Consider the following 56,151-nt stretch of genomic DNA (forward strand, 5'->3'; position numbering starts at 1 on the left):
ATCAGCCGCATCAGGCTGGTCTTGCCCGACAGAGTCGGACCCAGCAGCACGTTCATCGTGCCACCTTGAAGCACGAGGTCGGTGGGGTGGATATGAACCCGCCCCTCGACCACGCGCGAAACCCCGCAGAGTTCCAGCGTCATTCTCCCCCCTTCGCCGCCCGGCTTGGTGCCGGGTCTTGGCTTTCGCGGGCTGCGGCCATCATCCAGCCGTCCAGCACCGCAATCTGGTCTTCCGTCATCCGCAGCCCCAGCTTGCCGCGCCGCCAGACCACATCTTCGGCGCGCCGGGCGTATTCCTGCTCCATCAGCCAGCGCACCTCGGCCTCGGTCAGGGTAGCACCGAAGTCCTGTCCCAGATCAAGCGCATTGCGCGATGTTCCAAGAATCTTTTGCGCCTCGGTGCCATAGGCCCGGACCAGCCGTTGCGCCCATGCCGGGGTCAGGAATCCATGGGTCGCCAGCAGGTCGGTCACAAGCCGTGCCGCGCCATCCACCGGAAAGTCGCCGCCGGGCAGGGGGACACGCGCGGTCCATGGCCCGGTTTCCTGCGGAAGAAACGGATGCAGCCTTGCCAGCGCACTTTCGGCCAGCCGGCGATAGGTGGTGATCTTGCCGCCGAACACATTCAGCAGCGGCGGCCCGTTGCGATCAACCGACAGCACATAATCCCGCGTCGCCGCCGTCGCTGATGTCGCGCCATCGTTATACAGCGGGCGCACGCCCGAATAGGTCCAGACGATGTCGGCGCGCGTCACCGGGCGTTCGAAATAGTCCGAGACGAAGGCGCACAGGTAATCCTGTTCGGCCTCGGTGCAGGTGGCGGTTTCGGGCGGGCCGTCATGGTCGCGGTCGGTGGTGCCGATCAGGGTGAAATCGGTCTCGTAGGGGATGGCAAAGACGATCCGCCCATCGGTGCCCTGAAAGAAATAGCAGCGGTCGTGGTCGAACAGGCGGCGGGTGACGATATGGCTGCCGCGGACAAGTCGCACGCCCTCGGTTGTCGGCAGATGCAGCGTGTCGCGGATCACCTGCCCGACCCAGGGGCCGCCGGCATTGACCAGCGCCCGGGCAAGATGGCTGCGCGGGCCGTCCGGCCCCTCGGTGGTGACATGCCACAGATCGCCCTGCCGCGCGGCCGCCGTCACCTTGGTGCGGGTCAGAATGGTGGCGCCGCGCGCCGCGGCATCGCGGGCGTTCAAGACCACCAGTCGGGAATCCTCGACCCAGCAATCGGAATATTCCCAGCCTTTCGTGAATTTGCGTTTCAGCGGGACGCCTGCGGCTTCCCGTGTAAGATCCACCGCCCGCGCCGCCGGCAGGATCTTGCGTCCGCCCAGCCGGTCATAGGTTTCCAGCGCCATCCGGATCAGCCAGGCCGGCCGGCGCCCCTTCATCCAGGGCATCAGCCGCGCCAGCAGCCGCGAGGCCGGCGTGTCGCTTTCGAACCGCATGTCGGGCTGCCACGGCAGCACGAAGCGCATCGGCCAGGCGATGTGCGGCATGGCGACAAGCAGCGTCTCGCGTTCTTCAAGGGCTTCGCGAACAAGGCGGAATTCGAAATATTCCAGATAGCGCAACCCGCCGTGGAACAGCTTTGTCGACGCCGACGAGGTCGCCTGCGCCAGATCGCCCATCTCGGCCAGCGTCACGCTCAGCCCGCGGCCGGCGGCGTCGCGGGCGATACCGCAGCCGTTGATCCCGCCGCCAATGATGAAGATATCGACCGGGGTCGCCCCGGTCCTGTCCGCTGCCACGATACGCCTCCTCCTCCGGCCAATCGAGAGGGCCGGAGCTGCGGCGTTTTGTCAATCGGAATTTTCGGAAATGTGCGATTTTGCCCGAAACGAACATCGGCAAGGTGGCGCTGCATTGCTGCCCGGCGCCCTTGGCCCGGATGGCAAGCGGCGCGCGGGTTGCCCCGCGCGCCGCGCCATGTCAGGGCGCGATCATTCGACCGCGGTATATTCCGGCAGCGCCTCAAGCTCGTCGCGCGTCATCGGCACATGGATGCGGACATCGCTGTTGTCGGCGTCGGTGTAGATCCGCAGATCCTCGAACGGCACCGCCACGTTGCGCGCCCCGATCCCAAGGAAGCCGCCCACGTCGAACACCACCTGATCGATCTTGCCATCATCGGCCAGAACCAGATCCGAGATGCTGCTGACCGACTCGTCGTTCATCGAATAGACCTCGGCATCGCGCAGATCCTCGGCCGTCATCGGCGTGCCGGTGTAAAGGGTAAAGCCCTCGGGCACCTGCATCTCGGCGGTCGTGGTCGTGTCGCTGCCCATCGGCGCCGTGTCGGTCGCCGTCGGCGGCACGGTGCGTCCGGTCGTGCCGGGGTCCATCGTGGTGCCCGTATCCGGCATGGTATCGGGCGCGGTATCGGTTGTCGTGCCGGCCGCGGGCGGCGGTGTTGTGGTCGTAGCATCCTGCGCCAGCGCCGAAAGCGCGGTCGAAGTGGCCAGAATGGCCGAGAGGGCGATCATTTTCTTCATCTTGCGATCCTTTCGCCAAGAAAGCGACATTTGCACAGAGCCCTGTGGCCTGCTGTGACGCCAACACGCGGGACGCGGTGCGGTTTCGTCAGCGGCAGCCTGCCACGGGGCCTTTGCGCGGATCGGCGGTGTCTTGCTGAAAGCGATTGGAATGACGGGAAAAAAGTCGCTGACCTGTGGCGTCTCGCGCCGATGTGCGGGAACATTTCCAAAGCGTCGCGTGGGACCATCCGGGCTTTCGGGCCAAGCTGCGGAGCTTGGTGCGGCGCAATCCCCACAGGCGATGTTTCTCGCAAAGCGGCATTTGTCGCAAGCGCCGCGCCACGAAGGGGGCGGCCGGATCATCATCTTGCGGCAGATGCCAAGGAAAACGGCACGCAGGGGGGCGTGCCGTCCGCTTCGGTGTCCTGTCTCGGGCGCGCGGGCCGTCGATCCTTCGGGCAGGTCTGCGTCCCGGCGATGGAAGGCAGGCCTCAGCGCCGAACTGGCGGGGCACCGCGGCTAGCTGCGCGGGGCCTTGCCGCGCCGGGCGTGCCGCAGCCGGTTTGATCGATCCGGTATCCCGTCCGGCCAGCATCCAAGGCGCAAGACCCGTGAACAGCATCATCTATTTCGTCGGCCTGATCGTGATCGTCATCGCGATCCTGTCTTTTCTCGGCCTGCGCTGACTTCCCCCTTGCGGCCCCAGTGACGGGCTGTCTGCCCGCGGTCCGAGAACTTGCAGCCCCGTGGACACACCCCGTCCGCGGGGCCATTGCGTTCGCCCTGTGCCGCATCGGGGCGGGCCTTCGGATCGGGCGCGCGCTGCCGGACGCTTCCTGTTTGCAACCCGGCATCGTCGCGGTCCATCATCCGCGGAACCACCCCCAATGCCGGTGCGCCCGATGAATGACATCTTCCAGAGTTTCCTTGCGCAGGACATCGCGGCCCCGATGCTGAGCAGCCTTGTGACGGGTCTGCTGATCGGACTGGACCGAGAGGTGCGCGGCAAGCCCGCCGGGCTGCGGACCCATGCGCTGGTCTGTTTCGCGGCCACGATCCTGACCCTTGCCGCGGCGCGTCAGGGCGAATGGACGGCGAATTTCATGCCCGGCACGCAGCTTGTGTCCGACCCCTCGCGGATGGCGCATGGCATCCTGACCGGGATCGGCTTTCTGGGCGCAGGCGTGATCTTCCGCGAGGGGGCCTCGGTTCATGGGCTGACCACGGCCGCCTCGCTCTGGATCGCCTCGGCGCTGGGCATCGTCTATGGCGTCGGCATGTATTGGCTGGCGGTGGCGGGAACGGCGGCCACGCTGATCGTGCTGGTGGTGATGCGGATCATCTTTGCCCTTCTGCCGGTGCGATCCGAGATCCGCCTGCGGGTGATCGTCGCCGGAAGCTCTGGTTTTGGCGCGGCAGAGCTGCGCGAAATCCTGCGGCGCGAAGGCTTGCGCATTCGCGCGGTCAGCCGCAGCCACAGCCGGCCCAACGACCGGCTGGAACTGGGGGCCTCGGCCTATTGCCGGTCGGAAGCGGGCGCGGATCGTCTGGCAGAGGCGCTGCTGCGGACCGAGGCGGTCCTTGCCTTTTCGATCATCCCCGCCGAGGATCCGGCGGGCCAGATGCTGCATACCGGGATCGGGCACCGGCATTTATAGCGCCGCGCCTCTTGCGCGGCCTGTCGTAAACCGCGGTTTCCCGCCGTCAGCCTGCCGCGCGAAAACCTGTGGCGCTGGCGGGAACCCGTGCCGGATGCGGGCTGTTTGCTTTCCCAAAGCGGATTGGCCGGGGGATGCGTGATGGTCAAAGGCGGGGCAGGGTTTCCCGGCGGCAGGATGGGGCGCGGCCCGCAGCGTCTTGGGGCGGGGGCATCCATGCGCGCCTTCAGGCAGGGCGGGTGCCATGCGCCGGCCTGACAAGTCATTGAAAGCAGGCACAGCCCTGTGGCCCATCGCGCCAGAGGGGCCGTCTGGTCTGGAAGGGATGCGGGGAACAATTCCCGAACCGGACGCTTGTGATCGGACAGGCGCAAGAAGCGGACCCGAGGCAATGATCCCAGTCATGCAGGACGATCAGGCGGCAGCTCTGGTTCGATGGCAGGTCGAATGCAGTCTCAGGCGGGCTTATGACCTGACGCTGGCGCACCCGACCGAGGCGGCGTCCGACGACAGGTTTGGCCATCTGCTGGACCTGATCCGCAAGCGGCAAAGCCTCGGCCCGCGGCCGTCATGATCCGCGGCACCAGGACGGCCCTTTCGGGGGGCCGCGTTGTCTGCCTTGGGTCAGTCGCCCTTGTGGGTGCCGGCAGGCGGCGGGGGCACCGCCGCGGCGCCTTCGCGCAGCGCCAGCGCATGGGCCAGTCGGCGTGCCAGCCCCGGAATGGGCGCGGGCCCCTTCCCGCTTCGATCGCGCGCAAGAGCTGCTGGCTCTGCTGATGCAGGTCGTCCTGCCCGGCTGCCGCTTCCGTTTCCTGATCCTGCCCTGTCACCATCGGACCTGCTGCCTGCACCCTGATCCAAGGCTTGCCGGGACCGGCGGCCCTGCGCAACGCCAAAGCCGGAACCGGCCCCGAAACGCGACGGTGATTGCCGCACCGGAGGCCAACCAGAGCCAGAAGCGGCCCGTGACGGACCAGACCCATCCGCAATCGATCATTCCCGATGTCGTCGATCTTATTCCGGCCCTGCGCGCCTATGCCCGGTCGTTGACCCGCACTCAGGCCGATGCCAGCGATCTGGTGCAGCAAACGCTGCTGAAGGCGCTTGCCAATGTCGACAAGTTCCAGTCGGGCACCCGGCTGCGTGCGTGGCTGTTCACCATCCTGCGCAACACCTTCCACATCCGCAGCCATATCCGCGCCCGAGAGCGGACCGGCGTCGCCGATTGCGTGTCGGGCGAGATGTCGGTGCAGCCCTTGCAGGAATGGGCAGTGCCGGGCCGCGAGTTGATGGCGGCGATCGAGCGGCTGCCAGTTGATTCCCGCGAGATCCTGATCCTGGTCGTGATGCCGGGCGAAAGCTCCGAGGATGCCGCGCGGATCTGCCGTTGTGCGGAGGGCCCGGTGAAACACCGGGTCAGCCGCGCCCGGACGATGGTGATGATCGATCTGGAAGGCGGCGGCGCCTGACCGCGCCCGACATGGCCTTGTGCGCCCGCAGGGGGCGCGAAACCCCGACGAGTCACCCCGGTCTTTCGGCCGTCGGACCAGCCGAAGGCCCGCCCGCCGCGACAGCCGTCTGCGCGGCCCGTCGTTTCGCGGATCGCCTCAAAGGGGCGCCCCGGCCCCCGTCTCAGGCCGAGACCTGTTCACGCAGGATCGCCACCGTCATCGAGATCATCAGATAAATCCCCGCAAAAATCAGCATCACCACCAGCGTGTTTTCGAATGCGCGCGGGTAGGCGGGTTCGTCCGGCAACACCGGGCGCACCGACAGCGAGAGATAGCGGGTCTGGCGATGTGCTTCGACCCGCGCGGTTTCCAGCGCCTCCAGCGCCTGCGCGAGCAAAAGCTGCCGCGTCGTCACGTCGGATTGCGCCACCAGCAATTCGCCCTGCACCTTGGCCAGCGACAGCCCGTCCTTGCCGTCCTCGGTCAGCCGGGCGCGGGCGGTGGCCACCTCGGCCTCAAGGGCTGCGATACGGCGGCGGACAGGCTCCATCCGGGCGGGGTTCGGCTGCGCGTTCGACTGCATCTGCTGAAGCGACAGCCGTTCGGTCATCAACTGGCTTTCCAGCTGGCCCAACTGGCTGGCGATCAGCGAAACCTCGACCTCGGAGGACAGCACCTTGAAGCGTTCCTGAAGCGTCACCACCCGCTGCTGGGCGGCCAGCATCTTGGCCTCGGCCTCGTCATAGATCTGGCGGGCCCCCGCCATCTGATCCTCGCGCAGGCGCTGGGTCAGATGGTCGACCTGTTCCTCGGCATAGGAAATCAGCGCCGTGGCATAGGCGACCGAGGTTTCGGGATCGGTGGCGCGGACCTCAAGCTTCACGATACCTTCGGTCGGATCGTAGGCGATCTTTACCGTCTTTGTGTAAAGCCGATAAGCGTCCTCGGCGGTGGCATCGGGGGCAAGCCGCTGGATCGGGTCGATCCCCTCTTGGCTGAAATGTGGACGAAAGCCGATGTCGCGATCCAGCCGCTGCATCGCCTCGCGCGATTGCAGATAGCCCTGAACGGCCATGCTGTCCTGCGCTGTGGCGAACTGTGTTCCCGACAACAGCCCGCCGATCCCCCCGACCGAGGCCGGATTTTCCGCCTGCTGGATCACGAATTCGGATTTCGTGGCAAAAAGCGGCGTCGCCAGTTGGTAATAGTAGTAGCCTGCAAGAATTGTCGGCAGCAGCACGAAAAACGCCAGCCGCGCCGCCAGCAGCGCCAGCTTGCGCCGCCGCCTGCGGGCGATGTCGCGCTGGATGCGCATGATCGCATCGGCCTGACCCTCTTCGGCCCGGGCTTCGGGGGACGGCAGGACGAGCGGCGGCGCCGTATCGGGCAGCGCCGCCCCCCCATCGCTGAGCGCCAGCGCACGGCCATGGGCCGGCCGGTCCGCCGAGGCGGCATCAAGCAGGCTGCCGCGCTGGAACGGGTCGATGCCGGCCCGGCGCAGCAGAACCACGGCCTCGTGGTCGGAACTGGCGGTCAGCCCTTCCTTCTGTGCGATCCGCCGGGCCATGCGCAACTGACGTGCGGTCAACCCCTCGCGCCGGACGGCATCGATGTCGGTGCCGGGCTCGTCTGCGGGCGGCGCCACGCCGGCATTGGCCGCCGCGGCCGGACCCGGTTCGGGGGCGGGCAGGGGCGCCTGATCGGCCGGCTGGATGCGGAACCGTCTAGCCTTGAGCTTCATAGTCATAAAGACGTTTCGCTTCCTCAAGCGTGTCGAACATGTAAAGCCGGCCATGTCGCAGCACGGCGGCCGAGCGGCAGAACTTTTCCAGCACCGATGGCTGATGCGAGACGATGACGACCGTAGACTGTCGCAGCCTCTCGCGCAAAAGGGTTCCCGCCTTTCGATTGAAGGCTACATCCGTCGTAGAGGGCATCCCCTCGTCGATCAGGTAAATGTCAAACTCGATCGCCAGCATCAGCGCGAAGGACAGCCGGGCCTTCATGCCGGACGAATAGGTGCCCACCGGCATGTCGAAATATTCACCGATGCCGCAGAGCCAGCGGCAGAAACCTTCGACATAGTCCGGGTCAAGCCCGTAAAGCCGGGCGATGTAGCGGGCGTTTTCGGTCGCGGTGTGGCGTGAGACCACGCCGCCCATGAAGCCCAGCGGAAACGAGATGCGCGAGCGGCGCAGGATCCGACCTTCGTCGGGTTTTTCCAGCCCGGCCATCATGTTGATGATCGTGCTCTTGCCGGTGCCGTTGGGGGCAAGGATGCCCAGAGAGTTGCCCAGTTCGACCCGGAACGAGGCCCGGTCAAGGATGACCTTGCGCTGCTTTCCGGTCCAGAACGATTTGCTGACAGTTTCGAATTCGATCATCCGCCCGCTCCGGCCGCCCCCGCGCTGCCTTGTCCGACCATCGCTAGCCGACACCCATCGCTAGCCGACAAAGGTTAACCAATCTGCCCTTATCGGCGCAGTTGGGCAGGATTATGTCCGCGTCGGCGCCAATCGTCCGGGCCAGATGGCGCGGGTGTGGCGGCGCTGCAAGACCTGCGCCAGCTGGCGGTGGTGGGGGCCGGGGCGCAAGCGCGCAGGCCCCGGCCCCGCGATTGCGCGGGCAGGCGGCAGAGGGTATGGCCGGGGCAGAAGAAAGGAGATCACAGCCATGAGCCGCGCATTCGTTTTCCCGGGGCAGGGTGCCCAGACCATCGGCATGGGCCGGGCGCTTGCCGAAAGCTATCCGGCGGCGCGTGCCGTCTTTCAGGAAGTCGACGAGGCGCTGGGCGAGAAGCTGTCGGCGCTGATCTGGGACGGCTCGATCGACGAGCTGACGCTGACGCAGAACGCGCAGCCCGCGCTGATGGCGACCTCGATGGCGGCCCTGGCCGCGCTGGAGGCCGAGGGGCTGGGGATCGCCACCGCCTCGTTCGTGGCGGGGCATTCGCTGGGGGAATATTCGGCGCTGTGTGCGGCGAAATCGCTGAAGCTGGCTGATACGGCGCGGCTGCTGCGGGTGCGCGGTCAGGCGATGCAAGAGGCGGTGCCGGTGGGCGTGGGCGCGATGGCGGCGCTGCTGGGTCTGGATTACGAGACCGTGGTCGAGGTGGCGCATGAGGCGGCCGAGGGCGAGGTCTGTCAGGCAGCCAACGACAACGATCCGGCGCAGGTGGTGGTGTCAGGCCACAAGGCCGCGGTGGAACGTGCGGTCGAGATCGCCAAGGCGCGGGGTGCCAAGCGTGCGATCCTGTTGCCGGTCAGCGCGCCTTTCCATTGCGCGCTGATGCAGCACGCGGCCAGCGTGATGTCCGAGGCGCTGGCGGCGGTGGCGATCGAGGCGCCGGTCTGCCCGGTGGTGGTGAATGTCCGCGCCGAGGCGGTCAGCGAGCCCGACCGCATCCGCGCGCTTCTGGTGGCGCAGGTCACGGGGGCAGTGCGCTGGCGCGAAAGCGTGATCTGGATGGAGAATGCAGGCGTGACCGAGTTCTGGGAGATCGGCGCCGGCAAGGCCCTGTCGGGGATGATCAAGCGCATCGCGAAAGGGGCCGGCACCCGCGCGATCGGCGTGCCCGAGGATGTGGCGGCGGCGGCTTCGGCCTGAGGCCGGTGGCGGAGCGGGGGTTTTGCACCCCCGCACCCCCGCAGGATATTTGGGCCAGACTGAAAGGGGCAGGGCCGCTTTTTTGGTGTGGCGATGTCGAATGCCGGCAAGGCCGCGTGGGTCAGGGGCGGTTTGGGCGTCAGCGTGTGGTGCGGCCGTCGTGGCCGCCGCGGCGCCGCGCGAGGCGGGGCGCGCGGGCGGGCAGGTCTGCCATGATCGTGCGGCGGGCGTCCGGGGAGAGGCGTGACCAGGCGGCGATCTCGTCCAGGGTGCGGTGGCAGCCGACGCAGATCCGTTCTTCCGGGTGGATCATGCACAGTTTCACGCAGGGGCTTTCGATTTCGTCCCGCGTCCAGAGGTCGTCTTTCACCTGTTTCTCTCCCGTTCGAGCCAAGCCAGGCGGTCCAGCACGCCTTGCAGGATATAGCCTGCGGCGACGTGGTCGATCACCTCGGCGCGACGTTTGCGGGACGTATCCGCCTCGATCAGCGCGCGTTCGGCGGCGACCGTGGAGAGGCGTTCGTCCCAGTAGCCGATCGGGAGCGGGATGAGGCGCGAGATGTTGCGGGCGAAGGCGCGGGTCGATTGCGCCCTTGGGCCTTCCGATCCGTCCATGTTCCGCGGCAGGCCGAGCACCAGACCGGCAAGGGCGCGGCTGGTCACGATTTCCTGAAGTTTTGCCGCATCCTCGGTGAATTTGGTGCGGCGGATGGTCAGCAGCGGGGTTGCGATGTGGCGCAGGCCGTCGGAGACCGCGACGCCGATCGTCTTGGTGCCGAGGTCGAGGCCGGCGATGGCGCCGCTGCGCGGCAGGGCGGCGAGGAAGTCGGCGATCTCGTCGTGGATCATTGTGTGAGCCCTGCGCGTTCGGCAGCGGCGCGGATTTCGGCGAGGTCGGCCTCGCGGCCCTGGAAGCGGGTCAGGGCCTCGGCGTGGATGGCGCGGGCGCGGTCGGTCTGGCCGAGGATGCCGAGGGCGCCGATCAGGCGGGCCCATTCCGCTGCGGTGCCGCCTTCGGTGGCGAGGCGGGTGTTCAGGCCCTCGACCATGGATTCGATCATCGCCTTGCGCTCTTCCGGGGACATGTCGGCCGCGGCCTGCATATCGGCGGTTGTGGGGCCGGTGGGGGTGGCGGCTGTTTCGGGGGGAAGGTCGTATTTCACCCCGGCGAGCCAGGCCAGTTCCTCGATCTGGGCGCGCAAGGGCGGCATCCACGGATCACCGGGCTGCGAGCCTTCCAGCAGCCCGCGCCACAGTTTGAACGCCATGTCGGGCCGGCCGGTCTGGGCCAGCAGCAGGCCGGAATAATAGCGTGCGGTGCCGTTCTGCGGATCGCGCCGCAGCGCCTCGGTCAGGGCGGATTCGGACTCGGGGGTGACGATGCCGGCGGCGGCGATGATCTTCAGTTCCGCGAGTGCTGCGTGATCCTCGGCAGTGTCGGCGGGGGTTTTCAGCGCGATCACCTGGCTTTGGGCGGCGGCGGCGGCGGCGAAATTGCCCAGGGCGGCCTCGTTTCGGGCCAGAAGTTCCTGGCCACGGATGTCTTCGGGGTTGGCGGCGACGGCGCTGCGCAGCTTGTCCATAAGGATCAGGAATTCGGGATCGGCCGCGGGGGTTGGCGACCGGGCCGTGCGGGCGGCCTCGGCCTCGGCTTCGGCCTGCGAAGGGCGGTTGCGGTAGGCGGTTTCGGCCTCGGCCAGCCGGGCGGCCATCGGGCGGTCTCCATAGCCGGGCGCCCCCAGATCGAGATAGGCCGCGACTGCGCCGCCCAGCACCAGCACCATCCCGCCCGCCGCGGCAAGGGTCAGGGCGCGCGGCGAGGCGCCGGCGCCATTCCCGGCCTTCAGTGCCCGGTCGGCATCCAGCAGGCGGCGTGAGACTTCCGTTTTCAGCCGGTCGGCTTCGTCGGGGGCGATGGTGCCGCGGGCAAGGTCGCGTTCGATCTCTTGCAGCTGGTCGCGATAGACGCGCATGTCGAAGGCGGCGGCGGGTTCGTCCGATCGCCCCCCGCGCAGCAGCGACAGCACGAGCAGCGCGGCGACGCCTGCGGCAATCGCCCCGGCAAGGATCCAGAACAGCGTCATTTCCATCAAGGCCCCCGTGCTGACTGCCCCCATGTAGGGCCTCGGCGTCCGGGGCAAAAGTCCCATTTCCGTCATTGTCGCCCGTGGTGGGCCACCGCTGACGGGCGATGTCGCATTTGTGCCGATTGTGCCGCTTGCGCACGGGGCCATCTCCGCGCACCGTTCCAGAACGCAGGGAAAGGCCCGAGACGGGAGTCGGCACATGAAACGCTATTCGGTTTTCGCCATTGCCCGCGAGGCGATGCGCCATCATACGGGGTGGGAGCGGGCCTGGGCCTCGCCACTGCCGAAGTCGTCCTATGACGTGATTGTGGTGGGGGCGGGCGGTCATGGCCTTGCGACGGCCTATTACCTTGGCAAGAACCACGGCATCACCAATGTCGCGGTGATCGAGAAGGGTTGGCTGGGCGGCGGCAATACCGGCCGCAACACGACGATCATCCGGTCGAACTATCTTCAGGACTCCTCGGCCGCGATCTACGAAAAGGCGCGCAGCCTGTATGAGGGGCTGAGCCAGGATCTGAACTACAACGTCATGTTCAGCCCCCGTGGCCTGCTGATGCTGGCCCAGACCCATCATGAGGTCCGCGGCTACATGCGCACGGTCCACGCGAACCTGTTGCAGGGCGTCGAGACCGAATGGATCGGCCCGGAACAGGTCAAGCGGCTGGTGCCGATCATGAACATCGACGGGCCGCGCTATCCGGTGCTGGGGGCGCTGTTGCAAAAGCGCGGCGGCACGGCGCGGCATGACGCGGTGGCCTGGGGCTATGCGCGGGCCTGCTCGGCCATGGGCATGGACATCATCCAGCAATGCGAGGTCACGGGCGTGCGCCAGCAGGGCGGGCAGGTGACCGGGGTCGAGACCACCAAGGGCTTCATCGGCACCAAGAAGCTGGCGATCGTGGTGGCGGGCCATTCGGGGCAGGTGGCCGAAATGGCCGGCTTCCGCCTGCCGGTCGAGGCGGTGGCGCTTCAGGCGCTGGTGTCGGAACCGATCAAGCCCTGCATCGATGTCGTGGTGATGGCCAACACCGTTCACGGCTACATGAGCCAGTCCGACAAGGGCGAGCTGGTGATCGGCGGCGGCACCGACAGTTTCAACAATTTCACCCAGCGCGGCAGCTTCCACCACATCGAGGAAACGCTGCGCGCCCTGATCGAGACATTCCCGATCATCAGCCGGCTGAAGATGCTGCGTCAGTGGGGCGGCATCGTCGACATGACCGGCGACCGCTCGCCCATCCTTTCGAAGACGCCGTTGGGCAATTGTTTCATCAACTGCGGCTGGGGCACGGGGGGGTTCAAGGCGATTCCGGGCTCGGGCTGGGCGATGGCGGACCTGGTGGCGAAGGGAGAGCCGGGGCCGCTTGCTGCCGAATTCGGCATGGACCGCTTCCGTGAGGGGCGTTTCATCGACGAATCGGTTGCGGCAGGGGTGGCACACTGATGCCCCCGCGTTACCGTGTCGCTTTGACGCCGCCGCTTCATGCGGTATCTCCTGACTACAACTCTCTGGAGACGCCGACATGTTCTCATTCATCGACGACATCCCCTCGCGCGAGCAGATCAAGGCTCGGGTTCAGGCGGACATCAAGAAATACAAGCTCGACGAACGCTGGAACAATTCCCGTGTCGTCCAGAAGTCGAAAGAGCTTCTCAACGACGAGGAACTCAAGATCGATCCGGCAACCTGGATCTGGAAGCGTATGCCGTCGAAACAGCAGCTTGCCGCCCGTCGCGACAAGGACATTGCGTCGATCTGGAAATATCGCGTGCAGATTGGTGGTTTCGCCTGTGGCGCGCTGGTGTGCCTTGTTCTGGCCGGTATCGCCACCTCGGGCAATTTCGGCGGCGCGTCCGATTCCTCGAACCGCCCGACTGTCGTCTATCCCATCGAATGAACCGGGCGCCTGCGCCCGGCCTGACCGGAGCGCAAGCGCATGCTGATCCTCGAATGTCCTTATTGCGGCGTGAAGGCCGAGGAAACGGAACTGAGCCCGGGCCATGAAGCGCATCTGAAGCGTTTCGGTCCCGGCTCGTCCGACGAACAGTTCGAATCCTACATGTTTGCCCGGAAGAACCCCAAGGGGGTTCATTTCGAGCGGTGGCGCCACACCTATGGCTGCGGCAAGTGGTTTCTGGCCGCGCGCTGCACCGCCACGCTTGAGGTGTTCGGCACCTATCCGGCACAGACATCCGAGCCACCCGCCGATATCGTCGCAAAGATCAAGGCCCGCCGGCCGAACTGGGAGGGCGTGAAATGAGCACGCGTCTGGCACGGGGCGGGCGGCTGATCGACCGCGCGACCGCCCATGAATTCACCTTCAACGGCAAGCGGATGGCGGGCTTTGCCGGCGATACGCTGGCCTCGGCGCTTTTGGCCAATGACCAGATGCTGGTCGGGCGCAGCTTCAAGTATCACCGCCCCCGCGGCATCGTCGCCTCGGGCGCGGAAGAACCGAACGCGCTGGTCAATCTGGGTCAGGGTGCGCGGCTGGAACCCAACCAGCGCACCACCACGACCGAGTTGTTCCCGGGGCTGGCCGCGGCCAGCCAGAACCACTGGCCCAGCCTTGAATTCGATGTGGGGGTGGTGAACAACGCCGTCGCCCGCTTCCTGCCGGCAGGGTTCTATTACAAGACCTTCCTGCAACCGCGCGCGGCGTGGAAACACCTGTTCGAGCCGGTGATCCGTGCCTCGGCCGGTCTGGGTCGCGCCCCGACCGAAGCTGACCCCGACCGCTACGAACAGGCTTATGCCCATTGCGATCTGCTGGTGGTGGGCGGCGGCATTGCGGGCCTTCAGGCGGCGCTGACGGCGGCCGGAACCGGCGCGCGGGTGATCGTCCTGGAACAGACCGCGCATTGGGGCGGCCGTGCCCCGGTCGACGATGTGCTGATCGACGAAAAGCCCGCGGATCACTGGGTGGCGGCGACCGTGGCCGCCCTGTCTGCGATGCCAAATGTGACGCTGCGCCTGCGCTGCATGGCCGCCGGCGTCTATGACCACGGCTATGTTCTGGCCGAGGAACGCGTGGCCGATCACACCCCCGGCGACGGGCGGCCGAAAAAGCGGCTGTGGCGCATCCGGGCGGCGAAAGTCATCACCGCCACCGGCGCGATCGAGCGGCCGTTGCCCTTCGCCGGCAACGACATTCCGGGGGTGATGCTGGCCTCGGCGGTGCGCGATTACATTGTGAACTGGGCGGTGTCGCCCGGCGACCGCGTGGTGATCGTCACCAACAACGACGACGCCTACCGCACCGCCATTGCCGTCCATCGCGCCGGGCTGACAGTGCCGGCGGTGCTGGATGCGCGGACCGAAGCCGATGGCGATCTGGTGCAGGAAGTCCGCTCGCTGGGCATTGCCGTGCATCTGAACCGCGGCATCGCCAAGGTGAAGGGCGGCCGCCGTGTCTCCGGCGTCGCTGTCTGCGCGCAGGCCGGCGAGGGCGCGGTTCTGGACGAGATCGCCTGCGATGCCGTCGCCATGTCGGGCGGCTGGTCGCCCGTGGTCCATCTATGGAGCCATTGCGGCGGCAAGCTGATCTGGGACGAGGCTCAGGCCGCCTTCCGTCCCGATCCGCAACGCCCGCCGATCACCCATGACGGGCAGGCGATGGTTGCGGCGGTGGGCTCGGCCAACGGCCTGCTTCAGGCGGACGAGGTGTTGGCGGATGCGATCCGCGCGGCGGGCGGCAGCGGCCCGGCGCCCAAGGTCCATGCCCCGGCCGAGGCCGCGATGGTGCCGGTCTGGATGATGCCGCAGGGCGCCTCGGCCGAGTTGCGCGCCAAGATGTGGCTGGATTACCAGAACGACGTGAAGGTGGCCGACGTTCAGCTGGCCGCCCGCGAGGGCTATGAATCGGTCGAACACACCAAACGCTATACCACGCTTGGCATGGCGACCGATCAGGGCAAACTGAGCAACATCAACGGTCTGGCGGTGCTTGCCGGATCGCTGAACGCGCCGATCCCGCAGGTGGGCACCACCACCTTCCGCCCGCCCTATACGCCGGTGACGTTGGGTGCGCTGGCCGGCGAGGCGCGCGGCGAGATCTTTCAGCCGCTGCGCCGCACGCCGATGCACGACTGGCATCAGGCGCATGGCGTCTATTGGGAACCCGTGGGCCTGTGGCGCCGGCCCTATTGCTACACCCGCCCCGGCGAAAGCCATGCCGATGCGGTCAAGCGCGAGGTCGTGAATGCCCGCAGCCATCTGGGGCTGCTCGATGCCTCGACGCTGGGCAAGATCGTGGTCAAGGGGCCGGACGCGGGGCGCTTCCTTGACATGATGTATACCAACGTCATGTCCTCGCTGCCGGTGGGGCGCTGCCGCTATGGGCTGATGTGCAACGAAAACGGCTTCCTGATGGATGACGGGGTCGTGGCGCGGATCTCGGATGACACCTGGCTTTGCCATACCACATCCGGCGGGGCCGACCGCATCCATGCCCATATGGAGGACTGGCTTCAGTGTGAATGGTGGGATTGGCAGGTCTATACCGCCAACCTGACCGAGCAATATGCCCAGATCGCGGTGGTCGGCCCTTCGGCCCGCAAGCTGCTGGAAAAACTTGGCGGGATGGATGTCTCGAAAGAGGCGCTGCCCTTCATGCACTGGGCTGAAGGCACGCTGGCCGGCATCCCGGCGCGGGCGTTCCGCATCAGCTTCTCGGGCGAGCTGTCCTACGAGATCGCGGTTCCCGCCGGGCAGGGGCTGGCGTTCTGGGAGGCCTGTATCGCCGCAGGTAAAGAGTTCGGCCTGATGCCCTATGGCACCGAGGCGCTGCATGTGCTGCGCGCCGAAAAGGGCTTCATCATGATCGGGGACGAAACCGACGGCACGGTGATCCCGCAGGATCTGAACCTTGGCTGGGCGGTGTCGAAGAAAAAGGCCGATTTCATCGGCAAGCGCGGGCAGGAACGCACTTTCCTTGCCAGCCCCGACCGCTGGAAACTGGTGGGGCTGGAAACGCTTGACGGCTCGGTTCTGCCCGATGGCGCCATTGCGCCGGCGCCGGGGATGAACGCCAACGGCCAGCGCAACACCCAAGGACGTGTCACCTCGACCTATTATTCGCCGACGCTGAAGAAGGGCATCGCCATGGGCCTTGTCCATCGCGGCCCGGACCGGATGGGCGAGGTGCTGGAATTCCCCAAGATCTGGGGCGGTGTGGTGAAGGCGCGGATCGTCGATCCGGTGTTCTACGACAAGGCAGGAGAGAAGCAGGATGTCTGAGGCGGCAAGCGCGCTGGGGAACGCCAGCTTCGAAGGATTCGCCACCATCCGCGAGATCGGCCCGATGGGCATGATCGCGCTGCGGGCGAAACATGATCTGCCGCAGCTTTCCGCGGCCCTGACCGCGGTGCTGGGTCTGGGCCTGCCCGAGCGGCGCCGGATCCTGACCCGGGGCGAGGTCCGGGTGGGCTGGATGTCGCCGGACGAGTTGCTGATCGTGCTGCCTTACGGCGATGTCGCGGCGACGGTCGCGGCGCTGACGCAGGCGCTGGCGGGGGTGCATATGCTGGTGGCGGATGTGTCGGATGCGCGGTGCATCTTCCGTATCGAGGGCGAAAAGGCGGCGCAGGTGCTGATGAAGCTGTGCCCTGTCGATTTCGCCATGCTGGCCCCTGACGAACTGCGCCGCACCCGCACGGCGCAGGTTCCCGCCGCCTTCTGGGCCGAGCAGGGCGGCTATACGCTGGTGGCGTTCCGGTCGGTCGCGGCCTATGTCATGGGGCTTCTGACCCATTCCGCCCAGCCGGGAAGCGAGCTTTTCCCCGGCTGAGGCCCCACCGGGAAGATCCTCTGCCTGAGAAGAAAACTTCGGTGGCGCAGGAGCTTCCCGGCCAATCCTGCGACATCTGGTCGCCGTGACCCCTTGACCTTCTGCCGTCCCGCGCTCTTATTGGGCCCAACGACCGACGCGGCGACAGCACAGGAGCAAGCCATGGCTTTCACCCTTCCCGACCTTCCCTACGCGCATGATGCGCTGGCCGATCTCGGCATGTCGAAGGAGACGATGGAATACCACCACGACCTGCACCACAAGGCCTATGTCGACAACGGCAACAAGCTGATCGCAGGCACCGAATGGGAAGGCCGCTCGCTGGAAGACATCATCCGCGGCACCTATCAGGCCGGTGCGGTGGCGCAGAACGGCATTTTCAACAATGCCAGCCAGCATTGGAACCATTGCCAGTTCTGGGAGATGATGGGCCCCGGCGCCTCGAAGATGCCCGGAGAGCTGGAAACGGCGCTGGTTGACAGCTTTGGCTCGGTCGAGAAGTTCAAGGAAGATTTCGCCGCTGCCGGTGCCGGTCAGTTCGGCTCTGGATGGTGCTGGCTGGTCAAGGATACCGATGGCGGGTTGAAGGTCACCAAGACCGAGAACGGCGTGAATCCGCTGTGTTTCGGGCAGACCGCCCTTCTGGGCTGCGACGTGTGGGAGCACAGCTATTACATCGACTTCCGCAACAAGCGGCCGGCCTATCTGTCGAACTTCCTTGAAAAGCTGGTGAACTGGGAAAACGTGGCCTCGCGGCTTTGATCCCGCCGGTTTCGGCAAAAGGCCCGCCCGGATCGTCGGGCGGGCCTTTTCACATCGGCCTTCGGGCAGGTGCGCTCAGGCGGCCGGGAACCATGGGGATCACAGCGGCGAACGGTGACCCTGCTTGGGGCGCGGCACGGTTCGCTGCCGATCGCCGTTGACCGTGCTTTGCCGCTCAGGACAGTGCGGCGCGCAGCCGGGTGGCCAGCGTCTCGACATCCGGCACCGCCACGAAATAGTCGCGCAGCGCGGTTTCGGCAAAGCCATGCTCGATCACATTGTCCATCAGCGCGATCAGCGGCTGCCAGTAGCCATCGGTGTTCAGCAGGAAGATCGGCTTTTCATGCAGGCCGATCTGGCGCCATGTCAGCACCTCGAAGAACTCATCCAGCGATCCCGCGCCCCCCGGCAGCACCACGATCGCGTCCGAGTTCATGAACATCACTTTCTTGCGCTCGTGCATGTCCTCGGTCACCACAAGCTGGGCCAGATCGCGCCGGCCCTGTTCGCGGATCAGCAGATGGGTGGGGATCACGCCCATTGTCAGCCCGCCTTCGGCCAGCGCCGCGCGGGCGACTTCGCCCATCAGGCCGACATCACCCGCGCCATAGACCAGACGCCAGCCCTCGACGGCGATCAGCCGGCCAAGGCTGCGCGCATCGCGGGCATAGGCGGGCTGAAGGCCGGCGCGGGCGCCGCAGAACACGCAGACAGAGCGAAGATGGGTCATCGGGAACCTGTGGATAGGGCTTGCGTCCGGAAGTGATATCCGCGTTCCTGTAACCGAGACAAGAAGGCGCCGGGGGCAGAACGGACGATGCCGGTCAGAAGCAGGATGGGGACGGGCGCAAAGGCGGCGGTGCTGGGCGGTGCCGCGGCTGTTTTTGTCGGTGTGCTCTGGTTCGGTGTGGTCCAGCGTCCGGCCCCCGGTTCTGCGCCCGCCCCGTCTGACGCGGCCAGTCAGGCCGCCGATGCGACCCCGGCTGTCGATCCTGCCCGGCTTGCGGTGCCTTCGGACCCTGTGGTTGCAATGGCGGCGGATGCCGGCGCGGGGATGCCGGACTTCGATGTGGTGCGGATCGAAAGCGACGGCTCGGCGCTGGTGGCGGGGCGGGCGCCGCAGGGGGCAGAGGTGGCGGTTCTGGTCGATGGCGTGCAGGCGGCCCTGACCCTTGCCGATGCCGCCAACCGTTTTGCGGTGATGTTCGCGATCCCGCCGGACGGACGGCCCCGGACCTTGACGTTGCGGATGCGGCGGGCCGATGGAACCGAGCAACTGTCGACCGTAAGCGTCTTTGTGGCGCCGATCCTGCCTGTGGGCGAGGCGCCCGGTGGCGGTGCCGCGCCGGCCGCGCTGCTTCTGGCCGGGGATGGGGTGAAGGTGATCCAGCCCCCCGGCGAGCGCCTCGACGAGGCGCCTGAAGGTCTGTCAATCGAGACCATCGCCTATGCCGCCGATGGCGCGGTGCTGTTGTCAGGGCGCGGGGGGGCGGGCGATTTCATCCGACTTTATCTGGACAACCGCGAGATCGCGACCGTGGCGGTTGCCGCTGACGGGTTTTGGGCGGCCAGCCTGACCGGGATCGATCCCGGCCGCTACCAGTTGCGGGCCGACCGGATCGATTCCGCGGGCAAGGTGGTGGCGCGGTTTGAAACCCCGTTCGCGCGCGAGACCCACGAGGCGGTTGCCGCCGCGCTGCAATCGGCCGCTCCGCCCGTCATACCGGTCACGGAACGCCCCGCGGCAGCGGGGGCTGGCGCCTCGGGTGCGGGGCCTGCGGCGGCGGTGCCCCTGTCGCCCTCAGCCGCCGCCGCGCCGGTGACGGTGACGGTTCAGCCCGGCTTCAGCCTTTGGCGGATCGCGCAGGAGAATTTCGGTGCGGGCGTGCTGTATGTGAAGGTCTATGAGGCCAACCGGCAGGCGATCCGCGATCCCGACCTGATCTATCCCGGGCAGGTCTTTACCCTGCCGCGGGCGGACGAATAGCCACGTCTGACAGGCAGGCCGGCTGTCCGCGCCCCGTGCGGGATTGCGATCCGCGACGCCTTTGGGCCTCGGTCGCACGGTGGCACAGCCCGGCGGTCGCCGGCGTTGCGGTTGGTTCATCGCAACCGCCTGCGGCGGCGGGTCTGCCCGCAACGCCCTCTGGTCTTTCGGCCTGTGGCGGCATAGGTAAGGCGCTCTCAGGAGGTGCCGCCCGATGCGTAACATGAGAGAGAGGCCCGGCCCCGCGCCGGTCGATCCGCCAGAACTGAGCGGTTGGGCGACGATGAAGCGCATGGCGCCCTATCTCTGGCCCAAGGGCCAGTCATGGGTGAAGCGGCGGGTGGTGCTGTCGCTGTGTGCGCTGGTGCTGGCCAAGATCATCTCGGTCTCGACGCCGTTCTTCTACAAGGCCGCGGTCGATGCGCTGGCCGGTGAGGCGCCGTCGCCTTCGATGATGCTGGGGCTGGGGGCGGTCGGGCTGACGCTGGCCTATGGCCTTGCGCGGCTGGGCGCGGTGGCCTTTGGCGAATTGCGCGATGCGATCTTTGTGCGGGTGGGCCAGCGGGCGCTGCGGGCGCTGGCGCTGGAAACCTTCACCCATATTCACCGGCTGTCGATGCGCTATCACATCAGCCGCAAGACCGGGGGGCTGTCGCGCATCATCGAACGCGGGGTGAAGGGCGTCGATTTCCTGCTGCGCTTCATGCTGTTCTCGATAGGGCCGCTGTTTCTGGAACTGACGCTGGTCGCCGTGATCTTCGCGCTGGTGTTTGGCTGGGAATACATGGCGGTGGTGGTGGCAACCATCGCGCTTTATGTGGCCTTCACCTTCAAGGTCACCGAATGGCGGGTGCAGATCCGCCGCGAGATGAACGAACAGGACACCGACGCGAACCAGAAGGCGATCGACTCGCTGCTGAATTTCGAGACGGTGAAATATTTCGGCGCCGAAGCGCGCGAGGCGGCCCGCTATGATGCCGCCATGCAGGGATACGAACGCGCGGCGGTCAAGACCGGGCAATCGCTGGCGTTTCTGAACGCGGGCCAAAGCCTTTTGATCACCGCGGGTCTTGTGGCGGTGATGGTGATGGCGGCCCATGGCGTGCAGGCGGGGCAGTTGACGGTGGGCGATTTCGTCATGGTCAACGCCTACATGATCCAGATCACCCTGCCGCTGGGCTTTCTGGGCACCGTCTACCGCGAGATCCGGCAGGCGCTGGTCGACATGGGGCACATGTTCGGCCTGCTGGCCCAGCCGGCCGAGGTGACGGACGCCCCCGACGCCCGCGATCTGGAGGTGCGGGGCTGCGAGGTGGTGTTTCAGGATGTCCGCTTTGGCTATGATCCCGACCGGGTGATCCTGAAGGGCATCTCGATGACGGTGGGTGCGGGCGAAAGGGTGGCCCTTGTCGGGCCCTCGGGCTCGGGCAAGTCCACCATCGGGCGGCTTCTGTTCCGGTTCTATGACGTGACCTCGGGGGCGATCCGCATCGACGGGCAGGATCTGCGCAGCGTTCGGCAGGATTCGCTGCATTCCCGGATCGGCGTGGTGCCGCAGGACACGGTGCTGTTCAACGACACGATCTATTACAACATCGCCTATGGTCGCCCCGACGCCACCCCCTCAGAGGTCGAGGCCGCGGCGCGGGCCGCCAAGATCCACGACTTCATCACCCGCCTGCCGGACGGCTACCGCACCACGGTGGGCGAACGCGGGCTGAAGCTGTCGGGCGGCGAAAAGCAGCGCGTGGGCATCGCGCGCACGCTTCTGAAGAACCCGCCGATCCTGCTGCTGGACGAGGCGACCTCGGCGCTGGATACCCAGACCGAGCGCGACATTCAGGACAGCCTGCGCGAGATGGGCGAGGGCCGCACCGTCGTCACCATCGCGCATCGCCTGTCCACCATCGCCGATGCCGACCGTATCGTGGTGCTGGAAGATGGCGTGATCGTCGAGGAAGGCCGGCACGAGGCGCTTCTGGCCCGCGGCGGGCGCTATGCCGCGATGTGGGCCCGCCAGTCGGCCGAGGAAGACGGCGAGGCCGCCTGATCCGGCCCCGCCTGACCCGCGGGGCGCGGGCGGGCGGGACGACGACGGGTCGAGCTGGTCTTTCGCGTTTGCCCTCGGGGCGCGGGCAGGACACCACTGCGCGATGGTCGACCAACTGCCACAGCGCGGGGCGCGGGGGCGGGGCACACGGTTGGCCAAGAACATGCTGATGATCTGCCGGGCGCCCACGCGCGGGACGTGCGGACGCGCGGACTTCCGGGGCGGATCGAGGGGCGCCTGCGCGCGCGGGACTGTGCGCAGCGCAGGCAGCCGATGGGAGCCGAACGCGGGCGCCTGCACGCGCGGTTGGGACTGTGCGCCCCGCATGGTCGCGCCCCTGCGAACCGGCGCGGGGCTTGGCAAGCCGTCAGGCTTGCGTGTAAGACGATGGCACCAGCGAGGGAGAGGGTCTTGAGCAACCCCGAAAGTTTCATCGACGAGGTGACCGAGGAGGTCCGTCGCGACCGGATGTTCGGCTATTTCCGCCGCTATGGCTGGATCGCGGTTCTTGCGGTGCTGCTGATCGTCGGGGGGGCTGCGTTCAACGAATGGCAGAAGGCGCAGACCCGCGCCGCCTCGCAGGCGTTTGGCGATGCGTTGCTGGCGGCACTCGAAGAAGGCCCCGATGCCGAGGCCCGGCGCAAGGCGCTGGCGGCGGTGCCGGCTGAAGGCGCCCCGCGGGCGGCACTGCGCGAGCTGATGCTGGCCTCGGACCCGGCGGGCGATCCTGCGGGCGCGCTGGCCGCGCTGGACCGGATCGCGGCCGATCCCGCACTTGCGCCCAGCTATCGCGATCTGGCGGTGCTGCGGCGGGCGATCGTCGGCGGCACGACGATTCCCCTGGCCGAGCGGCGCACGGCGCTTGATGCCATCGCGGCGCCGGGGCGGCCCTATCGCACACTGGCGCTGGAACAGCTGGCGCTTCTGGATCTGGAAGCGGGCGAGACCGCCAAGGCCATTCAGACGCTGCGCAGCCTTGCACAGGATCAGGAGGCGACGCCCGGTCTGCGGCGCCGCGCCGAGCAGATGATCACCGCCCTTGGCGGCGAAACCCCGGCCGGCTGACGGCCGGCCCCACAGGCGGACGGGCAGAAGTTGATGAGGGCATCCAAGGTGAAACTGAACGCGGCGGTCTCGGGGCTTGCGCTTCTCACACTTCTTGCCGGTTGCGGGGATGACGAGTTGATCCTTCCCGGCGAACGGTTCGACGTGCGCGCGCCCCTTGAGGCAAGCGTTCCGACCGAAGCCAATCCCAGCCCGGTCGATCCGACCGCGCAGCGGGCGAATGCGGATCGCCCGATCGCGCTGGCGGCGGCAGCGGTCAACGCCGACTGGCCGCAGCGCGGCGGCAATGCCGGGCATCTGGCGCCCCACGCCGCGCTTGGCACCGCGCCGCAACTGGTGTTCAGCACCGACATCGGCGCCGGCAATACCCGCAAGGCCCGGATTTCGGCGGCGCCGGTGGTGGCGGGCGGGCGCATCTTCACGATGGATTCGCAAAGCGAGGTGCAGGCCACCTCGACCTCTGGCGCGATGCTGTGGCGGGTGGATCTGACCCCGCCTTCGGACCGCTCGACCGCGGTGTCGGGCGGGGGGCTCGCCCATGGCGATGGCCGGCTTTATGTCACGACCGGGTTCGGCGAGGTTCTGGCGCTTGACCCGGCGTCTGGCGCGGTGGTCTGGCGCCAGCGTCTGGGGGCGCCCGCGACGGGGGCGCCGACGGTTTCGGGCGATCTGGTCTATGTCGTCGGCCGTGACGGCTCGGCCTGGGCGGTCGAGGCCGGCAACGGTCGCGTGCGCTGGCAGTTGCCGGGGGCGCCGTCTGCGACGGGCATGATCGGCGGCTCGGCGCCGGCGGTCAGCGGCAATGCGGTGCTGTTCCCCTTCGCCAGCGGTCAGGTCGTGGCCGCGTTGCGCGAAGGCGGGTCTCGGCTGTGGTCGTCGCAGGTGGCGGGGCAGCGGCTGGGCCGGGCCTATGCCAGTTTCCGCGACCTGACCGGCGATCCGGTGGTGGTGGGCGACGTGGCCTACATCGGCAGCAGCGCGGGCCGCACCGTGGCGCTTTCCACCGCCTCGGGCGAGGAGCTTTGGGCGGCGGGCGAAGGCGCGCTGGCGCCGGTGGCGGTTGCGGGGGATTCGGTGTTCCTCGTCTCGGACGAGGCGCGGCTGGTGCGGCTGGACGCGGCGACCGGCGCGGTGATCTGGTCGGTCGACATGCCCTATTTCACCAAGGAAAAGCCCAAGAAGCGCAAGGCGATCACCGCCCATTACGGCCCGCTGCTGGCGGGGGGGCGGCTGGTGGTGGCCTCGTCCGACGATACGCTGCGGTTCTTCAGCCCCTCCAGCGGGGCGCTGGTTGGCGCCGTCGATCTGCCGGGCGGGGCGGCGGCGCAGCCGGCACTGGCGGGCGGCACACTCTATGTCGTCTCGGCCAGCGGGAAACTTCTGGCTTTCCGCTGATGCGGGTTCCTGATAGGGATCCGGGCTTGACCTGTTAAGCCGCCCTCGGAGGCACCGATGAGCTTCACCCTCGCCATTGTCGGCCGCCCCAACGTCGGCAAGTCCACCCTGTTCAATCGCCTTGTCGGCAAGCGTCTGGCGCTGGTCGATGACCAGCCCGGCGTGACCCGCGACCTGCGCGAGGGCGATGCCAAGCTGTTCGATCTGCGCTTTACCGTGATCGACACCGCCGGTCTGGAAGAAGTCACCGACGACAGCCTTCAGGGCCGGATGCGTCGCCTGACCGAACGCGCGGTCGAAATGGCCGACATCTGCCTGTTCCTGATCGACGGCCGGGTGGGGGTCACGCCCTCGGACGAGGTGTTCGCCGACATTTTGCGCAAGAAGAACGCCCATGTGATCCTTGGCGTGAACAAGGCCGAAGGCCGCGCGGGCGATGGCGGCGCGATCGAGGCGTGGTCGCTGGGGCTGGGTGAACCTGTCCGCATGTCGGCCGAACATGGCGAGGGGCTGGACGATCTTTACCACATGCTGCGTCCGCTGGCCGAAGGCTATGCCGAACGTGCCGCCGCCGATGCCCCCGTGGTCGATGTGGACGTCCCCGAGGACGAGGCCGATCTTGAGGCCGATCCCGACGCCCACAAGCCCAGCCTGAAGCATCCGCTTCAGATCGCGGTGATCGGCCGGCCGAACGCGGGAAAATCCACCCTTATCAACAAGATCATCCGCGAAGACCGCCTTCTGACCGGCCCCGAGGCCGGGATCACCCGCGATGCCATCTCGGTCCGGGCGGATTGGCTGGGCACGCCGATCCGGATTTTCGACACGGCGGGGATGCGCAAGAAGGCGCGGATTTCGGACAAGCTGGAAAAGCTGTCGGTGGCCGATGGCCTGCGCGCGGTGCGCTTTGCCGAGGTCGTCGTGGTGCTGCTGGATGTGGAAATCCCGTTCGAACAGCAGGATCTGCGCATCGCCGATTTCGCCGAGACCGAGGGTCGGGCCGTCGTCATCGCGGTGAACAAATGGGATCTGGAAGACGAGAAGCAGGAAAAGCTGGCCGAGCTGAAAGAGATGTTCGACCGGCTGTTGCCGCAGTTGCGCGGGGCGCCGCTGGTCACCGTCTCGGCCAAGACCGGGCGGGGGCTGGACCGGCTTCATGCCGCGATCCTGAAGGCGCATGATGTCTGGAACCGCCGCATCACCACGGCGCGGCTGAACACATGGCTGGGCGCCATGGTCGAGGCGCATCCGCCACCGGCGCCGGGCGGGCGACGGATCAAGCTGCGCTACATGACGCAGGTCAAGACCCGGCCGCCGGGGTTTGTCGTCATGTGTTCGCACCCCGACGACATGCCCGACAGCTATCGCCGCTATCTGGTGAACGGCCTGCGCGATCATTTCGACATGCCGGGCACGCCGATCCGGCTGACGCTGCGCGGGCAGGGCGACAAGAACCCGTTCAAGGACCGCAAGTTCCACACGCCGTCGCGGCTGCGCAAGCACATGGACAAGAAGGGCTAGGCGTCAGCCGCCGCCCGGCGTCCGGTGGCACCGGATCAGGTGCCCCGGCGCCACCGTCACCAGCGGCGGCAGGCTGGCGCAGCGTCCCTCGCGCATGGGGCAACCTGCCTGAAACGGGCAGCCCCCGGGGATTTCAGGGCCGAAGGCCGCCGGGACGCGCGGGCGCGGCACCGTCGGATCGGGCACCGGAACCGCCGCCAGCAGCGCCTGCGTATAGGGATGGAAGGGCGGGGCAAGGACGGCCTCGGTCGGGCCGATCTCCATCACCAGACCGCGATACATCACCATCACCCGATCCGCGAGATGGCGCACCAGCGCAAGGTCATGGCTGATGAAGATCAGCGTGGCGCCGCGCTGGCGCTGAAGATCCAGAAGCAGCGCGACCACCGCCGCCTGAACGCCTGTATCCAGCGCCGAGACCGGCTCATCGGCCACAAGGATGCGCGGCTCGGCGGCCAGCGCGCGGGCGATGCCGATGCGCTGGCGCTGGCCACCTGACAGCTGTGCGGGCTTGCGCCGCGCCAGCGCGGGCGACAGCCGCACCTGTTCGAACAGTGAGGCCAGCCGCTCGGCGCGGCCCTGCGGCGGGTGGAACAGTTCCACCGCGCGCATCACCTGCGCGCCCACCGTCCGGGCCGGGTTCAGCGTGTCGGACGGGTTCTGGAAAACCATCTGCAACGCCGAGATCGCCGCCGCGGGCCGGCGTTCCACCGGAAGGTGCTGGATGTCCTGCCCGTCCAGCAGGATGCGGCCGCCGGTTGCGCCGTCAAGCCCCATCACCATCCGCGCCAGCGTGCTTTTCCCGCAGCCGGATTCGCCCACGATGGCCAGCGTTTCGCCGGCGCGGGCGTCGAAACTGACGCCGGCCACCGCGGGATTTGCCATGCCGCCGTGATGCTTCACCAGATCTTCCACCCGCAACACCACCCTTCCCGGTGCGGGCGGCGGGCGCGGGGCGGTGGGGGCCGGGGTGTCAGCGCGGTCCAGGGGGCGCAGGCAGCGCAGCGCGCTGTCGCCGGTCACGGTCAGCGGCACCGGCTGATGGTCGCACAGGCCCGGCCGCGCATGGGCGCAGCGCGGGGCGAAGCTGCATCCCGCCGGCCGGTCATCGGCCAGCGGCTGGCTGCCCGGCAGCGGCTCGGGTGGCTGGCGTGGCGGGCCATCCAGCCGGGGCAGGGCACGCAGCAACGCATTTGTATAGGGGTGGCGCGGCCGGTGAAACATCGCGGCAACCGGGCCGCTTTCCACCACCTCGCCCGCGTAAAGCACCGACAGCCGGTCGCAGATCCCGGCCACAAGGCCAAGGTTGTGGCTGATGAACAGTGCGGCCATGCCATGCCGCCGGCCCAGACGCTTCAGCAGATCGACGATCCCGGCCTCGACCGTCACATCCAGCGCGGTCGTCGGCTCGTCCAGGATCAGCAATGCGGGCCGCGCCAGCAGCGCCATGGCGATGGCGATCCGCTGAAGCTGACCACCCGAAAGCTGATGCGGCCAGCTTGCCAGCATCCTGTCGGGGTCGGGCAGGTCGACCTCGGCCAGCGCCTGCCGGGCAAGGGCCAGCGCCTGCGCGCGGGGGGCGCCATGCAGCATCGGCACTTCGGCCAGTTGTGCGCCGATCCGCATCGTGGGGTTCAGCGCCGACATCGGTTCCTGCCCGACCATGGCGATGCCACGGCCGCGGATGCTGCGCAGCGCACGCTCGGGCAGGCCCAGGATTTCGCGGCCCTGAAAGCGGATGCTGCCCGCCGTGACCCGCCCCCCGGGGCCAAGCGCCCCCATGATCGCCAGCGCCACGGTGGATTTGCCACTGCCGCTTTCACCGACAAGGCCCAGAACCTCGGCCGGGCCGATCCGGCAGGACAGGTCGCGCAGCGCCGCGACCGTGCGGCTGCGAGTGGTGAACGCGACGCCGAGGTCGCGGATATCAAGCACCGGGTCAGTCACGGGCCGCCCCCTCGCGCAGGGCATCGGCCAGCAGGTTCAGCCCAAGGACAAGGCTGGTCAGCGCCAGCGCGGGCACCACCGCCGCATGGGGATAAAGCGCCAGAACCCGCCGCCCGGCATTGATGGTCGAGCCCCAGTCCGGGCTTTCCGGCGAGACGCCAAGCCCGAAAAAGCCAAGCGTTCCCAGAAGGATCGTGGTATAGCCCACCCGCAGGCAGCCATCCACGATCAGTGGCCCGCGGGCATTGGGCAGGATTTCCCACAACATGATGAACCACGGCCCTTCGCCGCGGGTGCGGGCGGCGGCGACATGGTCTCGGGTGGCAAGCTCGATCGTCAGGCTGCGCGCGATGCGAAAGACCCCGGGCGCATTCACGAACACCACCGCGACAAAGACATTCAGCAGGCCCGGGTCCATCGCCCAGATCCCCAGCGGATCGGCATCCAGCGCCAGCCCCGCCCAGATCCACAGCCCAAGGCCAAGGATCGCCGCCATCCCCGTCCCCCACAGCATGGGCGAGGTTCGGAACCGGCTGTGCCACAGCAGCAGCGCAAAGACCGTCGGCAGCGCAAACAGCACCGCCGCCAGCGCCATGGGCAGCGCGGTCTGGCGGATCTCGGGCGTGACCAGCAGGTAGAACAGCAGGATGACCGGAAAGGCCAGCACCAGATTGGCAAGAAAGGACAGCGCCCCATCCAGCCACCCCCGCAGATAGCCTGCCGGCAGGCCCAGCGTCAGCCCCGCCACCAGCGCGACCAGCGTCGCCGCGGGCGCAATCGCCAGCACCCGCCGCGCGCCCATCGCCATGCGGCTGAACACATCGCGGGCAAGGCTGTCGCCGCCCAGCAGATACCAGCGGTAGCCGCCGCTCGGGTCGGGCAGCGCGCTGCCGGGGGGCGCGTTCTTCAGCCCGGAAATCTGCGCCAGCGGATCATGCGTCACGATCAGATCGGCAAAGCCCGCGGTGAACAGCCAGAACAGCCCCAGCCCCAGCCCGGCCACCCCGGTGGCGCTGTCAAACAGCCGGCCGTAAAGCCCCAACCGTTCACGAAGCGCGAATGACAGCGCCAGCGTCGCCCCCAGCGCCAGCCAGACCGGCCAGAACCGCCACGCCATGCAAAGAAGGATCTGGCCCCAGTCCAGCGGCGCCATCACGCGCCCCGCAGTCGCGGGTTCAGGGCGACATGCCCCAGATCCGAGACAATCTGCGTGGTCAGCACCACCAGCACCGCGACCACCGAACAGCCCAGCAGCAGGTTCATGTCATTGTTGCCGGCGGCCTGCACCAGCGTCCAGCCAAAGCCCTTGTAGGCAAAAAGCGTCTCGACGATCACCACCCCGTTCAACAGCCACGGCACCTGAAGCAGGATGACGGTGAAGGGCGCGATCAGCGCATTGCGCAGCGCGTGGCGCCAGACGATGCGGAAGGGCGACACCCCCTTCAGCCGAGCGGTGCGGATATAGGGCTGGGCCATCACCTCGACCATCGCGGCGCGGGTCATGCGCGCGATATAGCCCGCCCCATAAAGCGCGATGGTGGCGACGGGCAGGGCGAAGTTGCGAAAGGTGATCTCGTCCATCGCGGTGCTGGCGGTGGCTTGCAGCAGGGTGCGGCCCTCGATCAGGCCAAGGTCGGACAAAAGCGGCGAAATCCCCGCCGTGGCCGAGGCGAACACCGCCACCAGCACCACGCCCGAGACATATTCCGGCGTGGCCGTCGTCGTGATCGCGGCCGCCGACAGCACCCTGTCGGTGCGCGAGCCCTCTCGCATCCCCGCCAGCACCCCCAGCGCCAGCGCGGTGGGCACCATCACCAGCAGCACCCAGAACATCAGCCAGCCCGTCGCGGTCAGGCTGCGCGCCAGCACCGTGCCCACCGGCAGGTGAAAGACGCTCGACCGCCCCCAGTCGCCCTGAATCACACCCGAAAAGCCCGACTTTCCCGGTAGCACGCCCAGCCATTCGCCATAGCGCAGCGCCAGCGGCCGGTCATAGCCATTGCGATCCAGCCAGCTTGCCACCTCGGCATCCGACATCCGGGCCGAGCCCTGGGATTTCGCCAGCTTTTCAAGGTTCGGCTGAAGATTGGTCAGCCAGAACACCAGAAATGTCAGGCACAGCGCCGTGCCCAGCATCCCCCCCAGCCGGCGCAGCACAAACCCCGCCATCGCCTCGCCTCAGGCGTCGATCCACCATTTGGAATGGTGATGCTCGAACGTCGGGTGCTGCTCGGCGCCCTTCACCTTCGGGTCGGTGTGCCGGAAGATCGAGCGCCAGTAAGGCTGGATCAGCACGCCCTCGTCTTGAAGGATGCGCTGAAGATCGGCCATCACCGCGCGTCGGCGGTCGGCGTCGGCAATGGCCATCGCCTGATCCAGCTTGGCGTCGAACTCGGCATTGGCAAAGCCGCTTTCGTTCCACGGCACGCCCGAGCGATAGGCCAGCGCAAGGATCTGCACCCCCAGCGGGCGCATGTTCCATTCTGTCGCCGAGAACGGGAATTTCAGCCAGTCGTTCCAGTAGGTTGCCCCCGGAAGCACCGTGCGGCGGATCTTGATCCCGGCATCGCGCATCTGCGCCGCCACCGCATCGCAGGACGCCGCCTGCCACGCATCGTCAAGCGAGATCAGTTCGAATTCATGGTCGGCCATGCCGGCGTCGGCCAGCATCTCGCGGGCGCGGGCGGGGTTCACCTCTGGCGGGGGCAGTTCGGCATATTCGGGATGGATCGGGCAGACATGGTGGTTTTCGGCCACCGTGCCATGACCGGAATAGCCCAGTTCCAGCACCACGGCATTGTCCACCGCCATCTGCAATGCCCGCCGCACCCGGACATCGCGATAGTCCTCGGTCATCTGGTTGAAGCGGATCGCAAGGGTGGTCGCTGTCATCGCCTCGGATTTCGTCCAGCCAAGATCGTCCAGCACCTGAATGAATTCGCCCACCGACTGATAGGTGGCGTCGATCTCGCCCGATCCTGCGGCCGCGGCGGCGGCGGCAGGATCGCTGCCCAGATCGATATATTCGATCCGGTCCAGCCACGGGCCGCCATGGACCGCGCTGCCCCACCAGCGATGGGTCGGGTTGCGCACCAGAACCATGCGGATGCCGATCTCGACCGTTTCGGGCAGATAGGGGCCGGTTCCGATCGGATTGGCGGCGGGATCGCCGTTGTCATAGGATGCGTGAACCACCGCAGCGGGATAGTCGGCAAGGTTCGCAATCAGCGCAATGTCGGGCTGTGACAGCGACAGCCGCAGCGTCAGCGGGTCAACCACCGTGATCGCATCGGCGCGCAACCGGCCATCGGACTGAAGCGCGACCATCTGGCCCGCCATGGCATTGCCCTCGACCGAGGCATCGCACCAGCGTTCGAAGTTCCGCCGCACATCTTCGGCGGTGAAGGGATCGCCGTTCGACCACAGCACGCCGGGGCGCAGCTTCAGCAGATATCCGGTTGCGTCGTCATTGGCCTGCCAGCTTTCCAGCAGCATCCCGCGAAAGCTGCCATCAGGCTGATATTCCACAAGATATTCCAGCCAGCCGCGGGTGAAGTTGGAAATCTGCGACCAGTCGGCGGTGCGCGGGTCTTTCAGGGCGCGGGTCTCCATCTCCATCCGCAGGGTGCCGCCGGGTTTCGGCGCCGCTTGCGCGCGGGCGGGCATGGGCAGGCCCAGAAGCCCGTAGGCCGCCCCCGCGGTCAGGCCAAGGGCGGTTGCGCGTGTCAGAAACTCGCGCCGGTCAAGCCGGCCGGTTCGCGCCTCATGGACCAGCCGTTCCGCTGCCGGGTGGGTGCTTGTGCTGGCCATGTCTCGCCCTCCTGCCTGACGGGGCGGCGCGCCCCTGCGACATTGCGCCCGGAATTGGCGCCCGCGTCAACGCCCCGCGGCGTTCCTTACGACGCGCGACGGAAGGCCGAGGGGCTTTGCCCGGTCAGATGGCCGAAGGCGCGGGTGAAATAGGCCGGCGAGGTATAGCCCAGACTTTCCGCGATCCGGTTCACCGGCAGGTCGGTCTCGGACAGCAGGCGGCGGGCTTCGAACAGCACGCGATCATGCAGCAAGGCCGAGGCCGGCCGGCCACAGCTTTCCCGACAGCAGCGGCTGAGATGGGTGGCCGTGACACCCAGGGCGCCGGCGAAATCGGCGATCCCCATGCCGCTGCGGAAGTCGCGTTCCAGAAGCGCGGTGAACCGGGCGACCAGCCGGCGCGCGGCATCGGGCGCGTCGGTGCCAAGGCGCGCGGTGTGCCGTTCAAGCCAGACGCCCAGAAGGCCCGCATAGCACCGCACGGCCCGGTCGCTTCCGGGCGTCGCGCTGTCCAGTTCACGCGCGATCTGATCGAGAAGCTGGTTCAGTTCCTGCTGAACCGGGGCTTCGCGGATGCGCAGATGCTGCGGATGGGCGGGCAGCGGCATCTCGCTGACCTTGTGAAAGAAGACGGCGGTTCCGAACACCTGCGCGCCGACCTCGAATCCGTGCATGACGCCTGCGGGAATGAAGATGGCATTGTGCGGGGTATAGCCGCGCGTGGCGCCGGCCACGGTGATCCGGCCCTGACCCTTGGTGAACCACAGTAAAAGCGGCTCTGAAATCGAGCGCATCGCCTCGACCCGCCAGCGCCCACCCGCGGCAAGGCGCGGAATCGCCACAAGCCGGACAGGCGGAGAAAGGCTTTCGGACATGGCGGCAGTTCCACACGTTTTGCCAAAGGATAAGCCCCCTTTGGCGCCAGCCCCAAGCGAAAAGCGTGTCAGGGCAGCGAGACTTCACGCCAGTCGCGCATCCGGTTGCGGAACCATGTCCGCTGGCGCTTGGCATATTGGCGGCTGGCGGTCCCGGCCGCGGCGATGGCATCGGCCAGCGCGATCTCGCCGCGCAGATGCGAGATCAGCTCGGGCGCGCCGATCGCCCGTGACGAGGGCAGCCCCGCATCCCAGCCGGGCAGCGCGGCCCGCGCTTCGTCCAGCGCGCCGGCGGCCATCATCGCGTCAAAACGCGTGTCGATCCGGGCGCCCAGCCAGTCGCGATCGGGCCGGATCACCAGCGCCATCGCCTGCGACAGCGGCAAGAGCGGCGCGCCGGTCTTGGCCTGCCAGTCCGCCAGCCCGCGGCCGGTGGCCTGCAACACCTCCCATGCGCGCTGCACCCGGGCGGGGTTCAGAAGATCGATCCGCGCCGCGGTCGCGGGGTCAATCTCGGCCACCATCCGGGCAAGGCCGGCGTCAAGAAGCCGCGCATCCGCGGCTTGCCGCACTTCGGGCGGGATGGCAGGAACAACCGCCAAGCCATTCGTCAGGGACGAAAAATAAAGCCCCGTTCCACCCACGATCACCGGGCGCAGCCCTTCGGCCAGAATGGCCGCGACCTCGCGCAGCCAGTGGCCGACCGAATAGACCCCGTGCCGTCCGACATGGCCATAAAGCCGGTGCGGAAGGGCGGCCTCGTCGGCTTCGGACGGGCGCGCGGTCAGGATGCGCCAGCAGGAATAGACCTGAAGCGCATCGGCATTGACGATCACCCCGCCGCCCCGCGCCACGATCTCGGCCGCAAGCGCCGATTTGCCCGATGCGGTGGGACCGGCGATCAGAACCGGCTGCTCGGATGAGATTTCTGCGATTGAGATCAATGCCATCGACGCCTTTCCTGCGGTTTCGTGCGAAGGTTTGCCATGGGCGCCTTGCCCGAAGCGGCCGATCCCGGTTGAACAGTCCGGCGTTTTCCGACATTTTGCGCGGCAGTCAATTTCAATCAACAAGACGGACGGGAATATCCCATGACCAGCGAAGCCGCGCCGGCGAGCACAGCCGTGGCCTACAAACGCGTGATGCTCAAGATTTCTGGCGAGGCGCTGATGGGCGATCAGGGATATGGGCTGCATCCGCCCACGGTCCAGCGCATCGCCCGCGAGGTGCAGTCGGTCCACAGCCTTGGCGTCGAGATCTGCATGGTGATCGGCGGCGGCAACATCTTCCGCGGCCTGCAAGGCTCGGCGCAGGGGATGGAACGGACGACGGCCGATTACATGGGGATGCTGGCCACGGTGATGAACGCGCTGGCGATGCAGGCGGCGCTGGAATCGCTGGGCATCTTTACCCGCGTCATCAGCGCGATCCCGATGGATCAGGTGTGCGAGCCCTACATCCGCCGCCGCGCCGTGCGCCATCTGGAAAAGAAGCGGGTGTGTATCTTCGCCGCAGGCACCGGCAACCCCTATTTCACCACCGACACCGCGGCCACGCTGCGCGCCAACGAGATGGCCTGTCAGGCGATCTTCAAGGGCACCAAGGTCGATGGGGTTTACGACAAGGATCCCAGCAAGTTCGCGGATGCCAAGCGTTATGATACCGTGACCTACGACGAGGTGTTGCAGCAGCATCTGGGGGTGATGGACGCCTCGGCCATTGCGCTTGCGCGTGACAACGATCTGCCGATCATCGTCTTTTCGCTGGACGAGCCGGGCGGCTTCCGCGGCATCCTGCGGGGCGAGGGCACCTATACCCGTGTCCACGGCTGATCCGGCCGCCCGAGCCTATACCAATGGCGAAAGGCTGCTGCTATAGAGCGGCGAACCGCCAGCGCGGAACGTGAAGGAACCTGACCCATGTCACATGATGATCTTCAGATCGACCTCGATGCCCTGCAACGCCGGATGGATGGCGCGATGCATGCGCTGCGCACGGAATTCGGCTCGCTCAGAACCGGCCGCGCCTCGGCCTCGATCCTTGAGCCGATCCATGTCGATGCCTATGGCCAGCAGACGCCGCTGAACCAGCTTGGAACCATCAACGTGCCAGAGCCGCGGATGGTGGTCATCAACGTCTGGGACAAGGGCATGATTTCCAAGGTGGAACGCGCGATCCGCGACAGCGGCATCGGCATCAACCCGGTGGTCGATGGCCCGATCATCCGCCTGCCGATCCCCGAGCTGAACGAGGAACGCCGCAAGGAACTGACCAAGGTCGCGGCCCATTATGCCGAATCCGCCCGTGTGGCGATCCGCAACATCCGCCGCGACGGGATGGACCAGATCAAGAAGGCCAAGGCGGCCGGCATGGGCGAGGACGACCAGAAGATGTGGTCGGACGAGGTGCAGGAACTGACCGACAAGGCCATCGTCGCCGTCGACAAGGTGCTGGAGGAGAAGCAGAAGGAAATCATGCAGGTGTAACCCTGTCTTGATGCTGCTCTCTAACCATTCCAGCCAGAAGGGACATCCCTTGGCCGTCACCCAGCCGATCGAGGCCGATCCTTCCCGACGACGCGCCGACCATGTGGCGATCATCATGGACGGCAATGGCCGCTGGGCGATGAACCGCGGCTGGCCGCGTCTTGTCGGCCACCGCCGCGGCGCCGAGCGGGTGCGCGAGATCGTTCAGGCCTCGCCCGGTCTGGGGATCCGCTGGCTGACGGTCTATGCCTTTTCGACCGAGAACTGGAAACGCTCGACCGAGGAAGTGCTTGGCCTGATGTCGATCTTCGCGCGCTACATCGAGCGCGAGGCCGACCGGGTCGCGGCCGAGGGCGTCAGGATGCGGTTCATCGGCGACCGCAGCCGGCTGGATGCCAAGTTGCAGCGCCTGATGGCGGGGATCGAGGCGCGGACCCAGACGAACCAGCGCCTGCATCTGACGGTAGCGGTGAACTACGGCGGCCGGGACGAACTGGCCCGTGCCGCCCGCCGCATGTGTCTGGATGTGGCCGAGGGCCGTCTGCGCCCGGAAGACGCGACCGAGGTCGCGCTTGCCCAGCGGCTGGATACCGCCGGGATGCCGGACCCCGATCTGGTGATCCGCACTTCGGGCGAGACCCGGACATCGAACTTCCTGTCCTGGCAATCTGCCTATTCCGAGTATGAGTTCACGCCCACGCTCTGGCCTGATTTCACCGCGGTGGAACTGGCCTCGATCATCGAACGGTTCGGTGCGCGCGAGCGGCGTTTCGGAGGAGTTCTGCGCGCATGACATCCATGGACAATCCCAAGGGCCGCTGGGGCGACCTGCAAAGCCGCACCGCCTCGGCGGTGGTGATGGTGCTGGTTGGGGGGGCGGCGGTGATCTGGGGCGGGCTGCCCTTCGCCGCGCTGGTGGTGGTTTCAAGCGGGCTGATGCTGTGGGAACTGGCGCGGATGACGGCGCCCGGGCGGCCGTGGATCAATGCCGCGGTGGGCGGCCTTGGCGCGGTGGTGCTGGCGGTTCTTGTGATGGCGCTTGAACTGCCGCGGGATTTTCTGGTTGCGGTGCCGCTTCTGGCGCTGGCCCCGGTGGCCGGGCTTCAGGGCGAGAGGGGCGACCGCGGCATCTTCCTTGCCTATGGGCTGGCGCTGATGCTGGCTGGCGCGGGGCTGTTGTCGCTGCGCGCCACCGGGGGGGCGGCCACCATCCTGTGGCTGGTTCTTGTGGTCGGCGCGTCCGACGTGATGGGCTATTTCGCCGGGCGCAGCCTTGGCGGGCCGAAGTTCTGGCCGGCCGTCAGTCCGAAGAAGACATGGTCGGGGACCGTGGCGGGCTGGCTGGGTGCGGCAATTGTGGGTCTTGGATTCGTCCTTATCACAGGTGCAGGCTGGGGCCTCATCATCCTGTCGCCGGTGATCGCGCTGGCAGGGCAACTCGGGGACATCGTCGAAAGCTGGATCAAGCGTCGCTCGGGGGTCAAGGACAGCTCGTCGCTGATCCCGGGCCATGGCGGCGTGCTTGATCGGTTCGACGCGCTGGCCGGGGCGGTGCTGGCGGTTCTCGTTCTGGGGCTGCTGGTTGACCTGCCGCTGCCGGAAATGGGGAACTGAACGGCATCATGCGCAGCCTGTCGATCTTCGGGGCCACCGGCTCCATCGGCGAATCCACCTTCGATCTCGTGATGCGGCAGGGCGGACCGGATGCGTTCCGCACCGTGGCGCTGACCGGCGCCCGCAACGTCACGCGTCTGGCCGAGATGGCCCGCGCGCTGAAGGCGGAACTGGCCGTGACCGCGCATGAGGACTGCCTGCCCGCCCTGCGCGAGGCGCTGGCCGGCACCTGGACCGAAGTCGCCGCCGGCCCGCAGGCGATTGCCGAGGCCGCCGACCGCCCGGCCGACTGGACCATGTCGGCCATCGTCGGCGCCGCAGGCCTTGTGCCGGGGATGCGGGCGCTGAAGCATGGCCGCACGCTGGCCTTGGCCAACAAGGAAAGCCTTGTCACCGCGGGGCCGTTGCTGATGGCCACGGCGGCCGCGCATGGCGCCACAATCCTGCCGGTGGACAGCGAACATTCCGCGGTGTTTCAGGCGCTGGCGGGCGAGGATGCCTCGGCGGTCGAGCGTGTCATCATCACCGCATCCGGCGGGCCGTTCCGCGACTGGACGCTGGAGCAGATCCGGGACTGCACCGTGGCGCAGGCCATGGCGCATCCGAACTGGTCGATGGGGCAGCGGATTTCCATCGATTCGGCGTCGATGTTCAACAAGGCGCTGGAACTGATCGAAACCCGAGAGTTTTTCGGTTTCGCCCCCGAGATGATCGAGGCGGTGGTGCATCCGCAATCCATCGTCCATGCGCTTGTGGGCTTCTGCGACGGTGGGGTGATGGCGCATCTGGGGCCGGCCGACATGCGCCATGCCATCGGTTTCGCGCTGAACTGGCCGGGCCGCGGCGACGTGCCGGTGGCGCGGATCGACCTTGCGCAGATTGCAAGCCTGACCTTCCAGAAGCCTGACGAGGAACGCTTTCCCGCCCTGCGCCTTGCGCGCGAGGTGATGGCTGCGCGCGGTCTGTCGGGGGCTGCGTTCAACGCGGCCAAGGAAATCGCGCTGGATCATTTCATCGCCGGGAATATCGGCTTTCTGGACATGGCGGCGGTGGTCGAGGATGCGCTGGCCAGCGTTTCAGGCTGCGAGACGTTCGGAAAGTTGCCTCGGACCCTTGAGGATGTGCTGTCGATGGACCATCTCGCTCGGAAAGCGGCAGACACGGCCGCAGGTCTTCGCCAGCAGAAAAGGTAGTTTCATTTGGACATTGTCGGTCTCGTTCCCCAGTTCGGCGGGGCAGTCTGGACGATCATCGCCTTCATCGTCGCGCTATCCATCGTGGTGGCTGTGCATGAATATGGCCACTACATCGTCGGCCGCTGGTCGGGCATCCACGCCGAGGTGTTCTCGCTGGGTATGGGGCCGGTCATCGCCTCACGCGTGGACCGGCGCGGCACGCGCTGGCAGATCGCGGCGCTGCCCTTTGGCGGCTATGTCCGCTTTCTGGGCGATGCCGATGCGGCGTCCAGCCGGGCGGCAGTCACCGTCCACCAGTTGAACGCGCAGGAACGCGCGCGCACCATGCATGGCGCGCCGCTTTGGGCGCGCTCGGCGACGGTTGCGGCGGGGCCGCTGTTCAACTTCGCGCTGTCGATTGCGGTGTTCTGCGGCTTTTTCATGGTTCAGGGGGTCGCGACCGATCAGCCGGTGGTGGGGGCGATGAAGCCCTTGCCCTATCAGACCCAGATGCTGGAACCCGGCGACCGTATCCTGTCGGTGAACGGGCAGGCGACGCCGGATCTGGAAACCTTCGTGGCGGTGGCGCAGGCGCTGCCGTCCTCGGCCACGGTGGCCTATGGCGTCGAGCGTCAGGGCCGCACCATCGAGCTGACCGGCCCGCATCCGCTGCCGCCGGTGGCGGATGGGGTGCAGGCGCCCTCGGGCGCGCAGGCGGCCGGGATGAAGGCGGGCGATGTCGTGCTGTCGGTGAACGATGCGCCCATCGTCTCGTTCGCGGATCTGCGCGAGAAGGTCGGCGCCTCGGAAGGGGCGCCGGTGCGGCTGTCGATCTGGCGCGAGGGCGAGACGTTCGATGCCACGCTGACGCCGCGGCGGATGGATCTGCCGCTGGCCGATGGCGGATTCGAGACGCGCTGGTTGATCGGCCTGTCGGGCGGTCTGCTGTTCGAGCCGGAAACCCGCATCCCCGGCCCGATCGAGGCGATCGGCATGGGGGTCGAACAGACCTACACCATCATTCGCACCAGCCTGTCCGGGCTGTGGCACATGGTCACCGGCGCGATTTCGTCGTGCAATCTTCAGGGGCCCATCGGGATCGCCGAGGTGTCGGGGGCTGCGGCCTCGCAGGGGGCCGGCAGCTTCATCTGGTTCATCGCGATGCTGTCCACGGCGGTGGGGCTGATGAACCTGTTCCCGGTGCCGATCCTTGATGGCGGGCATCTTGTGTTTCATGCCTATGAGGCCGTGGTGGGCCGCCCGCCCAGCGACCGCGCGCTGCGGATACTGATGACCGGCGGGCTTGCGCTTCTGCTGGCGCTGATGCTGTTTGCGGTGTCGAACGATCTGATGTGCTGATCTCTGCCCGCTGATTGCCCGGCGAAAGCCGCACTGGGGCCACATTCCCTTGCCATGGCGTCGCAGACGCGCGACGTGGCAGGGGGCCGACATGCAGATGGTCAGGGAAGGGTATCGGGGCATCTCGATACTGGTGCAGATCAACCGCGACTGGTTTTTCACCGTCGCCTATATCACGCTGGCGCTGGCATCCGGTATCGGGATCTCTGGCGCGGTGCTGTCCTACTGAGGACGCGGCGCATCACCTTCCGTCCGGGGATGCTTGCGCGAGACACGGGTTTTTGACAAAACCCGACATGTCCGGTAGTCAGGACAGCAAGAAAATAACCGATCGAGGGCGGGCGAATGGCGAAGCACCGGGCGAAACTGGCAGGGCGGGACCGCGGGCTGATCAGGCCGGCCACCGTGTCGGTGTTTCTGGGCATTGCGGCTGTCGGTGCCGGCGCCGCGCTGCCTGCGCTGGCGCAAAGCTATTCCTTCTCGAATGTGAAGGTCGAGGGCAACGAGCGTGTGGATGCCGGCACCGTTCTGGGATTTGCCCGGATCAATCGCGGGCAGGCGATCTCGGGCGGCGAGTTGAACGAGGCGTATCAGCGGCTTGCCGACTCGGGTCTGTTCCAGTCGGTCGAGGTCGTGCCGCAGGGTGGCACCCTTGTGATCCGGGTGCAGGAATATCCCACGATCAACATCATCAATTTCGAAGGCAACGCCCGGATCAAGGACGACAAGCTGGCCGAACTGGTCAAGTCGCAGTCGCGCCGCGCCTATAACCCGTCTCAGGCCGAGGCCGACGCCGCCGCCATTACCGAAGCCTACCGCGTGCAGGGCCGCATCGCTGCGACCGTGACGCCCAAGATCATCCGCCGCGCCGGCAACCGCGTCGATCTGGTGTTTGACATCGTCGAGGGCAAGGTGGTCGAGATCGAACGGCTGTCCTTCGTCGGCAACCGCTCGTATTCCGACCGCCGCCTGCGTCAGGTGCTGGAAACCAAGCAGGCGGGCCTTCTGCGCAGTGTCATCGCCTCGGACACCTTCATTGCCGAGCGGGTCGAGTTGGACAAACAGCTTCTGCGCGACTTTTACCTGTCGCGCGGCTTTGTCGATTTCCAGATCCTCGATGCCACCGCCGAGGTCACGCGCGAGCGTGATGCCTTCTTCCTGACCTTCACCATTCAGGAAGGCCAAAGCTACAGCTTCAACCGCATCGACGCCGTCAGCGAGATCGACGGCCTTGATGCTGCCGATTTCCGCGACGCGCTGCGGGTTCGGTCGGGCGCGACCTATTCGCCCTCCGTGATCGAGAACAACATTGCCCGGCTCGAGTCGCTGGCGGTGCAGAAGGGGCTGAACTTCGTCCGGATCGAGCCTCGCATCACCCGGAACGAGCGCAACCAGACCCTTGATGTCACCTTCGCGCTGGTCCGCGGCGAGCGGATCTTTGTCGAACGGATCGACATCGAAGGCAACACCACCACGCTGGATCAGGTGGTTCGCCGCCAGTTCCGCACCGTCGAAGGCGACCCCTTCAACCCGCGCGAAATCCGTCAGTCGGCCGAACGCATCCGGGCGCTGAACTATTTCTCGACCGCCGAGGTCAACACCGAGCCGGGGTCCAGCCCCGATCAGGTGGTGGTCAATGTCGATGTGGAAGAACAGCCGACGGGCTCGCTCAGCTTCGGTGTCAGCTATGGCGTCAGCGCGGGCGTGGGCTTCAACATCGGCTTCTCGGAGCAGAACTTCCTGGGCCGCGGCCAGATCCTTGCGCTGGACGTCTCGACCGGGACCGACAACATCAACAGCCAGATCAACTTTGTCGAGCCGTTCTTCTTGGGCCGCGACCTGCGCTTCCGCTTCAACACCTATTACCGCGAGAGCGACAACGAAAACGCGCGCTACGACACCCGCAACATCGGCGTCTCGCCCTCGATCGAGTTTCCGATCAGCGAGAACGGCCGGATCGAGCTGCGCTATACCCTGTCGGAAGACAAGATCGACAATGTGGACGATGGCACCGGCGATAATGGTGATGAATCCTCGATCATCCTTCAGAACGAGGCCGATCGCGGTCCGCTGATCCGCTCGTCGCTGGGCTACACCTATTCGTGGGATACCAACCGCGGCGGGCTGAACCCGACAGGGCGCAACCTGTTCCGCTTCAGTCAGGATTTCGCCGGTCTTGGCGGGGATGTGGAATATATCTCGACCACCGCGCTGGCGATGCACGAACGCAAGGTCTGGAACGAGGATGTGACCCTGCGCGGCATCCTTGAAGGCGGTGTCCTGCACATGCTGGGCGACGATCCCAGCCGCGTGACCGACCGCTTCTTCGGCAATGGCAAGATCCGCGGCTTCGAGCCGAACGGGATCGGCCCGCGCGATCAGAACGTGAACAACGAAGACGCGCTGGGGGGCAACTATTTCGCCGTGGCGCGGCTGGAAGCCGACTTCCCGCTGGGTCTGCCCGAGGAATACGGGTTCACCGGGGGCGTGTTCCTTGATGCCGGGTCGGTCTGGAGTCTGGATGACGTCGATGGCGGCAGCGACGGTTCGGAAGAAGTCGATGACGGCTTCAACCTGCGGTCGTCGGTCGGTGTCTCGGTGTTCTGGACAACGCCGATCGGGCCGCTGCGCTTCAACTTTGCCAAGGCGCTGGCCAAGGAAGATTACGACGAAGAGCAGGTGTTCGACCTGACGATCTCGACCAAGTTCTGATGCGGGCCGCGGCGTCAGCGGCGCTTGTGCTGGGTCTTGCCCTTTCGGGGGCGGCCGCGGCGCAGAGCGTTCCGCAACAGGCGCCGGCTGCGGTGGCGGTGATCGACCAGAACCGGCTGATCGCCGACAGCGCCTTGGGCCGCGAGATCGAGGCGCGGCTTCAGGCCGCATCTCGGACGCTGGTGGCTGAAAATCGCCAGATCGAGGCCGCGCTTGAGGAAGAGGAACGTCAGTTGACGGCGCGCCGCGCCAGCCTGCCGCAGGCCGAGTTCCAGACCCTTGCCGCCGAGTTCGATGCCCGCGTCGAAGCCATCCGCGAGGCGCAAGAGCTGAAGTCGCGCAGCCTTGCCCGTCAGCACGACGAAGAACGCCAGCGCCTGTTGCAACGCGCGGTGCCGATCCTTGCGCAACTGATGAAGGACCGCGGGGCTGCGGTGCTTCTGGATCGCGGGGCGATTGTGTTGTCGCTGGAAGGTGCCGATCTGACAGACGCGGCGATTGCCGCACTTGATGCCCAGCGCGCGCCCGAAGCCGCTTCAGACGCCGCGCCCGCCGATCCGCCGGGCGGCGCCGGCGCCGCACCCTGACCCCGGCGGCTTGCCCGCGTGCCCGCCGCTTGTTAGCAAGGTCGGCGGGGCGGCCAGCCTCCCTTACCCACGCCAAGGATTCCGCCATGACCGAAGTTGCCGAAGCGCCGCTTTCCGCCGACATCCAGTTGATCCAGCGGATCCTTCCGCATCGCTACCCGTTCCTGCTTGTCGACAAGGTGCGCGACATCGTCCCGAACAATAGCGCGGTGGGGATCAAGAACGTCACCATGAACGAGCCGCAGTTCACCGGCCATTTCCCCGGGATGCCGATCTTTCCGGGCGTGCAGATCATCGAGGCGCTGGCCCAGACCGCGGCCGTGCTGGTGGGTGTGTCGCACGATCTGGCCGACAAGGGGGTGAAGGTCTATTTCATGGGCATTGACGGCGCCAAGTTCCGCCGCAAGGTGGTGCCCGGCGATGTGCTTGAGCTGAAGGTCACGGTGAAGCGCGGCGGCGGCAAGGTCTGGAAGTTCGAGGCCCGTGCCGAGGTCGAGGGCGAACTGGCCGCCGAGGCCGAGTTCACCGCCATGATGGACCTGCCGAAGGGCTGAAATGATGGCCGAGATCCACCCCTCCGCAATCGTCGAGCCGGGCGCCGTAATCGGCGAGGGCTGCAAGATCGGCCCCTTCGCCCTGATCGGCCCCGAGGTGACTTTGGGACGTGACGTGGTGGTGAAAAGCCATGCGGTCGTCACCGGCTGGACCGAGGTGGGCGAGGGCACGGTGATCTTCCCCTTCGCCGTGGTGGGCGAGGTGCCGCAGGATCTGAAATACCGTGGCGAGCGCACGCGGCTGATCGTCGGCGCCCGCTGCCGCATCCGCGAGGGGGCGACGCTGAACTGCGGCACCGAAGGCGGCGGCGGCGTGACGCGGGTGGGCGACGATTGTCTGCTGATGACCGGCGCCCATGTCGGCCATGACGCGACGCTGGGCAACCGGGTGATCCTTGCCAATCAGGCCGCCATCGCCGGCCATTGCTGGATCGGCGACGATGTGATCGTGGGTGGCCTTTCGGGCGTGCATCAATGGGTGCGTGTGGGTCGCGGCGCGATCATCGGCGCGGTGACGATGGTCACGAACGATGTGCTGCCACATGGCCTTGTGCAGGCACCGCGCGGCGAGCTGGACGGGTTGAACCTTGTGGGGCTGAAGCGCCGCGGGGTCAGCCGGGCCGAGATCACCGCCCTGCGCGCCGCCTATCAGATGCTGGCGCAGGGCGAGGGCACCTTTCTGGACCGCGCCCGCCGCCTGTCCGAAGAAACCGACAGCCCGCATGTCCGCGAGATGACCGATTTCATCCTTGCGGCGTCCGACCGTTCTTTCCTGACCCCGCAATGAGCGGCCTGACAGCCCTTGTCGCCGGCGCGGGCGCGCTGCCCCGGCATCTGGCGCAGGCGCTGCGGCAGGCGGGCGAGGCGCCTCTGGTGGCGGCGCTGGATGGCTTTGCGCCCGAGGGGCTGGCCCCTGACCTGACCTTCCGGGTCGAGCGTCTGGTGCCCTTTCTGCGCGAACTTGAAGCGCGCGGTGTCTCTCGTGTCACCTTTGCCGGCGCGGTCAGCCGGCCGCGGCTTGATCCGGCGCTGTTCGATCCGATGACGGCGCAGATGGTGCCGCGGCTGATCGGGGCGATGCAGGCGGGCGACGATGCCACGCTGCGCGCGGTGATCGGCATTTTCGAGGACGCAGGTTTCGCCGTGGCCGGTCTGGCCGAGATCGCGCCCGCGCTGGTGCCGGGGGCGGGGGTGCTGTGCGGGGCGCCCTCGGACGCGGACCGTCGCGATGCGGCGCGGGCGGCGGCCATTGTCGCGGCGCTGGGTGCGGTGGATGTCGGGCAGGGCGCGGTGGTGGCGCAGGGCCTGTGCCTTGCGGTCGAGGCGTTGCCGGGCACCGATGCCATGCTGGACTGGGTGGCCGCGACCGCGCGGCGGCCCGATCCCGCGGGGGCGAAGGGCGTGCTTTACAAGGCGCCGAAGCCCGGACAGGATCGGCGGATCGACCTGCCGGCGCTGGGTCCGGCCAGCGTGCGCCGTGCGGCCGCCGCGGGCCTTGCCGGCATCGCATGGCAAGCGGGGGGCGTCGTCCTGCTGGACCGCGACGCCATGCTGGCCGAGGCTGCCGCGGCGGGCCTGTTCCTGTGGGCAAGAGAGCCATGAAGATTTTCCTGATCGCCGGCGAACCCTCTGGCGACCGTCTGGGCGGCGCGCTGATGGCAGGGTTGGCACAGCTTGCGCCGGGGACCGGCTTTGCCGGCATCGGCGGCCCTGCGATGCAGGCGCAGGGGCTGGACAGCCTGTTCCCGATGCAGGAATTGTCGGTGATGGGTCTGGCCGAGATCCTGCCGAAATATTTCGCCCTGAAGCGCCGGGTGCGCGAGGCGGCGGCGGCCTGTCTGGCCTCGGGCGCCGAGGCGCTGGTGACCATCGACAGCCCCGATTTCTGTCTGCGGGTCGCGGCGCTGGTGAAACGCGCCAATCCGCAGATCCGCACCATCCATTATGTGGCGCCTTCGGTCTGGGCGTGGCGGCCGGGGCGGGCGGCGAAGATGGCGCGCCACATCGATCACGTTCTGGCGCTGTTGCCGTTCGAGCCGCCCTACATGACCGCCGCCGGCATGAGTTGCGATTTCGTCGGCCACCCGGTCGTGGCCGAGCCTCTGGCAAGCCCGGCCGAGGCCGCCCTGCTGCGTGACCGGCTGGCCACCGGGCCGGTGCTGCTGGCGCTGCCCGGATCGCGGCGGTCCGAAGTGACACGGTTGGCCCCGGTCTTTGCCGATGTGCTGGCCAAGATCCGCCACCGCCATCCGGGTCTGACGGTGCTGGTGCCCACCGTGCCGCATCTGGCCGATCTGGTGCGCGAACAGGTGGCGGGCTGGCCGGTGCATCCGCTGGTGATCGAGGATGCCGAACGCAAGCGCGCGGCCTTTGCCGCGGCCGATCTGGCGCTGGCGGCCTCGGGGACGGTGTCGCTGGAACTGGCGGCCAATGGTGTGCCGATGGTGATCGGCTATGACATGAACCCGGTCAGCATGTGGCTGATCTCGCGTCTGGCGCGGATCGATACGGTGACGCTGGTCAATCTGGTGTCCGACAGCCGGGTGGTGCCCGAATTTCTGGGCCCGCGCTGCAAGGCCGATCTGATCGCGTCTGCGCTGCTGGCGCTGCTGGATGATCCGGGGGCGCGGTCGGCGCAACTGGCGGCGATGGATCTGACGATGGACCGCCTTGGCCGCGGTGGCGAGGCGCCGGGCCTGCGCGCCGCGCGGTCGGTTCTGGCGGCGCTGGGGCGTTGACGGCGCCGCGTGGCCCCTGTAGCGGACGGGCATGGCACGCGCACCCCTTCTTCAGCTTTCCGGCATCTCTCTGACCTTCGGCGGCGATCCCGTCTTTGACGGGCTGGACCTGACGGTTCAGCCGCAGGACCGGGTGGCCCTTGTCGGCCGCAACGGATCGGGCAAATCCACGCTTCTGAAGGTGATGGCCGGTCTGGTCGAGCCTGACCGGGGCGAACGGGTGGTGCCGGCCGGCACCTCGGTCGGCTATATGGAGCAAGACCCCGGGATGGAGGGCTTTGCCACGCTGGGCGACTATGCCGCCTCGGGGCTTGCGCATGGCGAGGAATATCGCGTCGAAATGGTGGCCGAGGGGCTGAAGTTCCGCCCCGAGACCCCGGTTGCCACCGCCTCGGGCGGCGAGAGGCGGCGGGCGGCGCTGGCCAAGCTGATGGCCGAGGCGCCCGATCTGATGCTGCTGGACGAGCCGACGAACCATCTGGATATTCAGGCGATCCAATGGCTTGAGGCGCAACTGGCCGAGACGCGGGCGGCCTTCGTGCTGATCAGCCACGACCGCGCCTTCCTGCGGGCGCTGACGCGCGCAACGCTGTGGATCGATCGTGGTCAGGTGCGCCGGCGCGAGGCGGGCTTTGAAGGATTCGAGGACTGGCGCGAACAGATCTGGGCCGAAGAGGACGATCAGCGCCACAAGCTGGACCGCAAGATCAAGGCCGAGGCCCGCTGGGCGGTCGAAGGCATCTCGGCGCGCCGAAAGCGCAATCAGGGCCGCCTGCGGGCGCTGGCCGCCATGCGCGAGGAACGCCGCGCCCAGATCCGCCGGCAAGGCACCGCCGCGATGGAGCTGGAAGCCGGCCCGATGTCGGGCAAGAAGGTGATCGAGGCGCAGGGCATCACCAAGGCGTTCGATGGCCAGCCGATCATCCGCGACTTTTCGCTGCGCATCCTGCGTGGCGACCGGGTGGCCTTCGTCGGCCCGAACGGGGTGGGCAAGACCACGCTGCTGAAGCTGTTGACCGGGGAACTGGCGCCCGATGCGGGCACGGTCACGCTGGGCACCAACCTTCAGGTGGCGGTGTTCGACCAGACCCGGGCGCAGCTTGATCCCGATGCCAGCCTCTGGGACAGCCTGACCTCCGATCCTGCGATGCGGGTGTCTGGCCAGCAGGATCAGGTGATGGTGCGCGGGGTACCGCGGCATGTGGTGGGCTATCTCAAGGATTTCCTGTTCGACGAACGGCAGGCCCGCGCGCCGGTGCGCTCGCTTTCGGGCGGCGAAAAGGCGCGGCTGCTGCTGGCGCGGATCATGGCGCAAGAGTCGAACCTGTTGATCCTGGACGAGCCGACAAACGATCTGGATGTCGAAACGCTGGATCTGTTGCAGGACATTCTGGGCGATTACGATGGCACGGTGCTGCTGGTCAGCCACGATCGCGATTTCATCGACCGGGTGGCGACGACGACGGTGGCGCTGGAAGGGCAGGGCCGGGCCACGGTCTATGCTGGCGGCTGGACCGATCATCTGGCGCAACGCCCCGAGCCGGCCGAGCCCGCCGCCGCGTCGCGTCCCGAGGCGGCGAAACCGGCCGCCGCCCGTCCCGAGGCGCGCAAACCCGCCGAGGGCCTGACCTTCACCGAGCGCAAGCGCCTTGAGGCGCTGCCCGCGATCATCGAGCGGCTGGAAGCCGAGATTGCCAAACTGACCGAGTTCCTGTCGGCCGACGATCTGTTCACGCGCGAGCCGGCAAAGTTCCGCAAGGCGACCGAGGCGCTGGCCGAGCGGCAGTCCCAGCTTTCCGCCGCCGAGGACGAATGGCTGACCCTTGAAGGCAAGGCTCAAGGTTGAAGTTTTTCAGTCACAGATTGAGCCAAAACTTGCCGATTTGAGGGTTAAGCCAATTCACCAAGCCGTGAGTCATGCTAGTTTTCAACCACGGATAATATAGGTTCGCTGCACGGCAGCGGCGCCGACCGTCGCCCGTCAACGAAATCGCCGTGCCGCCCGTAGTGAAGCAGTGCGGCGGCCGTGACATGTATTGGAGACAGAGATGAAACGGATTGCAGCGATTGCTCTGGGTGGTCTTCTTGCCACGCCGGCCCTTGCCGGTGGCCCGGTCAATGTAGTCGAAGAACCCGCGGTGGCCCCGGCGCCTGTCATGGCTGCGCCTTCGATCGACTGGACCGGCTTCTATGCGGGTGGCGAACTGGGCTATGGCGATGTCGACACCGGCGGCGTGCTGGGCGATGGCGACGGCCCGGTGGGCGGCATCCTGGCTGGCTATCGCTATGATTTCGGCCGCGCCGTTGTCGGTGCCGAACTGTCGTATGACATCACCGGCGGCGATCTTGACGGGTATGAGGTCGACAATCTTGCCCGCTTGAAACTGATGGCGGGCGGCGAAGTGGGTGAGCGCGGCCTGCTGTATGCCACGGCTGGCAGCGCATGGGCTGACATCAGCGCCCCCGATGGTGATGATCTCAGCGACAACGGCTGGTTCTATGGTATCGGCTATGACCACATGCTGAACGACCAATGGTTCCTTGGCGCCGAGCTGTTGCGCCATGAGTTCAACGACTTTGACGACACCGGCGCCGATGTCGATGCCAACACGCTGCAACTGCGTGCGGCCTACCGCTTCTGACATCTGTGCATCCGGGACGGGGCGCGGATCTTCCGCGCCCCTTTTCATGTCCGCAGATCGGCAATCATCTTCGGGATCACCATCACCTCGTCGCCGGTGCGGTCGAACGGGGCGAGTGGACGCCGGATCACGCCGCGGCATGTGAGGGGGGCACGGTGGGCCCGGCCGTCGTCGTTGATCCGGGCCGGCAGCCCGTGTGGTGGTCAGCCGTGCGCGTCGACCGGGGCCGAGGATCGTCGTGGTTCATCTGACGCCCCTTCCGGGGCAAAGCGTGGCCGGCGCCCCTGTGAAATGAAACTTGTCGGCAAGGCTCTTGTCGCGCCGACAGGTTGCTTGATATATGGCGCAATATCAGATAGTTTGCCTGATATGGATGAGTATGACAGGCAGATTATCGGCCATCTGGCCCAGGATGCGCGCCGCCCGCTGACCGAGATCGCCGTTGCGGTCGGGTTGTCGACCTCGGCGGTGAATGAACGTGTCCGCCGACTGGTGGCGCAGGGGGCGATCCGGCGCTTCACGCTGGATGCCGCCCCCGAGGCGCTGGGCCTGCCGGTTCTGGCGCTGATCTGGGTGGCGATCCGGCACGAGCATGAGCCGGCCTTTCGCATCTTCGCCGCGGATCATCCCGGCATTACCGAATGTCACCATGTCACCGGCGCGTGGTCCTATCTGATCCATCTGCGGGTCTCGGGGCTGGACGGGGTGGAACGCTTTCTGGCCGAGATGAAGGGGCAGGGCTTTCTGGAGCGGTCCGAAACCATGCTGGCGCTGTCCACGATCCGCAGCGCGCCTTTGGTGCCGCGATGATGCTGTTTCTGAAATCCATGGCGATGGGGCTGGCCATTGCCGCGCCGCTGGGGCCGATCGGGGCGCTGTGCATCCAGCGCACGCTGGCGCAGGGCTTTCGCGCCGGGGTGGCGGGGGGGCTGGGCACGGCGCTGGCCGATGCCGCCTATGCCGCGGCGGCGGCGGCGGGCTTTGCCGCATTCGCCGCCGTGCTGGACCGGATCGCGCTGCCGTTGGGGCTGGGGGGCGGGCTGTTCCTGATCTGGCTGGGCGTCTCGGGCCTTCGCCACCGTGCGGGGGCCGCACCTGCGCCGGCCGCCCGCCGCGGGCTGGCGGGGACGCTGGCCACCACCTTCGTGCTGACGCTGGCCAATCCGGCCACGATCCTGTCCTTCGCCGCGATCTTTGCCGGGCTTGGCCTTGCGCAACAGGCCGGGGCCGGGGCGGCGGCGCTTGTGGTGGCGGGGGTGTTTGCCGGTTCGATGCTGTGGTGGGTCATGCTGTCGGGCGGGGTGGCGCTGGCACATCGCCGCCTGCCTGCCGGCTTTGCGCTGTGGGTGGCGCGCGGCTCTGGTCTGGTGATGCTGGGCTTCGGGCTGTGGGCGGTGGGGATCGCGGCTTGGCAGGCGGCGCCGCATCTGCTAGCCATCGCCCCATGACGAGCATCTGCCCCATCGGCTGCATTATTTCCTGCTGACATTCGTCGCGGGCTGCTCTTTTTCGTTCCCTCCAAGGTCGTGATATGAGAAAGCCCGCGGGCAGGCCGCCTTGCGAGGACTTATGACGACGATCCGCCTGACCAACACCAAGACCCGGAAGAAAGAGGTCTTTACCCCCATCGATCCCGCCAATGTGCGGCTGTATGTCTGCGGGCCGACGGTCTACGACCGCGCGCATCTGGGCAACGGTCGGCCGGTGGTGGTGTTCGACGTGCTGTTCCGGCTGCTGCGGCAAATCTATGGGGCGGATCACGTCACCTATGTGCGCAACTTCACCGATGTCGATGACAAGATCAACGCGGCTGCGCAGGCGAGGAAGGCCGCCGGCGATCCGCGCCCGCTCGAGGATCTGATCCGCGAGCGCACCGATGAGACCATCGGCTGGTATCACGCCGACATGGACGCGCTTGGCGCGTTGCGCCCCACCGCAGAACCCCGCGCGACCGAATGGATCGGCGCGATGATCGCGATGATCGAGGATCTGATCGCAAAGGGCCATGCCTATGAGGCCGCGGGCCATGTGCTGTTCCGGGTGCGCAGCTACCGCGACTATGGTGCGCTGTCGGGGCGCTCGGTCGATGACATGATCGCGGGGGCGCGGGTCGAGGTGGCGCCCTTCAAGGAAGACCCGATGGATTTCGTGCTTTGGAAGCCGTCGGATGCCGACCTTCCGGGCTGGGAGTCGCCTTGGGGCCGCGGCCGCCCCGGCTGGCATATCGAATGTTCGGCCATGTCGCATGAATTGCTGGGTGCGTCCTTCGACATTCATGCCGGCGGCATCGACCTGCAATTCCCCCACCACGAAAACGAGATCGCCCAATCCCGCTGCGCCCACCCCGAGGGCGGCTTTGCTAACTACTGGATGCACAATGAGATGCTTCTGGTGGACGGCAAGAAGATGTCGAAATCGCTTGGCAATTTCTTCACCGTCCGCGACCTGCTGGATCAGGGCTGGCCGGGAGAGGTGATCCGGATGGTCTATCTCGGCACGCACTACGGCAAGCCGATGGACTGGACGGAGGAAAAGGCGGAACAGGCAAGGGATACGCTGCGCAAATGGCGACAGCTTACTGAAAATGTTGAGGCCGCTAATATGCCGGACCCGGCTGTTGTAGCCGCGCTAGCAAATGACTTGAACACCCACGGCGCTATCGGGCAGCTGCACAGATTGGCCGCTGCCGGAGATGTGGCTGGCCTGAAGGCTTCAGCGAACCTGCTTGGTCTGCTTACGGATGACCTGGCGGACTGGACCTGGCGGCCAGTGTCGGGTGGCGTTGGAACACACCATTTCGAGGCGATGGGGATCGCAGCTGGGCCGGCGACAGTTGGCACTTCTCAGCTAAAAGTATTCGATCTGGAGCAGGTCGAGCAGAAGATCGCCCAAGTGCTGACAGCGCGGAGCGAGGCAAGGGCGGCGCGTGACTACCAGCTTGCCGATCAATACCGCGGCAAATTGCTGGCTGCAGGTGTGTCCGTCAAGGACCAACCTGGGGGCGCAGTCTGGGAGCTTATGCCGGATTTCGATCCGGCCAAGCTGGAGGCAATTAAGTGAATAGCTCGGAAGTGAAGGAGCGCCTCTATCTTTACGACACCACCCTTCGCGACGGGCAGCAGACGCAGGGCGTGCAGTTCTCGACGCAGGAAAAGCGGCAGATCGCGCGGGCGCTGGACGATCTGGGGGTGGATTACATCGAGGGCGGCTGGCCGGGGGCCAATCCCACCGACAGCGACTTTTTCGCCAATGCCCCCGAAACGCGGGCCCGGCTGGCGGCCTTTGGCATGACCAAGCGGGCCGGGCGCTCGGCCGAGAATGACGATGTGCTGGCGGCGGTGCTGGATGCGGGCACCGGCACCGTCTGTCTGGTTGGCAAGGCGCATGAATTTCATGTGACGACCGCGCTTGGCGTGACGTTGGACGAGAACCTTGACGCGATCCGGGCCTCGGTTGCTCATGTGGTGGCGAAGGGGCGCGAGGCGATCCTTGATGCCGAGCATTTCTTTGACGGCTATCGCGCGAACCCCGGCTATGCGCTGGACTGTCTGCGGGCGGCGCTGCAGGCGGGGGCGCGGTGGGTGGTGTTGTGCGACACCAACGGCGGCACCCTGCCGGCCGAGGTCGGGCAGACCGTCGCGCAGGTGATCGCGGCCGGCATCCCGGGTGACCGGCTGGGCATCCACACCCATGACGATACCGGCACGGCCGTGGCGGCCACGCTGGCTGCGGTCGATGCCGGCGCGCGGCAGGTGCAGGGCACGCTGAACGGGCTGGGAGAACGCTGCGGCAATGCCAACCTGACCGCGCTGATCCCGACTTTCCTGCTGAAAGAGCCTTACGCCAGCCGGTTCGAAACCGGCATCACGGCACAGGCGCTGACGGGGATGGTGCGGATCAGCCGCATGCTCGACGACATCCTGAACCGGGTGCCGCGCCGCGCCTCGGCCTATGTCGGCGCCTCGGCCTTCGCGCACAAGGCGGGGCTTCATGCCTCGGCGATCCTGAAAGACCCTTCGACCTATGAACATATCGATCCGGGGCTGGTCGGCAACGTCCGGGTCATTCCGATGTCCAATCAGGCCGGCCAATCCAATCTGCGCGCCCGTCTGGCGGCGGCGGGGATCGAGGTTCCGGCCGGCGATCCGCGGCTGTCGCGTATCCTGGATGAGGTGAAGGCGCGCGAGGATCAGGGCTATGCCTATGATTCCGCGCAGGCCAGTTTCGAACTGGTGGCGCGGCGGGCGCTGGGTCTGATGCCCAGCTTCTTCGAGGTGAAACGCTATCGCGTGACGGTGGAACGGCGCCGGCTGGCCGAGGGCACGATGACCCTTTCGGAAGCGGTGGTGGTGGTGCTGATCGACGGGCAGCGGGTGCTGAACGTCTCGGAAAGTCTGGACGAGGCGGGAACCGAGCGCGGGCCGGTCAACGCGCTGGCGAAGGCGCTGGCCAAGGATCTGGGCCGCTGGCAGTCGGTGATCGATGACATGCGGCTGGTGGATTTCAAGGTGCGCGTCACGCAAGGCGGGACGGATGCCGCTACCCGTGTCATCATCGACAGCGAGGACGGGCAGGGCCGGCGCTGGTCCACGGTGGGGGTGTCGCCCAACATCGTGGACGCCTCGTTCGAGGCGCTTTTGGATGCGGTGAACTGGAAGCTGGTGCGCGACGCGAAGGGGAAGGCATGACCGGGATGTCTGGCTGTGTCACTGGCGCTGAAAAGGACGCGTCCGGGGTGTCAGCGGCGGTCCGGATTGGCGCATGGCCCCGAAACGGCTGTGGCCGCGTGCAGGCGGAGCCCGCGACATGAGCCTGTCCGCCTGCGCTGCGCAGGTCGCGCGTGGCGACCCCGACCGTTTCGCCGCGACCATGGCGGCCCCCGAAGCCGCCCGGGCCCGGCTGTGGCCGCTTTATGCCTTCAACCTGGAAATCGCCCGTGCCCCCTGGGTTACGGCCGAGCCGATGATCGCGGAAATGCGGCTGCAATTCTGGCGCGACGTGGTGGCCGATGGCCGTGTGCCCGCGCATGAGGTGGCAGGCCCCCTGGTGGATCTGATCCGAGAGGCGGCGCTGCCGGCCGATCTGCTTGACCGGATGATCGAGGCCCGGCGCTGGGACATCTGGCGTGAGCCCTTCGTCGACGTGGCTGCGCTTGACGCCCATATCGAGGCGACCTCGGCCGGGCTTTACTGGGTGGCGGCGCTTGCCCTTGGGGCCGCGCCGCAGCACGAGGCCGCGGTTCGCGACATCGGCTTTGCCGCGGGGCTGGCGGCATGGCTGCGCGCGGTGCCCGAACTGGGCGCGCGCGGGCGCCAGCCTTTGCCCGATCCGCGCCCCGAGGCGGTGGCAGCCCTTGCGCGGCAGGGGCTGGCGCGGCTGGATCGCGGGCGCACGGCGGGCCTGCCGCGGGCGTTGCGTCCGGCGGTTCTGCCGGCATGGCAGGCCGGGCCGGTGCTGCGGATGGCGGCCTTGGACCCCGCAAGGGTAGCGCGCGGCGCGCTGGCCTTGCCCGAATTTTCCCGCCGCTGGCGGCTGTTGCGCGGCGCCTTTACCGGCCGGATCTAGGGCTCTTTCGGGCGCAGGGCCAGCCAGATCAGCGCGCCCCCCGCCGCCACAAGAAACGGCAGCATGGCGATGTTGACCGCCTGCCAGCCGGCCTGAACCGTGCCGCCCGAACAGTTCATCAGCCCGCCCGAGGCCAGCGAGGCCGCCGCCACGCCACCGAACACGATCAGGTCGTTCAGGCCCTGCATCCGGCCGCGCTCTTGCGGGGAATGGGCCGAGGTCAGCATCGCCGTGGCGCCGATGAAGCCAAAGTTCCAGCCCACCCCCAGCAGCACGAGGGCGGCAAAGAACTGTTCCAGTTCCACGCCGGACAGTGCGACGGCGCCCGATCCGGCAAGGATCGCCAGCCCCAGCCCCATCACCTTCGCCGCTCCGATCCGGGCGATGATATGGCCGGTGACAAAACTGGGCCCATACATCGCCAGCACATGCGCCGTGACCACATCGGCCGCGTCGGCGGTGTCGAACCCGCAGCCCACCACCGCCAGCGGCGACGAGGTCATCACCAGATTCATCAGCGCATAGGCCACGGTGGCGCAGATCACCGCCACCGCGATCTGCGGATCGCGCAGAAGCTGCATCCGGCTGCGCCCTCCGGTCGCGCCCGGCCTTGGTGCGGCCGGGCGGGGAATGTCCAGAAAGGCGAACAGCCCCATACCGACAAGGTTCAGCGCGATCGCCGCGACATAGGTGCCCAGAAACGGCACCACCACCGCGTCCGACGTAAGCTTCACCACCTGCGGCCCGATCACCGCCGACAACAGCCCCCCCGCCATCACCCACGAGATCGCCTTGGGCCGGAAGCTGTCCGATGCCGTATCGGCTGCGGCAAAGCGATAGAAGCCCTGCGCCGACATGTAGGTGCCGGTGAACAGCGAACCCAGCAGGAACAGCCCGAACGATGCCTGCATCAGACCCAGGGCGCAGATCGCCGCCCCCGCCGCGCCGGCCAGCGCGCCGACCAGAAAGCCCGCGCGCCGGCCGAACCGTTGCATCAGCGCCGACAGCGGCGTGGCCGACAGCATCGACCCCGCCACCGCCATGGTGATCGGCAGCGTGGCCCAGCAGGCGTTGGGTGCCAGCGTCTGCCCCGCCAGCCCCGCCACGATGAACACCATCGACAGTTGCGATCCAAGGATCGCCTGCGCGGCGACAAGGACAAGGACATTGCGCCGGGCGCGGGCGTCAGAGGCGGGCAGGGTGGCGGCATCACTCATGCGACTTGCCTAATGCGAAGGGCCGGGCGGCGTCCAGCGAAAAGCCGGGGGGGCGGGATCGGGCGTGGCAGCCCTCCAGCCCTCCGCCGGTGAACCGCGCGATCCAAAGCGCGGTCGGCGGCTTTGTCGGGTCTTTGGCGCCCGATCCAGCCGTGCGACCCAAGGGATCGGGCTGGACGGGCGTCGCCCGCGCGCCATCTTTGGCCGATGAGCGGACGCATCCTGACCTCTGACGCCTGCATTGCCGAGGGCATGGCTTGGCTTGCCCTGCGCGAGCCGCGCTTTGCCGAGGCGCAGGCGCTGACCGGCCCGCCGCCGCTGCGCCGCAGCGCCGGGGGATTTGCCGCGCTGGCGGGGGCGATCCTCGGCCAGCAGGTCTCGGTCGCCTCGGCCGCGGCGATGCGGGCGCGGATGGCGGCGGCGGGGCTGCTGACCCCCGCGGCGGTTCTGGCCACGGATGAAGATGCCCTGCGCGCCTGCGGCCTGTCGGCGTCCAAGCGGCGCTATGTCCGGGCGCTGGCCGGGGCCGCGATCGACTATGATCGGCTGGCCGATCTGACGGACGAACAGGTGGTCCAGACGCTGACCGCGCTGCCGGGCATCGGCCGCTGGACGGCCGAACTTTATGCGATGACCGCGCTCGGCCGGGCGGATGTGCTGTGCGCGGGCGATCTGGCGTTGCAGGAAGCGGTGCGGCTGTTGTTCCGGCTGGACGCCCGTCCGTCCGAACGCGCGTTTCGCGCCATGGCCGCGGACTGGCACCCGTGGCGCGGCGTTGCGGCGCGGGCCTTGTGGGCCTATTACCGTCAGGCAAAGGGACGGGAAGGAACCGCATGACACGCAAGCTGAATTTTGGCCGCCGCGAGGCCGCCTCGGGCCGGGCGAAAAGCCTTGTCGTCTTTCTGCACGGCTATGGCGCCGATGGCGCCGACCTGCTGGGTCTGGCCGATCCGCTGGCGCCACATCTGCCCGATACCGTCTTCGTGGCCCCCGATGCGCCGGAAGCCTGCCGCG

At 67.4% G+C, this 56,151-nt stretch carries 54 protein-coding genes (2 of these 54 cut by a window edge); 38 read left to right on the forward strand and 16 right to left on the reverse strand.

Annotated elements, in window-relative coordinates; translation table 11 throughout:
- From CRO07_RS01320 to CRO07_RS01330, 3 genes are all read right to left on the reverse strand, one after another.
- Positions 1-143, reverse strand: the start of a protein-coding gene (locus CRO07_RS01320; RefSeq protein ID WP_097028873.1) for an ABC transporter ATP-binding protein. Its footprint begins 946 nt before the window's first position; only the first 143 of its 1,089 coding nucleotides appear in the window; the start codon lies at positions 141-143; its stop codon lies beyond the left edge, outside the window.
- The gene (gene glpD, locus CRO07_RS01325) at positions 140-1,756 is read right to left on the reverse strand and encodes a glycerol-3-phosphate dehydrogenase (protein ID WP_097028874.1); all 1,617 of its coding nucleotides are present in this window, start codon (positions 1,754-1,756) and stop codon (positions 140-142) included. The genes CRO07_RS01320 and glpD overlap by 4 nt, the downstream gene beginning before the upstream one ends.
- A 192-nt stretch (positions 1,757-1,948) precedes the next feature.
- Positions 1,949-2,500: a PRC-barrel domain-containing protein gene (locus CRO07_RS01330; protein ID WP_097028875.1), complete on the reverse strand. Its 552-nt coding sequence runs from the start codon at positions 2,498-2,500 to the stop codon at positions 1,949-1,951.
- A gap of 545 nt (positions 2,501-3,045) precedes the next feature.
- On the opposite strand from CRO07_RS01330, the gene CRO07_RS19300 reads away from it, so the two are divergent.
- From CRO07_RS19300 to CRO07_RS01340, 4 genes are all read left to right on the forward strand, one after another.
- Entirely contained in the window at positions 3,046-3,168 is a 123-nt protein-coding gene (locus CRO07_RS19300) for a hypothetical protein (protein ID WP_268876222.1), read from the forward strand.
- 216 nt (positions 3,169-3,384) lie between these two features.
- Entirely contained in the window at positions 3,385-4,140 is a 756-nt protein-coding gene (locus CRO07_RS01335; protein ID WP_097029044.1) for an MgtC/SapB family protein, read from the forward strand.
- A 403-nt stretch (positions 4,141-4,543) separates the two neighbouring features.
- The gene (locus CRO07_RS18350) at positions 4,544-4,714 is read left to right on the forward strand and encodes a hypothetical protein (protein ID WP_204839976.1); all 171 of its coding nucleotides are present in this window, start codon (positions 4,544-4,546) and stop codon (positions 4,712-4,714) included.
- 391 nt (positions 4,715-5,105) lie between these two features.
- On the forward strand, positions 5,106-5,609 hold the full coding sequence (locus CRO07_RS01340; RefSeq protein WP_176504460.1) for a sigma-70 family RNA polymerase sigma factor: 504 nt from the start codon (positions 5,106-5,108) through the stop codon (positions 5,607-5,609).
- Positions 5,610-5,772: 163 nt separating this feature from the next.
- Here the strand turns inward: CRO07_RS01340 and CRO07_RS01345 are convergent, their stop codons facing one another.
- On the reverse strand, positions 5,773-7,338 hold the full coding sequence (locus CRO07_RS01345; RefSeq protein ID WP_097028876.1) for a capsule biosynthesis protein: 1,566 nt from the start codon (positions 7,336-7,338) through the stop codon (positions 5,773-5,775).
- Positions 7,316-7,975 carry an ABC transporter ATP-binding protein gene (locus tag CRO07_RS01350; protein ID WP_097028877.1) on the reverse strand — a complete coding sequence of 220 codons (660 nt, stop codon included), beginning with the start codon at positions 7,973-7,975 and terminating at the stop codon, positions 7,316-7,318. The genes CRO07_RS01345 and CRO07_RS01350 overlap by 23 nt, the downstream gene beginning before the upstream one ends.
- Positions 7,976-8,264: 289 nt before the next feature.
- On the opposite strand from CRO07_RS01350, the gene fabD reads away from it, so the two are divergent.
- Complete coding sequence (fabD, locus tag CRO07_RS01355; RefSeq protein ID WP_097028878.1) at positions 8,265-9,197, forward strand: ACP S-malonyltransferase; 933 nt, start codon at positions 8,265-8,267, stop codon at positions 9,195-9,197.
- A gap of 139 nt (positions 9,198-9,336) precedes the next feature.
- Here the strand turns inward: fabD and CRO07_RS01360 are convergent, their stop codons facing one another.
- The 3 genes from CRO07_RS01360 to ccmI are packed head-to-tail and all read right to left on the reverse strand — an operon-like array spanning position 9,337 to position 11,287.
- A complete protein-coding gene (locus CRO07_RS01360; RefSeq protein WP_097028879.1) occupies positions 9,337-9,567 on the reverse strand; it encodes a DUF1289 domain-containing protein in 231 nt (76 codons plus the stop codon).
- A complete protein-coding gene (ruvX, locus tag CRO07_RS01365; RefSeq protein ID WP_097028880.1) occupies positions 9,564-10,046 on the reverse strand; it encodes a Holliday junction resolvase RuvX in 483 nt (160 codons plus the stop codon). Before ruvX ends, CRO07_RS01360 begins: the two co-directional genes overlap by 4 nt.
- On the reverse strand, positions 10,043-11,287 hold the full coding sequence (ccmI, locus tag CRO07_RS01370; RefSeq protein WP_176504461.1) for a c-type cytochrome biogenesis protein CcmI: 1,245 nt from the start codon (positions 11,285-11,287) through the stop codon (positions 10,043-10,045). Before ccmI ends, ruvX begins: the two co-directional genes overlap by 4 nt.
- 196 nt (positions 11,288-11,483) lie before the next feature.
- Here ccmI and CRO07_RS01375 point away from each other — a divergent pair, with 196 nt between their 5' ends.
- The 6 genes from CRO07_RS01375 (at position 11,484) to CRO07_RS01400 (ending at position 17,838) form a co-directional block, all read left to right on the forward strand.
- The gene (locus CRO07_RS01375; protein WP_097028882.1) at positions 11,484-12,731 is read left to right on the forward strand and encodes a sarcosine oxidase subunit beta family protein; all 1,248 of its coding nucleotides are present in this window, start codon (positions 11,484-11,486) and stop codon (positions 12,729-12,731) included.
- Between the two features lie 79 nt (positions 12,732-12,810).
- Positions 12,811-13,185, forward strand: coding sequence for an MFS transporter (locus CRO07_RS01380; protein ID WP_097028883.1), 375 nt, complete (start codon positions 12,811-12,813; stop codon positions 13,183-13,185).
- A gap of 39 nt (positions 13,186-13,224) precedes the next feature.
- Positions 13,225-13,548, forward strand: coding sequence for a sarcosine oxidase subunit delta (locus CRO07_RS01385; protein ID WP_097028884.1), 324 nt, complete (start codon positions 13,225-13,227; stop codon positions 13,546-13,548).
- Complete coding sequence (locus CRO07_RS01390) at positions 13,545-16,526, forward strand: sarcosine oxidase subunit alpha family protein (RefSeq protein ID WP_097028885.1); 2,982 nt, start codon at positions 13,545-13,547, stop codon at positions 16,524-16,526. The genes CRO07_RS01385 and CRO07_RS01390 overlap by 4 nt, the downstream gene beginning before the upstream one ends.
- Entirely contained in the window at positions 16,519-17,076 is a 558-nt protein-coding gene (locus tag CRO07_RS01395) for a sarcosine oxidase subunit gamma (RefSeq protein ID WP_097028886.1), read from the forward strand. The genes CRO07_RS01390 and CRO07_RS01395 overlap by 8 nt, the downstream gene beginning before the upstream one ends.
- A gap of 162 nt (positions 17,077-17,238) precedes the next feature.
- Positions 17,239-17,838, forward strand: a complete 600-nt coding sequence (locus CRO07_RS01400) for a superoxide dismutase (protein WP_097028887.1) — start codon at positions 17,239-17,241, stop codon at positions 17,836-17,838.
- A gap of 175 nt (positions 17,839-18,013) precedes the next feature.
- Here CRO07_RS01400 and CRO07_RS01405 read toward each other — a convergent pair whose 3' ends face one another.
- On the reverse strand, positions 18,014-18,568 hold the full coding sequence (locus CRO07_RS01405) for an LOG family protein (protein ID WP_097028888.1): 555 nt from the start codon (positions 18,566-18,568) through the stop codon (positions 18,014-18,016).
- 105 nt (positions 18,569-18,673) lie between these two features.
- On the opposite strand from CRO07_RS01405, the gene CRO07_RS01410 reads away from it, so the two are divergent.
- The 5 genes from CRO07_RS01410 to der all read left to right on the forward strand — a co-directional run bounded on the left by CRO07_RS01410 (position 18,674) and on the right by der (position 25,856).
- On the forward strand, positions 18,674-19,825 hold the full coding sequence (locus CRO07_RS01410; RefSeq protein ID WP_235840902.1) for a LysM peptidoglycan-binding domain-containing protein: 1,152 nt from the start codon (positions 18,674-18,676) through the stop codon (positions 19,823-19,825).
- Between the two features lie 214 nt (positions 19,826-20,039).
- Positions 20,040-21,875 carry an ABCB family ABC transporter ATP-binding protein/permease gene (locus CRO07_RS01415; RefSeq protein ID WP_097028890.1) on the forward strand — a complete coding sequence of 612 codons (1,836 nt, stop codon included), beginning with the start codon at positions 20,040-20,042 and terminating at the stop codon, positions 21,873-21,875.
- Between the two features lie 411 nt (positions 21,876-22,286).
- Entirely contained in the window at positions 22,287-22,940 is a 654-nt protein-coding gene (locus CRO07_RS01420; RefSeq protein WP_097028891.1) for a tetratricopeptide repeat protein, read from the forward strand.
- 33 nt (positions 22,941-22,973) lie between these two features.
- Entirely contained in the window at positions 22,974-24,335 is a 1,362-nt protein-coding gene (locus tag CRO07_RS01425) for an outer membrane protein assembly factor BamB family protein (RefSeq protein WP_097028892.1), read from the forward strand.
- Positions 24,336-24,392: 57 nt separating this feature from the next.
- Positions 24,393-25,856 (forward strand): ribosome biogenesis GTPase Der, encoded by a 1,464-nt coding sequence (der, locus tag CRO07_RS01430; protein WP_097028893.1) that lies wholly within the window; start codon positions 24,393-24,395, stop codon positions 25,854-25,856.
- Between the two features lie 3 nt (positions 25,857-25,859).
- Here der and CRO07_RS01435 read toward each other — a convergent pair whose 3' ends face one another.
- The 6 genes from CRO07_RS01435 to miaA all read right to left on the reverse strand — a co-directional run bounded on the left by CRO07_RS01435 (position 25,860) and on the right by miaA (position 33,438).
- The gene (locus CRO07_RS01435) at positions 25,860-27,803 is read right to left on the reverse strand and encodes a dipeptide ABC transporter ATP-binding protein (RefSeq protein ID WP_097028894.1); all 1,944 of its coding nucleotides are present in this window, start codon (positions 27,801-27,803) and stop codon (positions 25,860-25,862) included.
- The gene (locus tag CRO07_RS01440) at positions 27,796-28,956 is read right to left on the reverse strand and encodes an ABC transporter permease (protein ID WP_097028895.1); all 1,161 of its coding nucleotides are present in this window, start codon (positions 28,954-28,956) and stop codon (positions 27,796-27,798) included. Before CRO07_RS01440 ends, CRO07_RS01435 begins: the two co-directional genes overlap by 8 nt.
- Complete coding sequence (locus CRO07_RS01445; protein ID WP_097028896.1) at positions 28,956-29,972, reverse strand: ABC transporter permease; 1,017 nt, start codon at positions 29,970-29,972, stop codon at positions 28,956-28,958. The genes CRO07_RS01440 and CRO07_RS01445 overlap by 1 nt, the downstream gene beginning before the upstream one ends.
- Before the next feature lie 9 nt (positions 29,973-29,981).
- A complete protein-coding gene (locus CRO07_RS01450) occupies positions 29,982-31,613 on the reverse strand; it encodes an ABC transporter substrate-binding protein (RefSeq protein ID WP_097028897.1) in 1,632 nt (543 codons plus the stop codon).
- Between the two features lie 86 nt (positions 31,614-31,699).
- A complete protein-coding gene (locus CRO07_RS01455; protein ID WP_097028898.1) occupies positions 31,700-32,488 on the reverse strand; it encodes an AraC family transcriptional regulator in 789 nt (262 codons plus the stop codon).
- 68 nt (positions 32,489-32,556) lie between these two features.
- Entirely contained in the window at positions 32,557-33,438 is an 882-nt protein-coding gene (gene miaA / locus CRO07_RS01460; RefSeq protein ID WP_097028899.1) for a tRNA (adenosine(37)-N6)-dimethylallyltransferase MiaA, read from the reverse strand.
- A gap of 141 nt (positions 33,439-33,579) precedes the next feature.
- Between miaA and pyrH the strand changes: the two genes are divergently transcribed.
- The 20 genes from pyrH (at position 33,580) to CRO07_RS01555 (ending at position 53,920) form a co-directional block, all read left to right on the forward strand.
- The gene (pyrH, locus tag CRO07_RS01465) at positions 33,580-34,320 is read left to right on the forward strand and encodes a UMP kinase (RefSeq protein WP_097028900.1); all 741 of its coding nucleotides are present in this window, start codon (positions 33,580-33,582) and stop codon (positions 34,318-34,320) included.
- 87 nt (positions 34,321-34,407) lie between these two features.
- Entirely contained in the window at positions 34,408-34,974 is a 567-nt protein-coding gene (frr, locus tag CRO07_RS01470; RefSeq protein WP_097028901.1) for a ribosome recycling factor, read from the forward strand.
- A gap of 49 nt (positions 34,975-35,023) precedes the next feature.
- Positions 35,024-35,767 (forward strand): polyprenyl diphosphate synthase, encoded by a 744-nt coding sequence (uppS, locus tag CRO07_RS01475; RefSeq protein WP_097028902.1) that lies wholly within the window; start codon positions 35,024-35,026, stop codon positions 35,765-35,767.
- Positions 35,764-36,588 (forward strand): phosphatidate cytidylyltransferase, encoded by an 825-nt coding sequence (locus CRO07_RS01480; RefSeq protein WP_097028903.1) that lies wholly within the window; start codon positions 35,764-35,766, stop codon positions 36,586-36,588. Before uppS ends, CRO07_RS01480 begins: the two co-directional genes overlap by 4 nt.
- 8 nt (positions 36,589-36,596) lie before the next feature.
- Entirely contained in the window at positions 36,597-37,781 is a 1,185-nt protein-coding gene (gene dxr, locus CRO07_RS01485; protein ID WP_097028904.1) for a 1-deoxy-D-xylulose-5-phosphate reductoisomerase, read from the forward strand.
- A 6-nt stretch (positions 37,782-37,787) separates the two neighbouring features.
- Positions 37,788-39,122, forward strand: a complete 1,335-nt coding sequence (gene rseP, locus CRO07_RS01490) for an RIP metalloprotease RseP (protein ID WP_097028905.1) — start codon at positions 37,788-37,790, stop codon at positions 39,120-39,122.
- Positions 39,123-39,213: 91 nt separating this feature from the next.
- Complete coding sequence (locus CRO07_RS18590) at positions 39,214-39,351, forward strand: hypothetical protein (protein ID WP_176504462.1); 138 nt, start codon at positions 39,214-39,216, stop codon at positions 39,349-39,351.
- A 116-nt stretch (positions 39,352-39,467) separates the two neighbouring features.
- A complete protein-coding gene (gene bamA, locus CRO07_RS01495; RefSeq protein WP_097028906.1) occupies positions 39,468-41,834 on the forward strand; it encodes an outer membrane protein assembly factor BamA in 2,367 nt (788 codons plus the stop codon).
- Positions 41,834-42,421, forward strand: coding sequence for an OmpH family outer membrane protein (locus tag CRO07_RS01500; protein WP_097028907.1), 588 nt, complete (start codon positions 41,834-41,836; stop codon positions 42,419-42,421). The genes bamA and CRO07_RS01500 overlap by 1 nt, the downstream gene beginning before the upstream one ends.
- 86 nt (positions 42,422-42,507) lie before the next feature.
- Positions 42,508-42,975 carry a 3-hydroxyacyl-ACP dehydratase FabZ gene (gene fabZ, locus CRO07_RS01505; protein ID WP_097028908.1) on the forward strand — a complete coding sequence of 156 codons (468 nt, stop codon included), beginning with the start codon at positions 42,508-42,510 and terminating at the stop codon, positions 42,973-42,975.
- A gap of 4 nt (positions 42,976-42,979) precedes the next feature.
- A complete protein-coding gene (lpxA, locus tag CRO07_RS01510) occupies positions 42,980-43,762 on the forward strand; it encodes an acyl-ACP--UDP-N-acetylglucosamine O-acyltransferase (protein ID WP_097029046.1) in 783 nt (260 codons plus the stop codon).
- The gene (locus CRO07_RS01515; protein WP_097028909.1) at positions 43,759-44,577 is read left to right on the forward strand and encodes an LpxI family protein; all 819 of its coding nucleotides are present in this window, start codon (positions 43,759-43,761) and stop codon (positions 44,575-44,577) included. The genes lpxA and CRO07_RS01515 overlap by 4 nt, the downstream gene beginning before the upstream one ends.
- A complete protein-coding gene (lpxB, locus tag CRO07_RS01520) occupies positions 44,574-45,713 on the forward strand; it encodes a lipid-A-disaccharide synthase (protein WP_097028910.1) in 1,140 nt (379 codons plus the stop codon). Before CRO07_RS01515 ends, lpxB begins: the two co-directional genes overlap by 4 nt.
- 31 nt (positions 45,714-45,744) lie before the next feature.
- Positions 45,745-47,559 carry an ABC-F family ATP-binding cassette domain-containing protein gene (locus tag CRO07_RS01525; protein ID WP_097028911.1) on the forward strand — a complete coding sequence of 605 codons (1,815 nt, stop codon included), beginning with the start codon at positions 45,745-45,747 and terminating at the stop codon, positions 47,557-47,559.
- Positions 47,560-47,761: 202 nt separating this feature from the next.
- Positions 47,762-48,355: an outer membrane protein gene (locus CRO07_RS01530; RefSeq protein ID WP_097028912.1), complete on the forward strand. Its 594-nt coding sequence runs from the start codon at positions 47,762-47,764 to the stop codon at positions 48,353-48,355.
- Between the two features lie 369 nt (positions 48,356-48,724).
- The gene (locus CRO07_RS01535) at positions 48,725-49,165 is read left to right on the forward strand and encodes an Lrp/AsnC family transcriptional regulator (RefSeq protein WP_235840903.1); all 441 of its coding nucleotides are present in this window, start codon (positions 48,725-48,727) and stop codon (positions 49,163-49,165) included.
- Complete coding sequence (locus CRO07_RS01540; protein ID WP_235840904.1) at positions 49,162-49,803, forward strand: LysE family transporter; 642 nt, start codon at positions 49,162-49,164, stop codon at positions 49,801-49,803. The genes CRO07_RS01535 and CRO07_RS01540 overlap by 4 nt, the downstream gene beginning before the upstream one ends.
- A 121-nt stretch (positions 49,804-49,924) precedes the next feature.
- The gene (cysS, locus tag CRO07_RS01545; protein ID WP_097028914.1) at positions 49,925-51,415 is read left to right on the forward strand and encodes a cysteine--tRNA ligase; all 1,491 of its coding nucleotides are present in this window, start codon (positions 49,925-49,927) and stop codon (positions 51,413-51,415) included.
- Complete coding sequence (gene cimA, locus CRO07_RS01550; protein ID WP_097028915.1) at positions 51,412-53,043, forward strand: citramalate synthase; 1,632 nt, start codon at positions 51,412-51,414, stop codon at positions 53,041-53,043. The genes cysS and cimA overlap by 4 nt, the downstream gene beginning before the upstream one ends.
- A gap of 118 nt (positions 53,044-53,161) precedes the next feature.
- Positions 53,162-53,920 carry a squalene/phytoene synthase family protein gene (locus CRO07_RS01555; protein WP_097028916.1) on the forward strand — a complete coding sequence of 253 codons (759 nt, stop codon included), beginning with the start codon at positions 53,162-53,164 and terminating at the stop codon, positions 53,918-53,920.
- Here the strand turns inward: CRO07_RS01555 and CRO07_RS01560 are convergent.
- A complete protein-coding gene (locus CRO07_RS01560) occupies positions 53,917-55,137 on the reverse strand; it encodes an MFS transporter (protein ID WP_097028917.1) in 1,221 nt (406 codons plus the stop codon). The two genes, CRO07_RS01555 and CRO07_RS01560, sit on opposite strands and share 4 nt — an antisense overlap.
- 207 nt (positions 55,138-55,344) lie before the next feature.
- Between CRO07_RS01560 and CRO07_RS01565 the strand changes: the two genes are divergently transcribed.
- A complete protein-coding gene (locus CRO07_RS01565) occupies positions 55,345-55,974 on the forward strand; it encodes a DNA-3-methyladenine glycosylase family protein (protein WP_097028918.1) in 630 nt (209 codons plus the stop codon).
- Positions 55,971-56,151 carry the beginning of an alpha/beta hydrolase gene (locus CRO07_RS01570; protein ID WP_097028919.1) on the forward strand. Its footprint extends 485 nt past the window's final position, so 181 of the gene's 666 nt are visible here — the first part of the coding sequence; the start codon lies at positions 55,971-55,973; its stop codon lies beyond the right edge, outside the window. Before CRO07_RS01565 ends, CRO07_RS01570 begins: the two co-directional genes overlap by 4 nt.

Origin of the sequence: Cereibacter ovatus (genome assembly GCF_900207575.1) — a bacterium.
Lineage (GTDB): Bacteria > Pseudomonadota > Alphaproteobacteria > Rhodobacterales > Rhodobacteraceae > Cereibacter_A > Cereibacter_A ovatus.

What these genes read in the sequence shown, in the direction of transcription:
- CRO07_RS01330 (WP_097028875.1), bottom strand. Translation starts at nt 2,500, where the DNA reads ATGAAGAAAATGATCGCCCTCTCGGCCATTCTGGCCACTTCGACCGCG.
- CRO07_RS01335 (WP_097029044.1), top strand. Translation starts at nt 3,385, where the DNA reads ATGAATGACATCTTCCAGAGTTTCCTTGCGCAGGACATCGCGGCCCCG.
- CRO07_RS18350 (WP_204839976.1), top strand. Translation starts at nt 4,544, where the DNA reads ATGCAGGACGATCAGGCGGCAGCTCTGGTTCGATGGCAGGTCGAATGC.
- CRO07_RS01345 (WP_097028876.1), bottom strand. Translation starts at nt 7,338, where the DNA reads ATGACTATGAAGCTCAAGGCTAGACGGTTCCGCATCCAGCCGGCCGAT.
- CRO07_RS01350 (WP_097028877.1), bottom strand. Translation starts at nt 7,975, where the DNA reads ATGATCGAATTCGAAACTGTCAGCAAATCGTTCTGGACCGGAAAGCAG.
- fabD (WP_097028878.1), top strand. Translation starts at nt 8,265, where the DNA reads ATGAGCCGCGCATTCGTTTTCCCGGGGCAGGGTGCCCAGACCATCGGC.
- ruvX (WP_097028880.1), bottom strand. Translation starts at nt 10,046, where the DNA reads ATGATCCACGACGAGATCGCCGACTTCCTCGCCGCCCTGCCGCGCAGC.
- ccmI (WP_176504461.1), bottom strand. Translation starts at nt 11,287, where the DNA reads ATGGAAATGACGCTGTTCTGGATCCTTGCCGGGGCGATTGCCGCAGGC.
- CRO07_RS01375 (WP_097028882.1), top strand. Translation starts at nt 11,484, where the DNA reads ATGAAACGCTATTCGGTTTTCGCCATTGCCCGCGAGGCGATGCGCCAT.
- CRO07_RS01380 (WP_097028883.1), top strand. Translation starts at nt 12,811, where the DNA reads ATGTTCTCATTCATCGACGACATCCCCTCGCGCGAGCAGATCAAGGCT.
- CRO07_RS01385 (WP_097028884.1), top strand. Translation starts at nt 13,225, where the DNA reads ATGCTGATCCTCGAATGTCCTTATTGCGGCGTGAAGGCCGAGGAAACG.
- CRO07_RS01390 (WP_097028885.1), top strand. Translation starts at nt 13,545, where the DNA reads ATGAGCACGCGTCTGGCACGGGGCGGGCGGCTGATCGACCGCGCGACC.
- CRO07_RS01395 (WP_097028886.1), top strand. Translation starts at nt 16,519, where the DNA reads ATGTCTGAGGCGGCAAGCGCGCTGGGGAACGCCAGCTTCGAAGGATTC.
- CRO07_RS01400 (WP_097028887.1), top strand. Translation starts at nt 17,239, where the DNA reads ATGGCTTTCACCCTTCCCGACCTTCCCTACGCGCATGATGCGCTGGCC.
- CRO07_RS01405 (WP_097028888.1), bottom strand. Translation starts at nt 18,568, where the DNA reads ATGACCCATCTTCGCTCTGTCTGCGTGTTCTGCGGCGCCCGCGCCGGC.
- CRO07_RS01410 (WP_235840902.1), top strand. Translation starts at nt 18,674, where the DNA reads ATGGGGACGGGCGCAAAGGCGGCGGTGCTGGGCGGTGCCGCGGCTGTT.
- CRO07_RS01415 (WP_097028890.1), top strand. Translation starts at nt 20,040, where the DNA reads ATGCGTAACATGAGAGAGAGGCCCGGCCCCGCGCCGGTCGATCCGCCA.
- CRO07_RS01425 (WP_097028892.1), top strand. Translation starts at nt 22,974, where the DNA reads ATGAGGGCATCCAAGGTGAAACTGAACGCGGCGGTCTCGGGGCTTGCG.
- der (WP_097028893.1), top strand. Translation starts at nt 24,393, where the DNA reads ATGAGCTTCACCCTCGCCATTGTCGGCCGCCCCAACGTCGGCAAGTCC.
- CRO07_RS01440 (WP_097028895.1), bottom strand. Translation starts at nt 28,956, where the DNA reads ATGGCGCCGCTGGACTGGGGCCAGATCCTTCTTTGCATGGCGTGGCGG.
- CRO07_RS01445 (WP_097028896.1), bottom strand. Translation starts at nt 29,972, where the DNA reads ATGGCGGGGTTTGTGCTGCGCCGGCTGGGGGGGATGCTGGGCACGGCG.
- CRO07_RS01450 (WP_097028897.1), bottom strand. Translation starts at nt 31,613, where the DNA reads ATGGCCAGCACAAGCACCCACCCGGCAGCGGAACGGCTGGTCCATGAG.
- CRO07_RS01455 (WP_097028898.1), bottom strand. Translation starts at nt 32,488, where the DNA reads ATGTCCGAAAGCCTTTCTCCGCCTGTCCGGCTTGTGGCGATTCCGCGC.
- miaA (WP_097028899.1), bottom strand. Translation starts at nt 33,438, where the DNA reads ATGGCATTGATCTCAATCGCAGAAATCTCATCCGAGCAGCCGGTTCTG.
- pyrH (WP_097028900.1), top strand. Translation starts at nt 33,580, where the DNA reads ATGACCAGCGAAGCCGCGCCGGCGAGCACAGCCGTGGCCTACAAACGC.
- frr (WP_097028901.1), top strand. Translation starts at nt 34,408, where the DNA reads ATGTCACATGATGATCTTCAGATCGACCTCGATGCCCTGCAACGCCGG.
- CRO07_RS01480 (WP_097028903.1), top strand. Translation starts at nt 35,764, where the DNA reads ATGACATCCATGGACAATCCCAAGGGCCGCTGGGGCGACCTGCAAAGC.
- dxr (WP_097028904.1), top strand. Translation starts at nt 36,597, where the DNA reads ATGCGCAGCCTGTCGATCTTCGGGGCCACCGGCTCCATCGGCGAATCC.
- CRO07_RS18590 (WP_176504462.1), top strand. Translation starts at nt 39,214, where the DNA reads ATGCAGATGGTCAGGGAAGGGTATCGGGGCATCTCGATACTGGTGCAG.
- bamA (WP_097028906.1), top strand. Translation starts at nt 39,468, where the DNA reads ATGGCGAAGCACCGGGCGAAACTGGCAGGGCGGGACCGCGGGCTGATC.
- CRO07_RS01500 (WP_097028907.1), top strand. Translation starts at nt 41,834, where the DNA reads ATGCGGGCCGCGGCGTCAGCGGCGCTTGTGCTGGGTCTTGCCCTTTCG.
- fabZ (WP_097028908.1), top strand. Translation starts at nt 42,508, where the DNA reads ATGACCGAAGTTGCCGAAGCGCCGCTTTCCGCCGACATCCAGTTGATC.
- lpxA (WP_097029046.1), top strand. Translation starts at nt 42,980, where the DNA reads ATGGCCGAGATCCACCCCTCCGCAATCGTCGAGCCGGGCGCCGTAATC.
- CRO07_RS01515 (WP_097028909.1), top strand. Translation starts at nt 43,759, where the DNA reads ATGAGCGGCCTGACAGCCCTTGTCGCCGGCGCGGGCGCGCTGCCCCGG.
- lpxB (WP_097028910.1), top strand. Translation starts at nt 44,574, where the DNA reads ATGAAGATTTTCCTGATCGCCGGCGAACCCTCTGGCGACCGTCTGGGC.
- CRO07_RS01525 (WP_097028911.1), top strand. Translation starts at nt 45,745, where the DNA reads ATGGCACGCGCACCCCTTCTTCAGCTTTCCGGCATCTCTCTGACCTTC.
- CRO07_RS01530 (WP_097028912.1), top strand. Translation starts at nt 47,762, where the DNA reads ATGAAACGGATTGCAGCGATTGCTCTGGGTGGTCTTCTTGCCACGCCG.
- CRO07_RS01535 (WP_235840903.1), top strand. Translation starts at nt 48,725, where the DNA reads ATGGATGAGTATGACAGGCAGATTATCGGCCATCTGGCCCAGGATGCG.
- CRO07_RS01540 (WP_235840904.1), top strand. Translation starts at nt 49,162, where the DNA reads ATGATGCTGTTTCTGAAATCCATGGCGATGGGGCTGGCCATTGCCGCG.
- cysS (WP_097028914.1), top strand. Translation starts at nt 49,925, where the DNA reads ATGACGACGATCCGCCTGACCAACACCAAGACCCGGAAGAAAGAGGTC.
- CRO07_RS01555 (WP_097028916.1), top strand. Translation starts at nt 53,162, where the DNA reads ATGAGCCTGTCCGCCTGCGCTGCGCAGGTCGCGCGTGGCGACCCCGAC.
- CRO07_RS01560 (WP_097028917.1), bottom strand. Translation starts at nt 55,137, where the DNA reads ATGAGTGATGCCGCCACCCTGCCCGCCTCTGACGCCCGCGCCCGGCGC.
- CRO07_RS01565 (WP_097028918.1), top strand. Translation starts at nt 55,345, where the DNA reads ATGAGCGGACGCATCCTGACCTCTGACGCCTGCATTGCCGAGGGCATG.